We start from the raw sequence: 57671 nt of genomic DNA on the forward strand, positions 1-57671 counted from the left end.
TCACCAACTACGTCGCCAGATCACTGCTGGAATCAGGCGGATTCAGACCGAAACTACACTCTCAATTCTGAAGAGCCGCTAATTCCCCCTGGCCTTTCACCAGAAACCAGTCACCCAGCTCTTTCTCTTGGAGAAGTTTTCCTAGGATTTCACACGCCCAGTTGCAGGCTCCCATGGGGAATACCGGGCCCCCTATAGGGCCAACGTCTTGGGCTGCGGCACGGAACTCTTGGACAAAGGTGATCAGTCGGGGGGTCGAAGGACTCATTCTTTTGGTTCATTGGACGCTGTACTCTCCTTGGATTATTGTCCTCTCATTTCAGCAAAGGACATGGACAATCATCTCCGCCCCGTCGCCAGACGATCAAGCACCCTAACCATGAGACAGATCTAAACCGAGATGTACCTCAGTTGTGCTTTGTCTGGCGGCGGCCCTAACCCTGCCCTATGGACTGGGAGAAGTCATACCGTCGAGTTCGTCTGCAAGACCGTGAAGCTGATCGGCCATCGTCCGGAGTCTGAGTGCAAGGTTGCTGGTACTGAGCTCGGTTTTCTCCTCATAATCTGCACCATCGAATGCTTCATCGCCGACGAGATCCCGCAAGCGTCGGTGAACGCTGCGAGTGTTCGCAGACAGCTCATCCTTCAAAGGTGCCATCGCGGCCGCAGCTGCGACGAGCCATTCCTCGTTCCTCGAGGCCGCATCCTGACAGGCTCGCCAAACCAATGCAAGAACCGTCTGTCGGGTTAGCCGCTCAAGAGTAACCGCCGTGGCAGCCAATGGGGCCCGGGCGTCTTTTGCCGCGTCCAGGCCGGCTGCATACGACTGCAGCCGTGAGAATCTCCATGGTCGGTCATCACCCAGCATATCCAGGGCAATATAAACCTGATCGAGCTCGTACCCGGGCACCTGCCCTGGAAGCTTCCGCCGAGCACCCCAAACTTTCAAGATCGTCTCTATGATCTCCACTCGCTGTTCGACCGTGACACCGTCGGCGGCATCGGCGGCAGAGACTAGGGCAGCAAGGTGGTGAGCCATCCACTGGCCCGTCACGTCATGGTCTTCACAGGCCGCAGCGAGCTTTCGGCCGAGTTCAATGGCAGCCTTAAAACTCGGTCCATTGTCCATTCGGACTGATGAGATAGATTTTGGTTGACCACTCGACATAGCTGAATTCATCGTCTTCCTTCCGTTGATAGGACGATTTGTGAACGTCCCGTCTTAGATCTACCTGGACCACCAAGGTCATGTCGAGTTCGGTTAGTACCTCCCTGAGGAACTGCGAACTCACCATCAATTTTTGGCCACTCGTTCCGCTCCTCCGTTCCCGGCTGGTCCGCTCAGTGTCATCCCACACCTGGCTGCGGAACACGTCATCTGCCCCCTTTTTCCAAATGCGGAAGTCCTTATCCGGTGTGAGTCCAAATTTGTGTACCAGGTCGGGTCCCGGGCGAGGAGGCGGGAACACCACGTTTCGACCACGCTCGTCGCACTCGTCAATCGACGTTTCAAAGCTTGAGGAATCGATCCATGGGAAGAGTCGAAACGGTCCCGTCCGTTCGTAGTCGTCCTCACGGTCATCGTCAGTTGTCGGGAGTCGCCCCTGGCCTCCCAGCACATTCGTCTGAAGCGCGATGAGATACGAACGAGCCGTCGCATGAGGAACAAGGGCACTCGAAATGACGACTTCTTCAGATTTGCTTTCATACGAGGTCTCATACTCCGCGTCCACCAGGATCCAGTCTGTGCCGTGACCTACAACGGTCTCGAACGCTGCCGGCGTCAGCGACCAGCGCCAAAGGTCACTCGGGCTACCAGCGATGCGCAGCTCCGGGGCAGGGACCGGTGGGGCGTCCCTGCGGTCAGCCAGCCAGCGGCCATCGTGACGTTTCGGCATAAAATCGTTGCGCCACGAGGTGTACTCGTCGAGATTTGAATCCGGTTCCTTGTACGTCTTGAGGGTTAGCGCAAGGTTGGCTCCAAGGGTCAGGAGCGCATGAATTGCGGAGTAGAAAGCGAAGTCTTCCTCCTGAGGCCAGCTGCGGTGGTCAGGATACGATCCATCTTGTCCGAATACCCCAGCTTCACGCCGTGGATCCTTAGTTTCGTCGTACCCGGTTAGGTCTCGAGAGATGGCCGCCGCTTTGTTAGTCACGGCCTCCTCGGTCGTACCAAACACCTGTCCCAGGTCTCGGGCCCAGTAGGATCGGAAGTCGAAAAAGAACGCGTGGCCTCCATTGCCCAGCTCGGCGTCAGCAGCATTTGTGAACGGGTCATTCCTTGCACTTTGTCCCTTCCAATCCAGCTCTTCCCACTCAGCTTGCAGGCGGCGGGAAAGGTGGCCAGCCCATCCATGTGCCGGCTCGATGGAGCCGTTAGCGGATAGTGCCTGAAGTGTCTGCTGGGCCAGGACCTGATTGACAGCATGGGGTGGGCCATCGATGACGTTGAGAATCCACGGTACGAAGGGTTCCAAAAGGCTGGCATTCGGCTCTGAGGCGGCTCGATCGAGCGCGAATAGCAGCCACATTTTAGAGTGGAGCTCATATCTCGGGAATCGGCTGTCATGGAATGGGGCGGAGTTGTTCGTCCGGTCAGCAAACTTGGCGAGTTTGGTAAGGGTGTTGTGGTCGCCCATCTGAACGAGCAGAAGCACCGAGTGCGCGGCTTGCCAACGGCGTGCATTAGACATATCTCCAAGCGCCGCCCAGATCAGGCCAGCAAGACAGGTGGCAAGGTCCGCAGGAGGGTGCGGAATACTTGTATACGGACCGTCTGATGCTGTGGCTGGCGGTGCTAGGTCGTCGAAGAGTGCAGCAAGTGCGTCGAACACGTGCCCCGCTTCAGAGACCTCTAGAGTGCGAGCAATGTGGGATGCCAGGCTGAAGTACTCTGTGTGCTTCAGCGTGTGTGCTTTTTCGCCGAGTTTCACGAACCCCGCTTCAAGAATCGTGTCCGTCGATATTCCGGCGGCATGCGCGAACTTTGTTAGCTCGGTCCGGTCATACCAACGTGTCGCTATGTTCGATGCGAACCTATTGGCGAATACGTCAGCAAGGTAGGCAACCGACTCATTTAAACCGGCGCTTGGAGTTTGCTCGGATGCGAATGTTGCTGTGACGACGAAATCTTCTTCACGCGCATTGGTCGAGTCAGCGAAGGCCCGGATGGACTCTGCCAACTTGGCAGGAACCTTGCTGAGTGCTCGGCGAATAACCTTTCTGCGAACATCGGAGTACCACCTCGCTTTCGCGAATGCGCCATCCCATCCTTCCATGGTCGTGAAAACGAAGCGATTAACTATCTTCGATGGCTTCGGCTTCTTGGAACCCTGCCAATTACGAGACGTTCCTAGATCGAATTCCTCGCGTGGAACATCGCTGGTGCGCCGCAAGTAGGTCGTAGATTCGGAATAGACGTGATTCAGGCGTGCCGCGTCCTGCGGTGACAGTCTATCGACGACGGTTCTCCATCGAGTGGGCGCTCCAAAAGCCTCGACGGCAAGAGCCCCAATCGGCCCATCGGGTCTCGACGCACTGCTCATGATCGGGCCCAGGAGCCTGGTGAATGACAGGGAGCGTCTGTCGCGCTGTCTCGATGCTGCGGCGTAGTAGCTCGGGGGATGCATGGAGAAGAGCGGGTTGGCCAGCTGCGAAACGTCTGACCCCTCGTCGGTATCGAGAGTCTCCCCGATCTGAAGGAGCCGGTATGCTCGCTCAGGCTCCTCTCCTGTTCCGAGTCGATGAGCAGTGTTCGTTAACGCGTACCATCGAGCAGATAGGTCATCACCGACGAGCTTGGCCTCGCTGTCAGCGATGTTGAAGATGGCTCGCGCCTCAACTTCACTCGTTGCCAAAATTGCGCGTGCCAACTCGACCAACTCGTCCACGCGCATATCTGCATTGGAGCGGTCTTTCTGACTCACAGTGAGGGCGCGGTTCACTGCCGCAATGGCGAATCCAGCCAGAGCAGGGCTGCGGGCAGCACACCTGATAGTGGTCAGTTGCGAACGGGTCAGGCTTTCCCCCATTAGCTCGTGCCAACTCTCAAACTGAGCGATTATGGTTGGATCGGGGACCACCGACAAGATCCGGCTTGCGAAGTCTGCGACACCGTTGATGCGGACGAACGGTATTTCGTAGTGAGGTTTGCCAGTGAAGTCTTTCGTAGCGAGTGCCGCCAGTGTCTGGCTAAGCGACTCTGTCGGTCCGTCCATCACTGCACCGACTAAACAAGTAGCCCACGGCAGGAGCTGTGGAATATTCTGGTTGAAGGAGAGTGTGTCTCGATCGGAGGTCGCCTTGGTCTTTGACAGGCGCTCGAAGAATTCTTCGGCTACGACATCTTCGAGGCCCAAAGTCTTTTCGGAGAGGCGTGCCTTTAGTGCATGTCCGATGAGGCAACTCGTTGGCAGCAATCCAGACCAGTGCTCACCTGCGTGATTTCCTAGCGGCATAAGGTGAATGTCGAGGATTCGGAGTGCTTCGGTATGGGTGACCGCAGAGTTACGTGCAGCATGCATGAGTGCCCAGGTTACGCCTCGAAGGTCCTTGTCGTAGATGTGCGGTCCACGCTTGTGTGTGAATGGCTTCTTGCGAGCTTTCAGCATTTCACTGAGCGCGGTTGTCGCTGCGTGGGAGGGGACGATGCCATAGTCGAACATCGTCTCGCAAATACCGATTTGGATGTATTTGTGTGAGGCGGCAAGCACCATCAGCTCGGATAATTCGTCGGTACGGCCGGCGTCGGCAAGCCTCGATGCGAGACTCCCGCTGACTTCGCGGACGAAGTCGTTGGGCCGCCATCTGGCGAGAAAGTGAATCCCGGCGATGGGGCCTTCAATGTTGGTGATGGCGAACGCTAGATCGGCAATCACCACGGGCGTGATCTCCGCATGAAGATCACGCTGCGCATCTCTATCCATGCGAAGGATTGCGCTGATGGTGTTGTATGAAGCGGTGAAACGGGCACGACCGAGATCATGCCGTTCATGAAGGATCGACAACATCAGAGCCTCAACGTGGAGATTTGAGCCTGGCCAGCCAGCGGTCAATTCGCGGCCTGAACACAGAGAATCGACAACGTCCCAGGCAAGGAACCTAGCGGCAATATCTGGGTTTGCACGGAACATCTTCATTCGCCGTGCGTGTCCTGAGGAGAGCATGCCTGCTTTGACTGCCAACAGCGCTGCGTCACTGTTTCGTTTGGATCGAAGCGCCGCTCCGAGGGCGAACCTGGCTCGGGCCCTTGAAATCTCTTGTGCCTGGAGGTCTTGGATTCCAGTTGGAAGTCCCTCGTCGGAGAGCGCCAATTCGACCAGCTCATCGAGCATTCGGGCTTCGAACAGCAGCTGAGGCAGCACGGTGGCTACGTAGGCAGATTCGTTGGCGCAAGGAATAACCCGGGTCACAAAGTCGCGCATCTCAACTGGGCTTAGGCTGTGGTTATTCGTAAACCACGTTTCTGTCGGTTCGTCCCGGAATTGGAGTGAGTTGTTGTTGAAATGAAGTCCCCTTCCGAGAGCAACAGCGAAGCTTCGAATTGCGTCTTCGCTCAAGTCGGTGATCTTGGCGAGGTCTCCAAGTGGAATGGTCGGGTGCATTGTCGCGAGTGCTTGGCACAATCGCTTCAATTCGTCAGGGAGCAGGTGACCCTGCGAGGCAACCTTCTGAACCTGTTCTGCCAGCAAGGCATCAAGTGTCTCACCCGGTCGGTTGGTTGCGATCTGGATAGCTGCGATGGCGTCGCCCGCGCTCTTGGCACCTTCAATGGCCATAGCTTGGACTCGCGGATTCCCAGTACTCAGCACGTGGAGTTGAGCTCCCTGAGACTTAGTCGCCGCGGGAAACCTAGTCCGAAGATGTGCCAGTGTCTGCAATTGATCGAACCCGCTGAGTTCGATCTCGGTGACGCCTCCCGGTAGCTCCAGTAGTTCCTTTCGCTCGGGGCGGCACAGAGCAATGAGGCGAAAGTTCGAAGGCCACTCGATTTCGAACAGATCTGCCACGAACGCTCGCTCGCCGAACTTTGCAGCTGCCATAACGGCATTGTCTGCAGCGTCAATAACGATCGAGATGATTCCCCCGGGCTGGGCCACTGCGAGACGCTCACACGCCTTTCGGACCTTGTTCTCGAAGGATCGGACATAGTCGCCTTCGTCTGCGATCTGGGACGGAATTAGAGCGGTGGAAAGTCCTTTACTCGCGAGCTCGTTTGCAAGTTGGGTCAGAGCAACCTTGTGTTGGTGTCGCCGTTGACCGATCTGGCGGTAGTCTCCACCCGCAAAGCTATCAAATATCAACGTCAGCGAGGTATCTGCAAGTTCTTCCCTCAACATCCCTGTGAATATTGACTTTCCAACTCCACCGTGGGCGGTGAGAAGGAGCTTGGTCTCGGTGCCCGCCCGAAGTGCGGAAGCGACCTTGTCCACGTCTGATGTTCTAATTACGTGTTCGAGATCTTCGAATACGGGCATCGCAGGGAAAAGCTGATTCTCGGTTGTACGTAGCGTGACGAGAAGATCGTGGCGAGTGAGGGTATTGGACTTGGCCTCGTAAGTCGCCATAAGTGAGACCTGATTCAGGAGGTCCGCAAGTTCCGATCCAGTCCCACCACCAGGCAAATAGTCCTTTAGCTCATCGGCCAGAAACCGCTCAACGTCAGCGACTCCAACAGTTCCTTCGTCAACCGTAAATTGCTCGCAGAATTGTTGTTCAGATGCCGAATCCGCGCCGAACCCAAGCGCGGCGCGAAGGTATTGCCACTCGGGCTTATGCGACGGCATCCGCCCCAAACGTAAGTCGTCCAGAGTTTGGCGCACCTTACTGTTGAGGCGCCGGTTGGTGACGAAGCTGAACTGAACCTCTTCTGTCTTGCCTTCAGCAAGGGCGTCACGATAGATGACCGCGAACTTGGCGAGCGTCTTTGACAATTCAGAGGCTGTGATCCCTTCCTCGATGCGGACAGAGGAGTGCTTGAGCTGGTGGTAGTGGACACGACTTGGCAACGAATCTGAGCTTTCGCCAAAGTACTCTGCGACATCAATGACCTCATCGCTTGGTACGTCCAGGCCCTCAGCCGGTCCTTCAACACTGATCTTGATGAGGTCCGAAGTTGAGTCGAGAAGCCGTAATGCTCGTAAAGACGCCCAAAGATAGTGAAACCTGTCTCCACTACGCGTAGTTCGAACAATGCCAGCATCAGCCATATGTGAGACCTCACTCTTTGCAGTTGCCACAGACGAAAAGCTGCCTCCAGCGTAGTGGATCAAGAGCGTGAATCATGCTTGGCAATACGCCTGACTGTTAAGAGAAGCGCACGCGTATGTGCGCTACCATCTCGGCCACATCATGGAGCACGGATGCCCCACAATTAAGCACTTAGTCAATCTAATGAGTTTTTAATGAGTTCGGTGGGAACGGCGCGACACGAGGCAACTGCTCCAAACGCATAACCGCAGGTCAGCGGCCACCACCCCACCCCAAACAGCCACTTCCAACCGACGAGCGTTGTATTCGAAACCCAAGGCCATTTCAACGCGAAATGACGGGGTGAAAAACCACCCCGCCACTGCGAAAAACCCCGTAAATCCGGGCTTTTTGGCCCTCCAAAGCTCGAGGGCCCCCTATCGGATTCGAACTGATGACCCCCGCTTTATCACACTGTTTTGAAATTACCCTCGCTCCCCTGACCATGCATCGCTGGCCGACCGACACGCCAGACGGTTTTCTCGACTGATGATTAGGACTTTGTCCCGGCAGGTTCAACCGATGAATTACAGAGGATTTGGCACAGGTATTTCCCCTACTCGCGCGACAAGGGATGCAGAAAAACGAACTTCAACTAGCCTCACGCAACGGAAGCCGGATGGTTCTCTGCACCTTCATCGACCCGCCAGCCTTTCACACAGTCGGGATGACAGCGTAGACGTATCTCGAACCGAGCAGCCAACGTCTAACAATTGGCTCTGCCTGAAATTCGGAGCGGTCGAAAGATGCGACGCCCTCAAGAGTCATCTCATCACGCTCAGCAAGGCAGCGCGAGGCTGCCTAAAGGCCGAAGCCCACAGCTGGGTGCCGCACTCCGACTTCGCCGGTCATGCTGGCCGGTCCCTCACCTATGCTGGCTGGTGGAGAACGAGTGCCAGCTGGCCGCTGAGCTCGCCCACGCCGGAGTGCTCGAGGCAATTCGCCACGTCCATCGCCAGTTTCGCCCGCTGAACACCCGGTTCCAACAGACCTACACCGACTGGTATCCCCGAGCAGCGCAAGACGCCCGGCCTCCAATGACCACTCCGATTCCACGGATGTGACACACGGGGATCAACCACAGGTCAGCCGCCACGTATAGAAGAAATAGGGACGCGAACGAAAAACAAGGGCGCAGAGCTCGCGCGATTCGTGCCCATCTGTGCCTGCAGTGTTCGGGAGCTGCGCTTTCCGTCGGCCAGTGAGGGCCATTGGCAAGGTGGGCGCATAAACAGAAAGAGAGCCTCGTGGTGGTCGAGGACGTGTTGGAATCAGCCAATTCGTCCCTCAGATCAAGGGTGTGGGATACCATCAAGATGCGCCATCTCCCCACCGAGGGGCCTGAAACATCCACCCTCCGAGCCCCTCCCGAAGATAAGGACCTTCCCGTGATCACCGCATTCGTCATGATCAAAACTGATGCCACCCGGATCCCCGAATCCGCTCAAGAAATTTCCGAGCTCGCCGGCATCAGCGAGGTGTACTCGGTGACGGGTGAATGGGATCTGATCGCGATCGCACGCGTCCCCAAGCACGAAGACCTGGCAGACGTCATCGCCGACAAGCTCTCCAAGGTCAAGTCCGTCGTCTCCACGACAACGCAGATCTCCTTCCGCGCATACTCTCAGCACGACCTCGACGCAGCGTTTTCCCTCGGCATCGACCACTAGCCCCTCGTGGAGCTAGAAATTGCCGTCCAGGACGTCACAGGCGCACAACTCGCGGCCGCCAATGGCGCCGACCGGGTCGAGGTGTGCTGCGCGCTCCAACTTGGCGGCCTGACGCCCTCGCACGGTCTCCTCACGAGTCTCCGCGCGGCCGAGCCCGAGCTGCCTCTGCATGTTTTGATCCGCCCCCGCCCCGGAGACTATGTCTATGACGCGGCGACGGTGGATTTGATGGTGGCCGAGATTCAGGCAGTGCACGACGCCGGAGCCTCCGGAGTGGTCATCGGCGCCTTGACGGCCCAGGACCAGATTGATTGCGCCACCATTGCGACCCTGATCGCCGCGGCCCAGGGTCTGCACATCACTTTTCACCGGGCCATCGATCACCTGTCTCTGGACGACACCTTTGCGGCCGTTCCACGCCTAGCCGAACTCGGCGTACAGCGCATCTTGAGTTCGGGAGGCGCTGCACGGGCCGGAGATGGCAGGGCCCAATTGCGTGCCATGCATCAGGCAGCGCAGGGTCAACTGCGGATCATGGCCGGAGGCGGGGTCGAGATCAGTGACTTTGCCGGTTTTTACGAGGACGGCCTACGCGACGTGCATTTGTCGGGCAAGGCCACGATCAACATCGCACCGCCTCGTCCGTGGACGCCGGCGGCAGCACTCGAGGATCCCAGTTACTTTGTGACTGACCCACAGCTCGTGAGCCAAGCAGGCAGGGCCGTTCTGGCCCTGCCGTAATGCTTAGTCGCGGCTCGCGCTGAGCTTGACCCATGAGTTGAGTGCATGGGCGGCCGCGCCGCCGTCGATGGAGGCCTCGGCACGGGCCAGGGCAAACTTCATCCGCTCCAGCAAGGTGCCTGAGGCGTTCTCGTCGTAGGCCACGAGTCCCGCGGCAGCGTTCAACAACACTGCATCGCGCACGGGGGAACGTTCGCCGTCGAGAATGCGGCGCACCACATCGGCGTTGAAGTCGGCGTTCTTACCGCGCAGATCCTCAATCGTGGCCCGGGCAATACCCAGATCCAGAGGATCGAAGTGGCTCTCGGTGACTACATTGTCCCGGACCTCCCAGATCGTGGAGGTGCCCGTCGTCGTAAGTTCATCCAGACCGTCACTGCCACGGAAGACCAGCGCGCGAACGCCACGGGCGGCAAGGACTCCGGCGATCAAGGGCGCCATCGTCGCGTCGGCAACGCCAATCGCCGAGGCCACGACGTGGGCCGGGTTGGTCAACGGGCCCAGGAAGTTAAAGGCTGTGGGAACACCAATCTCCCGTCGGGCCACGGCCGCGTAACGCATGGAGGGGTGGAAGAGGTTCGCAAAGCAGAAGGTAATGCCCACCTCACTGGCCGCCTGCGCCACAAGCTCCACCGGCATATCGAGCCGGACGCCCAGGCTTTCCAAAACATCAGCCGAACCCGCCGCCGAGGATGACGCCCGGTTACCGTGCTTAACAACAGTGACCCCGGCACCGGCACACACGAGGGCGGCCATGGTCGAGATGTTCACGGTATTGAGTCGGTCGCCACCGGTGCCAACAATGTCCAAGGCGTCCTTGTCCACGAGCAGGGGGCGGGCGTTAGACAACATGGCCTCGACCAGGCCGGTGACCTCGGCAACCGTCTCACCCTTGGCACGCAAGGCCACCAAGAACCCAGCAATCTGCACATCGCTCGCGTTCCCGGCCATGATCGTGTTCATGGCCCACGCCGTATCGTCCTGGCTGAGGTTACGCCCAGCGATCAGGGCGGCAATCAAATTAGGCCACGTGGGAGTGTCGGAAACAGTGTTCGGAAGTGGATTCACTTTCCAAATGTTAGTCCAAACTCGCACCCTCCCAGCATTTGTGACCATTGACACAACACGCGCCCCTGTGCATAGCTGACTGTATCCAAGCTGTGAATATGCCGGAATTTCGCAAGTTTGTAGAAAAAGATCTTGGAATCGGAGTTTTGCATTGGGAACTCTGGCGTTTTATAGACATAATGTCTATGTGACAACTGCGACCCATGCCCCCAGTACCCCGGCGCATCCGACGCTGAACCGCCCGAACTTGGTTTCTGTAGGAACCGTTGTTTGGTTGGCCAGTGAGCTGATGTTCTTTGCCGGCCTTTTTGCCATGTACTTCACGCTGCGCTCCACCACCGGTGGAATGTGGGCGGAAGAAACGGCCAAGCTGAACTTCCCGTTCGCCTTGGTTAACACCCTCATCCTGGTTTCCAGCTCATTCAGCTGCCAGATGGGCGTGTTTGCCGCGGAGAACCTTCGGCCTCGCCGCACCGGAAGCCGCTTCAATTTCTCCCAGTGGGGAATGACGGAGTGGTTCCTGTTGACCTTCGTACTCGGTGCCATCTTCGTTGCCGGTCAGTCGACCGAATACGCTCTGCTGACCTCCGAGCACGTGACCCTCAATTCAAACCCGTACGGCTCTGCCTTCTACATGACCACAGGTTTCCACGGCCTGCACGTCCTTGGCGGACTCGTCGCATTCCTCCTCATCATCGGGCGCGCCTTTGCGGCTAAGAAGTTTGGACACTTCGAAGCCACTAGCGCGATCGTGACTTCTTACTACTGGCACTTCGTGGATGTCGTGTGGATTGGCCTCTTCTTGGTCATCTACGTCTTGAAGTAAGCCGTACAGAGAGCTTTCTTCTCCAAAGTAAGAATTAGCATTTGCGGCCCTCACCAGGGGCTGCCGGATATAGATCAAAGGAACCACCAAGTGAAGGCACTTTCGCAGAAGCGACGTCATCCGCTGGCCGCACTAGCGCTGCTAGTTTTGGGGCTCATGTTGACAGGTGGGCTATACGCCGTTGTCACAACCGTGAATGAAGCCAAGGCCGATACCACCACGTTTACGGCGCACCAGGTAGAAGAGGGCGAAAAGCTCTTTGTTGCCAACTGCGCCACCTGCCATGGCATTGGCGCTAACGGCACGGACGCAGGACCGTCCTTGGCCGGCGTTGGCGCTGCGGCAGTTGACTTCCAGGTCGGAACAGGCCGTATGCCCATGCAGATGCAGGGACCCCAGGCCCTCGGAAAGCCTGCTCAGTTCACGACTGAACAGACTCGCGAGCTGTCCGCTTACGTTGCCACTTTGGGCGACGGACCGGCCGTTCCTTCCGAGGAGTACCTCGACGGTAATGGCGACGCTGCCGTAGGCGGCGAGCTGTTCCGCGTGAACTGCGCCATGTGCCACAACGCCGCCGCAGCTGGTGGTGCTTTGACCCGTGGCAAGTTCGCCCCGGCATTGGCTGGCGTTTCCAACAGCCACATCTACGAGGCTATGGTGACCGGTCCGCAGAACATGCCGGTCTTCAACGACGCGAACATCACGCCCGAGGGCAAGCGCGACATCATCACCTTCCTGAACACCATCGAAGAGCAGGGTAACCCCGGCGGAGCCAAGCTTGGCTCCTTGGGTCCGGTCTCCGAAGGTCTGTTCATCTGGACTGCTGTTCTGGGTGTCATTGTTGGCTTCACCGTTTGGCTGACGTCGCGTACTTCCTAGTACCACCCGCCACAGAATTTTGGCTGCACTAGCAGCCGCGAGAAACATACATTACGACCCCGGTGCAACCGGGATAAGAGAAGGATGAGGGGATTATGGGCAACCATAGTGACGGCACGCCGACAAGCTCGGACGCCGTAGCTAAGGCTGGTCACGAAGAGGTGGATAAGTTCCAAGATCCGGGACTGCCTCCACATCGTTTGCGACTGGCTGATACGAACCCCAAGGCAGCAAAGCGCGCCGAGCGCCAGGTGGCATGGCTGTTCATTATTTCCATCGTGGGCACACTGTTGTTCTTCGTTGGCTACTTTGGTGTTCGTCTCGATGACACCATCGCTACCTTGCGTATCCAGAACACGTTCCTGGGCTTGGGCGTGGCATTTGCCATGCTCGGTATCGGAACGGGCATTGTGCACTGGGCCCGCGCCCTCATGCCTGACCACGAAGTGGCCGAAGAACGTCATGAGATCCGTAGCGAAGAAGATCGCCAGGCCGCTGTCAAGATCATCGATGACATCATCGACGAGACCGGCATCAAGCGTCGCCCGCTGATCCGCAACACGCTGATCGGTGCCGTAGCTCTGGCACCCTTGCCGGCTGTTGCCATCTTCCGCGACCTCGGCCCCTTGCCGGGTGACATGCTGCGTCACACACTCTGGAAGGAAGGCGAGCGTCTTGCTCGCGATCCCGACGGAACACCCATCAAGGCCTCAGATGTCACGATCGGCTCCGCCTTCCACGTCATTCCGGAATCCCTGAATGACCTGGAAGAAGGCAAGCTCAACGCCAAGGCCAAGGCCGTCGTGTTGTTGATGCGCCTCAAGCCCGAGGACCTGAACCCGTCCGAGGGCCGCGAAGACTGGAGCTACAACGGCATCGTTGCTTACTCCAAGATTTGCACCCACGTTGGTTGCCCCGTTGCTCTGTACGAGCAGCAGACACACCACCTGCTGTGCCCCTGCCACCAGTCGACCTTCGACCTGACGCAGGAATGCAAGGTCATCTTCGGCCCGGCAGTCCGTCCGTTGCCGCAGCTGCCGATCACGGTCGACGCTGATGGTTACCTCGTCGCTCAGAGCGACTTCCACGAACCTGTTGGACCGAGCTTCTGGGAGCGTGGCTAATCATGTCATCAGCAACTCAAACTCCGTTCGAACCCACGACCTCCACCGGTCGCATCACCAACTTTGTTGATGAGCGCGTTGGCGGCTCAGGGATCCTGCGCGAATTCGGCCGTAAGGTCTTCCCCGACCACTGGTCCTTCATGTTCGGCGAAGTGGCTTTGTACTCCTTCGTCATCTTGCTGCTCTCGGGTACCTTCCTGACGTTCTTCTTTGATCCGTCCATGGCAGAGACCCACTACCACGGCTCCTACGTACCCCTCAAGGGCGTAGAGATGTCAGTGGCATACAGCTCTTCCTTGAACATCTCCTTTGAAGTACGTGGCGGCTTGTTCATGCGCCAGGTTCACCACTGGTCGGCTCTGCTCTTCGTCGCCTCGGTGTCCGTGCACATGCTGCGCGTGTTCTTCACCGGCGCGTTCCGCAAGCCCCGTGAACTCAACTGGGTTGTCGGTGGCGTTCTGCTGATCCTCTCCCTGGCTGCTGGCTTCACCGGCTACTCCCTCCCCGATGATCTGCTCTCCGGTAACGGTCTGCGCATTATCGACGGCGTGGTCAAGTCCATCCCGATCGTTGGAACGTACATTTCCTTCTTCCTCTTCGGCGGAGAATTCCCGGGAACGGCTATCATCAGCCGCCTGTACATGCTCCACATCATGCTGGTACCGGCCATGATCTTGCTCATGGTGGCTATCCACCTGTTCATGGTCGTAGTTCACAAGCACACGCAGTACCCTGGCCCGGGACGCAACGACCGCAACGTCGTCGGCTACCCGCTCGGCCCGGTTTACGCTGCCAAGGCCGGTGGATTCTTCTTCATCGTCTTCGGCATCATCGCCATGATCTCAGCCTTCTTCCAGATCAACCCGATCTGGAACTACGGCCCGTACGATCCCTCCCCCGTTTCCGCCGGTACCCAGCCTGACTGGTACATCGGATTCGTCGATGGTGCGCTTCGTTTGATGCCGGGTTGGTTGTTCAACATTCCGATGGAATGGAACATCCCGCTGCCGTGGGGCACCAACACGCTGTCCTTCAACGTTCTTGGCCCGGCTCTGATTCCCGCCGGCCTGATCTTCGCTCTCATGTTCACCTACCCGTGGATTGAGCGTTGGGTAACTCGCGACAACCGCGAGCACCACGTGCTGGACCGCCCGCGCAACGCACCGACCCGTACCGCTATCGGTGTTGCAGGTGTTGTTCTGTACTGCGTCATGTGGGCCGCTGCAAGCTCCGACTTGATCGCAACACACTTCCACGTTTCCTTGAACGATGTCACGTACTGGCTGCGTGCACTATTCTTCATCGGCCCGGTACTCGGCTTCATCGTGACCAAGCGCGTAGCCCTAGCGCTGCAGCGTAAGGACCGCGAAATCGCCCTACACGGCCGTGAAACCGGACGCATCGTACGCCTGCCGCACGGTGAATTCCAGGAAATCCACGCACAGCTCGATGACTACAAGCGCTACAAGCTGGTTGGTTACGAGTCCCCCGTTGCTGAAGAAGGCATCCCGAACGAAAACGGGATTGTCACCAAGAAGGAAAACCTGCGAGCCAAGCTCAGCAGCTTCTTCTTCGAGGATCGTGTTGCTCCGGCAACACCTTCAGAACTGGAAGCCGGTCACCATCATGAAGCCATTGAGGCCAGCGATGATGACAACAAGGCAGTAACGCACTAAGCGTCACACCCGAAAAAGGCTGTGGCCCGATTCCCATCAGGGAGTCGGGCCACAGCCTTTTGTCGTTGAATTCTCTTGGCGTTCTATTGTTGAGTTCCATCTGACTTCGTCGCTCGTGCAAGAACTTCTGGAGCGATAACCGAGGAGGCAAACAACACCTCAACCCCCAACAGTTGTCCGGCAAGATCAAAGTCGAGGATGATTTCCCCTCGTCCCCCTGGAGTGTACATCGAGTGGATTTGCTGCGTTGCCTGACCCTGTGCCAGGGGTCCATTGACCTCGAGGTAGGCGGCATCTGCCACAGAGTCGTAGCGGAGTCGCATGGTTTTCCGTTCGTTGCGGCCGACTACGCCGGTGTTGGGTCCGCCTCAAAGTTGTCAGCCTGGCAACGATGCTGACGTTCCTTAGGACGCCGCAGCTGGTCGCTGGAGGCCCTCAATGCGTGAGAACTAGTACATGCGCCGGGTTCGGGCACCGGGGCGCTGTAGCGGCACACGCAGCTTGTAACGGTCGGCCCGGTAAAAGGAGACGGAATAGTCCACGGTTGAGCGAGACACAAAGGCGTGCCGTTCCGTGCGCAAGACGGGAGCTCCGACGTCGACCTTGAGAAGGCGAGCGATAGAGGGGGTGGCGGCGTTAGCCTCGATCGTGTCCTCACCCCATTCGATCACGAGGCCATAGCGCTCCCCCAAGACGTTGTACAGGGACGAGGGCGGTCCCGCGTCGAGAATGCCCGGCACACGCCAGGCGGGGATGAAGTTCTCATCAACGCTCATGGGCTCCTCGTCGGCGAGCAGCAAGCGGCGCAGGCGGATGACCAGCTGTCCTTCTTGAATCTGCAGCTCCCGGGCGAGCCGGGCCGTGGCGGGAATTTGTTCAAAGGCCAGTGTGCGCGCCGAGGGGCGCATACCGCGGCGCGCCATCTCCTCGGAGTAGGAGGTGAGCTTGAGCGTCACATCGACCTTGGGTTTGGCCACGAAAGTGCCAATGCCCACGATGCGCTCCAGGAGCCCCTCCTCGACGAGAGCCTCGACGGCGTGACGGAGGGTCATGCGGGCAACCCCAAAACGCTCGGCCATGTCCCGTTCGGAGGGTAGCTGCTGTTCGGCTTTCGTGCCATGGTGCACGTAACTTCTGATCAGCTCACGCAATTGAATATGGATGGACACGGGTGAATCCCTGTCCAGCTCCCCCGGGATGACTTTCGCTGAAGGCACTAGATAGCCCATGTAACTCCTCTGCTTACATGTACCACCCTAAAACACGACTACGATCTATACAGCACATCTCTCGTCTCTAGGAGTCAACCATGTACACCCGGAAAGCCACAGTGGCGGCCAGCGTCGGTCTTCACGCCCGTCCTGCAGCTGTTTTTGTTCGCGCCGTCAACCGCACGGGCCTTCCCATTACTTTGGCGAAATCAGGAGTGAGCGCCATTGATGCCCGTTCGCTGCTGGCTGTCATGAGCGGTGATTTTGCTTTCGGCTCCGAGGTCATCCTCAGCGTGAGCCACTGCGACGCCGAGGCGGCATCCATAGAGGCTGCAATTGATGCTCTGGCAGAGTTGCTGGGCACCGACCTCTCCGAGCAGGCCTAGGCCCCTCAGACGGCCTCAGCCCTGCCGCATGCATGACGGCAGGAAACGCAAAAAGGATGGTCCCTCACCCGAAGGTGAGGGACCATCCTTTTTGTCTAGCTAAATACTTCTAGTGTGCGTGATCTCCGCGGCTGTATTCGTAAACCCAGCCAACGAGGGCGATGACCGCAAGGCCTGCACCGATCAGGAAGATCCACCAGCCAACAGCGACACCGAGGAAACTCGTGGCAGCTGCCAGACCCAGAACCAAGGGCCACCAGCTCCACGGGCTGAAGTGCCCCTGTTCGCCGGAACCTTCGTGAACTTCAGCGTCAAGACGGTCCTCGGGACGAGGGCCAACCCGGTTACCCGTGAAGTGTACGTAGACACCAATCATCAGACACAGGCCGGCTACGAGGTAAATGGCCAGGAATCCAACGTGTTCGCTCCAGTTGACCATGAATCCGTAAACGGTGGCCACGGGAATGAAGAAGATACCGAGGAGCAGGAAGAGCCATGCTTCAATCTTCATTTACTTAGCTCCCTTCGAGGATGCAGCAGCTGCAGCGGGTACGTAGTGCGGGGCCAGCTCTGGATGGTGAAGATCCAGGGCCGGTCGCTCCGAACGGATACGCGGCAACGAGGTGAAGTTGTGACGCGGCGGCGGGCAAGAGGTTGCCCACTCCAAGGAAGCACCAAAGCCCCAAGGATCGTCAACTTCAACCTTCTTGGCACTGCGCCAGGTGATGTACACGTTCCAGAACCACGGGATCATCGATGCGCCAAGGACGAACGAGGAGATCGTGGAGAACTGGTTCATCCAGGTGAAGTTATCTTCAATCATGTAGTCAGCGTAACGACGCGGCATACCCAGAACACCCAACCAGTGCTGGATGAGGAAGGTGCCGTGGAAGCCCAGGAACAAGAGCCAGAAGTGGATCTTGCCAAGACGCTCGTTGAGCATCTTGCCGGTGAACTTGGGCCACCAGAAGTAGAAGCCGGCAAACATGGCGAACACAACGGTACCGAAGACCACGTAGTGGAAGTGAGCAACCACGAAGTAGGTATCGGAAACGTGGAAGTCCAACGGCGGTGAAGCCAAGATGATACCGGTCAAACCACCGAACAAGAAGGTGATCAGGAAGCCGAGGCTCCAGAGCATCGGCGTCTCAAACGTCAGCGAACCGCGCCACATGGTACCGATCCAGTTGAAGAACTTCACACCAGTCGGAACGGCGATCAGCATCGTCATGAAGGAGAAGAACGGAAGCATCACCTGACCGGTGACGTACATGTGGTGAGCCCACACGGTCACGGACAAAGCAGCAATGGCGATGGTTGCAAAGACGAGGCCCTTGTAACCAAAGATCGGCTTGCGGCTGAAGACCGGGAAGATCTCAGAGACGATACCGAAGAACGGCAGCGCAATGATGTAAACCTCTGGGTGACCGAAGAACCAGAACAGGTGCTGCCAGAGCATGGCGCCACCAAATTCGGCATCGAAGATATGAGCACCGAAACGGCGATCAGCACCCAGTGCGAACAATGCGGCAGCCAACGGCGGGAAGGCCATGAGGACCAAGATACCGGTCACCAAGGTGTTCCAGGTGAAGATCGGCATACGCCACATGGTCATGCCGGGGGCACGCATGCAGATGATGGTGGTGATGAAGTTCACCGAACCAAGGATGGTTCCGAAGCCCGACAGTGCCAGACCGAAGACCCACAAGTCACCGCCAACGCCGGGGCTAAAGGTGGTGTTCGACAACGGCGCGTAAGCGAACCAGCCGAATGCTGCAGCACCCTGAGGGGTGATGAAGCCGGCGACACCGATGAGGCTACCGAAGAGGAAGAACCAGAAAGCCAGTGCGTTCAAACGCGGGAACGCAACATCGGGTGCACCAATTTGCAACGGCATGATGATGTTGGCGAAGCCTGCGAACAGCGGCGTTGCAAACATGAGCAGCATGATCGTGCCGTGCATGGTGAACAACTGGTTGTACTGATCCTTGGTCTGCAGGATCTGCATACCGGGTTCAAACAATTCCGCCCTGATGACAAGCGCCATAACGCCGCCGAGGCAGAAGAAAATAAATGCGGCAATCAGGTACATGTAGCCGATTGTCTTGTGGTCTGTTGAGGTGATCCAGTTGACGACAATGCGTCCCTTGGAGACCGGAACAGTCCTAGGTGTGACCGAATTGCGTTCGGTCACCGAGTACTCGAGCGTAGACACTTTCCTCTCCCCCCTACTTCTTTGCGTTCAGGTTAGGATTACGGTCGTACTCTTGGCCGATGGTGCCGGTCTGACCCTTGGCCTTCAACTCTTCGAGTCGAGCATCAAACTCGGCCTGCGTCACAACCTTGACGTTGAACAGCATTTCGGAGTGGTACTCACCGCAGAGTTCTGCACACTTACCGTCGTACTGACCCAGTGCCGTCGGCGTGAGGGTCATGTAGTTGGTCTTGCCGGGCAGCATGTCCTTCTTATCGAGGAATGCCGGAACCCAGAAGGAGTGAATGACTTCACGGGAGTTCAGCTGAAGCTCAACCGAGCGGTTGACGGGCAGGTAGAGAGTGGGAAGCGTCGACTTATCGAACGGCTTGCCATCCAGCTCGGCCTGAACGCCTACGGAATACACGGATTCCTTGACGTCGTTACCCTGCAAGTAGTTGAAGTCAAAAGACCACTGCTTGGCGCGGACATCGATCGTGACATCCGGGTTATCGACGCGGGCGTTGATGGATTCCTGCTCAACGTTGGTGAAGTGGAAGAACACCAACACCATGAAGAGCGGAATCATTGTGTAGAAAATCTCCAACGGGAGGTTATAGCTTGTCTGACGTGGGTAACCGGTGGCACCCTTGCGACGACGGTAGGCAATGATGCACCAAATGATCAAGGCCCAGGTGATCAGGCCGATAATCAAGACCGTGATCCAGGAGTTGACCCAGAGGTCAATGATTCCTGCTGTGTGATTGGTGGTATCACGTTCGGCTGGCAACCAGCCGTTCTTACTCTCTGCCGTGCATCCTGACAAAGCTAACGCTCCGGCAATAGCCATCCCGGCGATGGGGATGACTTTTGCGCGTCGGCTGCCGGTTCGGTCCTGCGAACTCACAGACGGCCCTTCCTCTTGTTACTACGCTCAGCGGCGGCCTCAGGGGGCCGCTGGAGCTAAATGGGTTTTACTACTCGATGTAGAGCTTACCGCTATGGCGCGCAAAAAGCGCACCAAACCCTCCGTGCGTCGGATGTCCATTGAGAAACTTTTCCGCGCAGCTCTACATCGAGTAGAAGTCTTGGGTTAGTGGAACGAATCGCCGCAGGCGCAAGAGCCGCCGGCATTCGGGTTGTCGATCGTGAAACCCTGCTTTGAAATCGTGTCTTCAAAGTCAATGCTTGCACCATCGAGGTAAGGCACGCTCATCTTGTCGATGACGACCTCAACGCCGTCAAAGTCACGGACGGCGTCACCGTCAAGGACACGCTCATCAAAGTACAGCTGGTAGATCAGACCCGAGCAACCACCGGGCTGAACGGCAACGCGCAAGCGCAGATCCGTACGGCCTTCCTGCTCCAGGAGGCTGCGAACCTTGCCGGCAGCAACTTCAGTGATCTGCACACCGTGGGTGGGCAATTCTGCTTCAGCAACGGCCGAGGCTGGTGTTTCTTCATGGACATTTGCAGTCATGGCTTTTCCTAACGTGGGGGTACTACAACAATGCTACGTCGAGCCCGGCACGGGCGCTAACTAGTAACAACAGGCGGATGGGAGCTTGTGTTCCCGGGGCTATCCGAGCGCGCCATCATTGAGGGCGGCCAAGAGCATCGCTTGGGCGACAATGGCCTTCTGGAAATCTCCGAGATGGAGGGATTCGTTGGCGCTATGAGCCCTGGAATCGGGGTCTTCGACTCCTGTCACGAGGATCTGAGCGTTAGGGTAGGTGGCCTTCAGATTGGCGATGAACGGGATCGATCCGCCCATGCCGGTTTCGACGGCGTCAACTCCCCACGACTCCCCCAAAGCCCACATGGCGGCCTGCGCGGCGGGTGCGTGGGTGTCGGTGGCGAATGGTTGACCGGCTTCGCCAGCGGTGAAGGTGGCCCGAGCGCCGAAGGGGGCATGCGCCTGAACGTGTGCCTGAACGGCAGCCATGGCGGCCGCAGGATCCTGACCGGGAGCGATGCGGAGGCTGATCTTGGCGCGGGCCGAGGCCAGCAATGTGTTTGAACTCATATCCACGGAAGGGATATCCATGCCGATGACGGACAGGGCCGGCTGGGTCCACAGACGCGAAGTGATACTCCCTTCTCCGGCGAGCTCAACGCCGTCGAGCACTGCCGCATCAGAACGGAAGCTTGCCTCCGGGTAATCCACGACGGTCTCGCCACCATGGTGCAGGCCCGCGATAGCGACCGAGCCCTTGTCGTCATGGAAGGTGGCAATGAGACGTGCCAGAAGGGTGGGTGCGTCAAGGATGGGGCCGCCAAACATGCCGGAGTGCACGGCGTGATCGGTCACCCGCACCTCAACCGTCCCATCGACCAGTCCGCGCAGGCTGGTGGTCAGGGCGGGAACGCCGACCTGCCAATTTGCCGAGTCGGCCACGATGATGACATCACCGGCCAATAGTTCCCGATGTGTCTGCAAGAAGGTATCAAAGGTGGGTGAGCCAGCTTCTTCTTCACCCTCGATGAAGAAGGTGACGCCGAGGCCGAACTTGTCGCCGAGAATTTCTGTGATGGCGCGGAAGGAGGCGATGTGCGCCATGATGCCAGCCTTGTCATCCGCGGCGCCGCGACCATAGAGGCGGCCGTCGCGTTCAACGGCTGTGAAGGGTTCCGTGTCCCAGAGACCCTTGTCCCCGGGAGGCTGCACGTCGTGGTGGGCATAGAGCACAATCGTCGGCTGACCCGGGGCCGCGATCTTACGGGCCACCACGGCGGGGCCACCGAGGCCACCGTCTTCGTGAGGAACACGAAGGATCTGGACGTCATCGAGTCCGGTCGAGCGGACCAGCTCGGCGACGGCTTCGGCGCTGCGTTCGAGCTGGCTGGCGTCGAAGGCTTCCCAGGCAATGCCGGGGATCGCAACCAGGTTGACGAGCTCGGCAACCGTTGCATCGAAGTTGCTCGCAACGCACTCACGCAATTCTGCGGTGGGGAGCTGAGCGGTAATGGAAGAAAGTTCTGCGCCAAACGTTGTGGCGGATGAATCATGAGGAGTCATGTTTCCCAGACTACCGCCGAAAAAGTGACCGCGGTCAAGGCGGCGGCTCGGCACAGGGTATTCTATACGGGTGTTTGGACGTAAGAAAGATCAAGCCCCTGACCCGCAGGTAACGCCTGCCTCCCACGAGCAGATTGCCCGGTCTAAGGACCCGCAGTCGGCCAAGGGCGTTCCCACGCCGTCGCGCAAGGCCCAGGAAGAGGCTCGTAAGCGCCCCTTGGTCCCGAACGACCGCAAGGCCGCCAAGGCTACTGAGCGCGACGCTCGACGCGAAGAGCAGGCCCGTATGCGGCGCGCTCTGGACACCGGCGAGGAGCGCTTCCTGCCGCTGCGCGATAAGGGACCGCAGAAGCGGTATGCCCGCGACTTTGTCGACGCACGCTTTAGCCTCGGCGAATTCGTGATGTTCGCCGCGCTGGCCATCGTACTACTGACGCTCGTCATCCCCACACGAAATGCCGATGGCTCATCGAACGCCTCGCAGCTGATCGTGTTTGGCTTGTTCTGGGTCATGGTGGCATTCGTAGCCCTGGACACCTGGCTGCTCTCACGCAAGCTCAAGCGTAAGATCATCGACAAGTTCGGCGCCCCCGAGCCCGGCGTCATCTGGTACGGCAGCATGCGTTCCATGCAGTTCCGTCGCCTGCGTTTGCCCAAGCCCATGGTCAAGCGCGGAGAATGGCCCACCTAATCACCCACACCCTTTAAGACCAATGCACGCCTTGTGCCGGCCCTTCCTGACGGAGGTGGCCGGCACAGTGCTTTAACAGCCAACCACTTGTGAACCGTTTCAACATGTGGACGGTCAGCGGCTTTCCTGTGACGCGCCACTCACTGTGGCTACGCTGGTGGCATGGAATATCGCTATCTCGGCCAGTCTGGCCTCAAAATCACTGAAATCACCTACGGCAACTGGCTCACGCATGGTTCCCAGGTAGAGAACGACGTCGCCACCTCCTGTGTGCGTGCCGCCCTGGAGGTTGGCATCACCACCTTCGACACCGCTGATGCTTATGCCAACGGTGCCGCCGAGGAGGTCTTGGGTTCGGCGCTGGCCTCCGAACGCCGCGAGTCACTCGAAGTCTTTACCAAGGTTTACTGGCCCGTTGGCCCGAAGGGTGCTAACGACACCGGCCTCTCCCGTAAGCACATCATGGAGGGCATCAACGGCTCCCTGCGTCGCCTGAACATGGACTATGTGGATCTCTACCAGGCGCACCGCTACGACTACGAGACGCCCCTGGAAGAAACCATCCAGGCCTTTGCCGACGTGGTCCGTGCCGGCAAGGCCCTGTACATCGGTGTGTCCGAATGGAACGCCGAGCAGCTGCGGGCGGGTCAGGCTCTGGCACGCCAGGCAGGCTTCTCACTCGTGTCGAACCAGCCGCAGTACTCGGCCCTGTGGCGTGTCATCGAACCCGAGGTCATTCCCGCCTCCATCGAGCTGGGCATGTCCCAGGTCGTCTGGTCGCCCATGGCCCAGGGTGTGCTCAGCGGTAAGTACTTGCCGGGCGCTCCCCTGCCAGCGGGATCTCGAGCCACCGACGAGCACGGCGGCGCCAACACCATCAAAGCCTTCCTGGACGATGAGATCCTGGGCAATGTTCAAAAGCTCCGCCCCATCGCCGAGGAACTGGGTCTGAGCATGCCGCAGCTCGCCGTCGCCTGGGTCTTGCAAAATCCCAATGTGGCTACGGCCCTCGTCGGCGCCTCCCGCCCCGAGCAGGTGGCCGAGAACGTCAAGGCCTCCGGGGTGAAGATTTCGGCCGAACTCATGACTGCCATCGACACCGCCTTGGCGCCCTCGATTGTCAACGACCCAGCCAAGACAGTGAGCCCGGCCACGCGCGTTGCCTAGCTGAACACAAAAATCGGCCCCACAAACGCCGGTCCCGGAGCGAGGATGGATTTTCAGGGTCGGTTAGCGACCGAGGAAATCTTACTGCGAGTAAGGGACAGGCGATGGGGCCGATTTTTTGTGTTCGGGTTGTTATTTGCGCAGGGCGGCGAGTTCCTTGTTGATGCGGGAGGCCCAGAAGGGTCCCTCATACAGGAACGCGGTGTAGCCCTGCACGAGGGTGGCCCCGGCGTCGAGCCGTTCCTGAACCTCGGCGCCGGTCTCCACGCCACCCACGGAGATGAGTGTGAGCTTCTCGCCCACGATGCTCTTGAGCTGGCGCAGCACGGCGAGCGAACGCGCCTTGAGCGGTGCCCCAGAGAGCCCGCCGGCACCCTTTTCCTCCACCATGGCCGAGGGGCTGTTCAGGCCGTCACGGCTGATGGTCGTGTTGGTGCAGATGATGCCGTCTAGTTCGAGCTCGAGGGCCAGGGCGGCAACGTCGGCCACGTCCTCGTCGGCCAGATCCGGTGCGATCTTCACGAGGAGGGGAACATGGCGGCCAGCGGCACTGTCGGCTGCTTCTCGTACTCCGGTCAGCAAGGGACGCAAGGTGGCGACGTCCTGCAAGAGGCGCAGACCCGGCGTGTTCGGTGAGCTGACGTTGACCACGAGGTAATCGGCCGAGGGTGCGAGCGTGCGGGCGCTGATGAGGTAGTCCCCCAGCGCATCCTCGAGCTCGACCATCTTGGTCTTGCCAATATTGACGCCCACAATGGGGCGGACGCCCGTGTAGTTCTTGCCCAAGCCGGCCAGTGCCTGCTTGAGACGGGGCGCGACGGCGGCGGCGCCGTCGTTATTGAAGCCCATGCGGTTGATGACGGCGCGGTCCTCGATGAGACGGAATAGGCGCGGCTGGGGGTTGCCCGCTTGTGCCTGGCCGGTGATGGTGCCCACTTCAACGTGGCCAAAGCCAAGATCAGCCAGGGCGTTAATGCCCTTGCCTTCCTTGTCGAATCCCGCGGCGAGGCCGAAAGGTGTGGGGAACGTCAGGCCGAACGCCTCGGTCTGCAAGGACGCCGGCGGGGTGAACATCCGGCGCAAGACGGCACCGGCTCCCACGGCATGGCTGGCCTTGATCAAAGAAAAGCCGATCTTGTGGGCCTTTTCGGCGTCCATCCAAGAAAAACAGACACGGAAAAATGTGGGATATATACGCATACCTCTAGTTTTCCGGGTTGGCCCTACTTCTGCAAAACGCTGCCCAGAAAAATCCGACATACTCGCCCGTCAAAACCGCGTTACCATGACGACATGGAAAGCAAACACGGTGCAGTGTGGCAAAACGCGGACGTTATTGTGGTGGGGGCCGGGCTTTCCGGTCTGGTGAGCGCCGCGGAGGCCTATAACGCCGGGCGGCGGGTCTTGATCCTGGATCAGGAGCCCGAGGCGTCTCTGGGCGGCCAGGCGCATTGGTCTTTTGGCGGGCTGTTCCTCGTCGATTCGCCCGAGCAGCGTCACCTCGGCGTGAAGGACTCCGCCGAGTTGGCGTTGAGTGACTGGCTCGGTTCGGCCGCCTTTGATCGCCCCGAGGACCTCTGGGCGCGCCGCTGGGCCGAGGCGTACGTCAACTTTGCCGCGGGCGAAAAGCGCGCCTGGCTCCATGCCCTCGGCGTGCGATTCTTTCCCCTCGTGCAATGGGCCGAACGCGGCGGCTACGACGCCCAGGGCCACGGCAACTCCGTCCCGCGCTTCCACGTCGTGTGGGGCACGGGCCCCGGAATCTTGGCGCCCTTCCTGAGCAAGCTGGAGGAGGGCGTCGCTGCCGGGCAGGTGCAGTTTGCCTTCCGGCACCGGGCCATAGAATTAATGCTCGACGGCGGGACCGTGACCGGGGTGCGGGGCCAGCGTTTGGCCGCGTCCGCCGTCGAGCGTGGACAAGAGAGCAGCCGCGAAGTCACGGGCGAATTTAGTGTGGAGGCCGGGGCCGTCATTGTGACGACAGGCGGGATCGGCGGAAACCACCCCATGGTCCGGGACCAGTGGCCCAACGGCTCGGGCCCGGAGCACATGCTCACGGGTGTCCCGGCGTCGGTGGACGGGCACTTTCAGCAGGCTGTTGCCAGGGTCGGCGGGGCGCTCATCAACACGGATCGGATGTGGCACTATCCGGAAGGTATTCACAACCCGGATCCCGTGTGGCCCAATCACGGCATCCGCATTCTCTCCGGCCCTTCTCCCCTCTGGCTCGATGCCACCGGACACCGGCTGCCGGTCCCGCTGTTTCCGGGATTTGATTCCCTCGGCACGCTGCGGCATCTGGAGACGACCGGGCACGGTCATTCCTGGTTTGTCTTGAACAAGAGCATTATCGCCAAGGAATTTGCGCTCTCGGGCTCGGAACAAAATCCCGATCTCACCGGCAAGGACGTCAAGCTATTGGCCAAGCGGGCACTTCCGGGGGTGGCTGGCCCCGTGCAAAAGATCCTTGATGCCGGAATCGACTTTGTGCAGGCCGACACGGCTCAGGAACTAGCCGGCAAGATGAACGCCCTGGTGCACTCGGAGCTGATCGATCCGGAGGCCTTGCACGAGACGCTGATGGCCCGCGATCGTCAGGTGACGAGCGGGCTGGGCAAGGACACCCAGATCAACGCGATCCGAGAGGCGCGGCGCTTCACGACGGATAAGTTAATGCGGGTGGTGCCGCCGCACGCCATGTTGGCCGCCGAGCATGGGCCGTTGATCGCCGTGCGACTGACGACGTTGACTCGAAAGAGCTTAGGTGGGCTCACCACGGACTTGAACGCGCGGGTGCTCGATGCCGCCGGCTCCCCGATCCCTGGGCTATATGCTGCCGGTGAGGCCGCCGGATTTGGTGGGGGCGGCATGCATGGTTACCGCTCCCTTGAGGGAACGTTCCTGGGTGGCTGCTTGTTCTCCGGCCGTACGGCCGGTCGGCATGCGGCCGAAACCACGCAGGCATGAAGGCACGCGACGCGTCGGCAACCCCACCGGAACCCGCGCTAGTGTGGGGTGCTGACATCCTCGGGCCCGACTATGAATCCGCCCGCCTCCAGCTTCCACCGGAGGCAAGCGCCGCCGGAACCGGGGCATATTATGCGACCCTCATCAGGCACCGCCCCGCGCTTGCTAGCACGGCTGTGCCATTACTGAAGGCGCCGGTGCTGTACCTCCATGGTTGGAGTGATTACTTTTACAACACGGGTTTGGCCGAGTTTTTCTCGGGCCGTGGCCACCCTTTTTACGCCATCGATCTACACAATCATGGTCGCAGTCTTGGCTCGCCGGAGCTCGGTGGCTATGTAGGTGATCTGGCAGACTACGACGCCGAATTGCTGGCCGCCCATGATGTCATCGCCCAAGATCTTGGCGGGCCGGATGCCAGCTGGGCCGAGCACCCCTTGATTCTGATGGCCCACTCGACCGGAGGGCTGACAGCGACGTTATGGGCCCACCGCTTCCCCGGACGTGTCAGTCAGCTGATTCTCAACAGTCCCTGGCTTGAGCTTCAAGGTGGGGCCGCCATCCGACGTGCCGCGACGCCGCTGGTTCAGCTCGCCGAACTGCGCCCCTTAATGCGGATGCGGGTGCCCGAGCGGTCCTTTTACTGGCGTGGCATCAGCTCGGATGCCTACGGCGAATGGCACGTCGATAAGGCCTTGCGACCGCCCCAGGCTTTTCCCGTCAGGGCTGGCTGGATGAAGGCCATCCTGGCGGCACAACAAGAGGTCGCGGCGGGGCTCAAACTCCCCATGCCCGTCCTGGTCTTACTCTCCTCCCGCAGCATGCTGGGGCCGGTGTGGAGCGATGACATGCTGCGGGCCGACGTCGTCCTGGATGTGCGTGCGCTCGCCCTGCGCACCCTGTCTCTGGGCGATAGTGTGAGCCTAGAACGGATCGACGGCGCCCTGCACGAGGTATTTCTGTCCAGCACCCCCGTGCGCGAGGAGGCTTACGCGCGCCTAGAGCGGTGGCTGCGCGGCTACGTAGACTAAGTACCCTCCGGCACTCTCATTTGCTGGTGGCCGCCGCATCCACGGCGCCACCGTAGCGGCGGTCGCGGCGGGCGTACTCGTCCACGGCAGCCCAGAGGGTCCGACGGTCAACGTCGGGCCAGAGCGTGTCCATAAAGACAAACTCCGCATACGCCGATTGCCACAACAAGAAGTTCGAGATCCGCTGCTCACCGCTGGAGCGCAGGAACAGGTCCACGTCGGGCATGTCCGGGTTGTAGAGGTACTTTTGGACGGTTTTTTCGTTGACGGATTTCGGGTTGAGGCGCCCGGCAGCAACATCGGCAGCCAGGGCGGCCACGCCGTCGGCAATTTCAGCCCGGCCACCGTAGTTAACACACATGGTCAAGGTGATGACGTCGTTGTCTTTGGTGTATTCCTGCGCCGCCTCAAGTTCTTTGATGACCGAACCCCACAGGCGAGGACGCCGACCGGCCCAACGGATCCGCACACCCCAGGCATCGAGCTGATCACGCTGACGTCGTAGTACATCCTTGTTAAATCCCATGAGGAAGCGAATCTCCTCGGGTGAACGCTTCCAATTCTCGGTTGAGAAGGCATAAACACTGATGTGCTTAATGCCCATCTCGATGGCCCCGGCCATGACATCCAGGAGCGCCGGCTCCCCCGCCTTATGCCCCTCGATCCGTGGCAGGCCACGTTGATTTGCCCATCGGCCGTTGCCGTCCATGACAATCGCGACGTGTTCGGGAATGAGTTCGGCGGGAATCTGCGGAGCAGTGTCTCCTGATTCGTGGCCCCACGGCGCCACGATCGGCGGCTTGGACTTGCTCCGGGTGCTGCTCTTACTACTGCGCTGCACTGCCATTTTTCTACACACGCTCCACAAGTTTCAGGGAACGCACCGTGCGTTCCAAATGCCATTGCACATACCCGGCCACGAGTCCGGCAGCCTCACGACGATGATTATTCAAGGAGGCGTCCGCGCTGGTCCAGTCACCGCTCAAAAGATGTCCCAGCAGGGACATGGTTTCCGGCGCGGGCGCAGCAGAGCCCGGGGGCCTGCAGTCGTGACAGACGGCGCCACCCACGGTCGCGTTGAACGCCCCATGGGGGCCAGGCTCACCACAGCGGGCACAGTCGGAGAAACTTGGCGCCCATCCAGCGATCGAGACCGCTCGCAACAGGTATGAATCCAAAATTAATTCCGCGGGGTGCGCGCCCCGGCTCAGGGCCGCCAGCGCCCCCACGAGAAGAAGATAGTGCGCCGTTGAGGTTTCCCCGTCAACGTCCGTGAGCCGCTCGGCCGTCTCCGTCATGGCCGCGGCCACAACATAACGATCATAATTGGCGGCGATGGCGTCCCCATAGCTCGCCCGGGCAACGGCCTGCGTCACGATGTCCAAGGATCGGCCCTTGACGAGTTGCAGATCGGCCACCATGAAGGGTTCTAAGCGGGCACCAAATTTGCTGCTGGTGCGCCTGACGCCTCGTGCTACGGCACGAAGCTGGCCGTGATGGTGCGTGAGCAAGGTGATAATCCGGTCCGCCTCACCCAATTTATGGGTACGCAGCACCACAGCGTCATCGCGGTAGGTGCGGGCGGCGAAGGATTGATTGGACACCTCCCTATTCTCCCACAGTGCCCTCTTAAAAACCTTCGCCGAGGTAGCCGGTTCGCGTCGAGAATAGGGTAGACCCGTAGTCTCGGCGTTGACCGACTACCTCGGCGTGAGGAGTCAGAGGCAAGGAGCGCTTAGGCTGCTTTGCTGTCCCGGATGGCGCGGTTGACGGCCGAGATGACAGCCTTCAGGGAAGACGTTGCGGTGTTGGCGTCGATCCCGACACCCCAGAGCACGCGTTCGCCGACGGCACATTCAACGTAGGCGGCTGCGCGGGCGTCGCCACCCTCGGAGAGGGCATGCTCGGTGTAGTCCAAGACCCGAACATCCATGCCGTCCTCAGACAGGATGGACAGCAATGCGGCGATGGGTCCATTGCCGGTTCCCGTGCGGCTGCTCGGTACGCCGTCGATCAGCAACTTGGCGTCCAGGGTCACGGTGCCGGTCTCATCGATCGAGGTCGTGAACGGGCCGATACGGTAGTGGCCCCACTGCTCATCGCTGTTCTCGCCGGGCAGGTATTCATCCTGGAAGACGGTCCACAGTTCAGCCGCGCTGACCTCGCCACCAACAGTGTCGGTGCGCCGCTGAATGACGCCGGAGAACTCGATCTGCGCGCGGCGCGGCAGGTCCAGGCTGTGCTCGCTCTTGAGCAGGTAGGCCACACCGCCCTTACCGGACTGCGAGTTGACGCGAATGACGGCCTCGTAGCTCCGGCCCAAGTCCTTCGGGTCGATGGGCAGGTACGGAACGGCCCAGGTGTGCTGGTCAACCGTGACGCCAGCAGCCGTGGCGTCGGCGGCCATGGCGTCGAAGCCCTTCTTGATGGCGTCCTGGTGAGATCCGGAGAAAGCGGTGAAGACCAGGTCGCCACCGTAGGGGGCACGCTCGGGAACAGGCAGCTGGTTGCAGTATTCAACCGTGCGGCGGATCTCGTCGATGTCGGAGAAGTCCAGCATGGGGTCAACACCCTGTGTGAACATGTTCAGGCCTAGGGTTACTAGGTCAACGTTGCCTGTGCGCTCACCGTTGCCGAAGAGGCAACCTTCAATGCGGTCGGCTCCGGCCAGGTAGCCCAGCTCTGCCGCGGCAACACCGGTGCCACGGTCGTTGTGCGGGTGCAGGGAGAGAATGATGCCTTCACGCGGGTGCAGGTTTCGGCTCATCCATTCAATGGAGTCCGCGTAGACATTGGCGCTGGCCATCTCGACCGTGGCCGGCAGGTTCATGATGACCTGGTTGTCGGCTGAGGCCTCAAAGATGTCGGCGATGGCATTGCAGACGCGTAAGGCGTATTCCGGCTCGGTGCCGGTAAAGGACTCGGGAGAGTACTCGTAGGTGATGTGCGTGTCGACAAGCGTCTCTTCGTACTTCTTGCACAGCCGGGCACCCTGCAGGGCGATGTCCAAGATGCCGTCTTCGTCCTGGTTGAACACGACGCGACGCTGCAGTACGGAGGTGGAGTTGTACAGGTGCACGATGGCCTGCTTGGCACCCACCAGGGACTCATAGGTCCGCTCGATCAGGTGCTCGCGAGCCTGCGTCAAAACCTGAATTGTGACGTCCTCGGGGATGTGGCCACCCTCGATCAGCTGACGCACAAAGTCAAAGTCAGTTTGTGAGGCGGAAGGGAAACCGACTTCAATTTCCTTGAAGCCCATCTTGACCAGCAGCTGGAACATCTTCAGCTTGCGACCCGGACTCATGGGGTCAATCAGCGCCTGGTTACCATCGCGCAGATCCACGGCGCACCAGCGCGGGGCCTTCGTAATGACCTTGTCGGGCCAGGTACGGTCGGGCAGGTTGACCGAAATCTGATCCTGGAACGGGATGTACCGGTGTACGGGCATTCCAGAGGGTTTTTGCGCATTTCGCATTGGAGGTGACCTTCAATCTTGTTCAACGAGTGGGCCGGCCGGGCAACACAAACACCGCAGCGAGGGTGGCCATCTTCCACGTTGATCAATTCAACGGGTTTGAGGCCTCGCCGCGGCAGCTAAGAAGAAGCATTCCAGTGCGCACATTTTTAGACTAGCACGGCACGTAGGATGATAGTGAACCAACTCACCTAATGAAGGGGAAGCGATCCACTTGCAACATTCCGGCATCAATCTCAACAACATTGACCAGAGCGTGCGGCCCCAAGATGACCTGTTCAACCATGTCAATGGCACGTGGCTGGCGTCCGAGGTCATCCCCGAGGACCGTGCCCTTACGGGTTCCTTCATCACCTTGCGCGATAACTCCGAAGCGGCTGTCAAGGCCATCATTGAGCACGCCGGAACCGAGCACGCCAACCCAGACGCGGCCAACCCCGAGCTGTCGGCGAAAATCGGTGCCCTGTATGCGGACTTCATGGATGAAGAGGCCATCGAGGCTGCCGGCGCCACGCCCTTGAAGGAGAAGTTGGCCGCCATTGACGCGGCCGATTCGATCGAAGCCCTGGTCCGACTCATGGGTGATCTGGACCGGACGGGCGGGAGCACCTTGTTTGGTGCCTACGTTAATAACGACGCCGGAAATCCAGACCGCGCCCTCCTGCACCTTTTCCAGGCCGGACTCGGTCTCCCCGACGAGTCGTACTACCGTGAAGAGAAGTTCGAGTCGGTGCGCACGGCCTATGTTGCGCATGTGCAGAGCATGCTGGAGTTGGCCGGTGTTGCCGATGCAGCCGAAAAGGCTCCGCGGATCATGGCGCTGGAAAGCGACATTGCCGCAACGCACCTGGACAAGGTGTCCCTGCGTGACCCGCAAAAGACGTACAACCTCCTGAGCCGTGGAGAGGTTCTGGCACTCTTGCCCGAGCTGGGAATCTGGCTTGACGCCCTGGGCGTGAGCGCCAGTCAGAGCGCCGAGATGGTGGTCGCCACTCCGGAGTTCTTCTCCGGCCAGCAGGCCCTGCTGACCCAGGAGCGATGTGGCGATTGGCAGGCCTGGTTGGCGCTGCGCACCATCTCCAGCCTGGCACCGTACCTGTCCAAGGACTTCGTCGAGACGAACTTTGCCTTTTACGGCACGACCCTCAGCGGTACTCCCGTGATTCGGGAGCGCTGGAAGCGCGGCGTCGGCCTGGTGGAAGGCGTCTTGGGCGAGGCTGTGGGCCAGCTCTATGTGGCTCAGCACTTCCCGGAGTCGCACAAGAGTCACATGGAAAAGCTCGTCGCCAACCTCATTGAGGCTTACCGCCTGAGCATTGTGGATCTGAGCTGGATGAGCGAAGAAACTAAGGTACAGGCGCTGGAGAAACTGGCGGCCTTCACACCCAAGATCGGTTACCCCGCAGCGTGGCGCGACTACTCGACCCTAGAGATTCTCGCCGGGGATCTCTTGGGCAATATTGAGCGCAGCAACGCCTTTGAATTGGCGCGCCAGATGGCAAAAATCGGTGCCCCGATTGACCGTGACGAATGGTTTATGACCCCGCAAACCGTCAACGCCTACTACAACCCCACCATGAACGAGGTGGTCTTCCCGGCCGCCATCCTGCAGCCACCGTTCTTTGATGCCACCGCCGACGACGCGGCAAACTACGGCGGCATTGGTGCCGTCATTGGCCACGAAATTGGTCATGGTTTCGATGATCAAGGCTCGCAATTTGATGGCACGGGCGCCCTGCGCAATTGGTGGAGCGATGCGGACCGTGAGGCGTTCGTGAAGCTTACAGCCAAGTTGGTGGATCAGTACAACGCCCTGTCGCCCACCGCAGCCCCGGGGGAATTCGTCAATGGTGAATTGACCTTGGGTGAGAATATTGGCGATCTGGGTGGCCTGGCCATCGGCTTCAAGGCTTACCAGCTCAGTCTTGACGGTGCGCAGTCACCGCTCATCGATGGCCTCACGGGCGCCCAGCGCTTCTTCTTCTCCTGGGCCGAATGCTGGCGGGCCAAGATTCGCCCCGAGGAAGCGATCCGTCGCCTCACGATCGATCCGCACTCCCCCTCGGAACTGCGCTGTAACGCCGTGGCGAGCAATCTTGACGCCTTCCATACGGCGTTTGAGACAGCCGCCGGAGATGAGATGTGGCGCGATCCGGCCGATCGCGTGAGCATCTGGTAACTCTCAGCAGAGATAAGGGCGGGCTTGCCCGGGAGACATCCCGGGCAAGCCCGCCCTTATCATGTGGCCCGACTCATGAGCTCTAGATCTACTGCACGAACGGTGTCGGATAGTACTTGAGCGGATTGACGCTCAGGCAGCCACCGCTGTCATTGGCGGTGCTTGCCACGATGTCCGGCGGAACCACGACCGAGCCAAAGGACGTCCCCGAGGTCCAGTCGGTTCCCACCACAAGACTCACACCGGAGATCGTCGGATCCAAGATAACCGCGGAGGCCGGAAGACCAAAGAGCGTAGCGATATCGGCGGCAACATCTGCCATATCGGCGCCGTAGCGAATCTGGCTTTCGTTCACGGCGGGAACATCGCCGGCCTGCCAGGAACCGGTGAAGCCTGCCGAAACAAGGGCCTGCAGGAGTTCCACAGAGCGGCCCACGATGGCCGAGGCATTGCTGATGCTGATCTGCTGCAGCGACTTGTCATATGCGGGAGCCTCGGTCGTGGGAACGACGGTCTGTGGATCGGAGGCCGTGGTGCTGGCCTCGGCGCTGGCGCTGGGCGCCGTGGTTGCCGCTGGGCTTCCCGTCAAGGAGGTGCCATTGCGCAGGGCGGCAAAGTACTGGCCGGCTTCGGGTTCCTTGAGCTGCACGCGTGCGTTATCGGCCACATAGGCCTCATTCGGCACCGTCACGAAGGCAACATTCGACAGATCGATTTTCGCGAGACGAGTCGCAATGCTGATCATCGACGGGATGCTGGCCAGACCTTCATCGATCGTGAGGTTTTTCGTGACCACATCGGCGAGGGTGTAGAGCTTGGGCAGATTCGTCAGGGTGCCTTCACTCTTAACCTTGCGGACCATGGAGCCGAGGAAGTACTGCTGGGCCTGAATGCGGGCCAGGTCGCTGGCGTCACCAAAGGCGTGACGAGTCCGGACGAAGGCGAGGGCTTGTTCGCCCTGGACGAGGCTTTTGCCGGCCGGGAGTTTGAGCCAGGATCCGTCGTCGTCGTACAGGGCATGGTCAACGCAGACCTCCACCCCGCCGAGCGCATTGGAGAGCTCCTTGACGGCGGTGAAGTCGGCCAGCATGAAGTGGTCAATGGTCAGGCCGGTGAGGTCATTAATGGCTGCGACGGTACAGCCGGGCCCCACCTGCAGCGCCGCGTTGAGTTGTCCGGCCGGGGTTCCCGAAACAGGGGCGCCACCATCGGCGGGCGTGCAATCGGGAATCGGCACGATGAGGTCTCGGGGGAAACTTGTCACAGATACATGGCTGTTGTCGGCCGAGATGTCCATGAGCAGCATGACGTCGGAATTTCCCTCGCCCGTGGAATCATCAACGGTGCCATATTGACTGTTGGCGCCATCGCGGGTGTCGGTGCCCAGGATCAGGATCTGTAAGGATCCAGTGTCCTCAACCTGAGACTTACCGGAGGAACTATTTCCCACCCCGACGTTGAGGCGAGCCGTGGTGACGTTGTGTTGGAGCTTCAAGACGAGGAAACCTGCTCCGGCGAGTCCAACAACCAACATGGCGGCAACACTGAGCGCGGTGATTCGGAGCCACAGCGGTGCTTTAGCTCGAGGCCGAAAGTGCCGTCCTACTGGCTCTTCCTCACCATGAACGCTGGCCCGTGGGACAACAGCTTCGTCAGCTGCCCCCGAATCGGCACGGCGTCGCCCCATGTTCCAACCTTTCCCAGCGAATAATAACTTTCAAGAGTTTAGTCGTGAAGGCTGGGAACACGCCCTAAGCCACACGGCAAAGAATAACTCCCTTGAAGTTACTTTCAAGGGAGTTATTCGCGGTGTTGAGCCTAGAAGCCGAGTTTGACGAGCTGCTTGGGGTCGCGCTGCCAATCCTTAGCGACCTTGACGTGCAGATCTAGGTAGATCTTGGTGCCCAGAAGCGCCTCGATCCCCTTACGCGCGTTAGTGCCGACCTCACGCAGCCGGGCACCACCCTTACCAATGATGATGGCCTTTTGCGAGGGGCGCTCCACGTAGAGGTTGACGCGGACATCCAGTAAAGGATTGTCCTCCGTGCGGCCCTCACGAGGCAGAATCTCTTCCACAACCACGGCCAAGGAGTGCGGCAGTTCGTCGCGAACACCTTCCAGGGCTGCTTCACGAATGAGTTCGGCGACCATGACGGCCTCCGGCTCATCCGTCAGTTCGCCGTCCGGGTACAGGGCGGGCGAGAGCGGCAGGAAGTCGGCAAAGACCTTGCCCAGTGTTTCCACCTGGAAGTCTTCAACGGCAGAGACAGGAACGACGGCGGCAAATCCACGTTCGCCAATGACCTCTCGTCCCAGCTTTTCAACAGCAATCAACTGGTCCGTGACGGCCTGACGGTCGACGGTGTCGGTCTTGGTGACGATGGCGACGACAGGCTTGTTGCCCACCTGGCCCAGCTGCGTGGCGATGTAACGGTCACCGGGGCCAATCTTTTCGTTGGCGGGCAGGCAGAAACCAATGACATCAACCTCGGAGAGGGTGTCCGCCACGAGATCGTTCAGGCGCTTTCCCAGCAAGGTGCGGGGACGGTGCAGGCCCGGTGTGTCTACCAAAACCAGCTGGTAGTTCTCCTTGTGGACGATGCCACGGATCGTGTGACGGGTGGTCTGCGGCTTGGCCGAAGTGATGGCGACCTTTTCACCCACCAGGGCGTTGGTCAGTGTGGATTTTCCGGCGTTGGGGCGACCGGCAAGAACAGCAAAGCCGGCGCGGAACCCCTCACCCTTGGCCGTAATGAGGCCTGACTTGGCTTTTGACTTACTCATGATCGCTCCTGTGTTGCTGTTCGGTGGGGGTGGTTCCTTCAGTACTGCCGTTCCCGGATGTACTGCCATTCTCGACTGCTTCAATGGCGCTGGCAATGACGTGGCTAACTCGACCGCGGGATGTTTCCATCCGATCGGCGACCAGCAGGATGCCGTTGACTTCTACGCTATTGCCGACAGAGGGGATTTTGCCGAGGTATTTGGCCAGCAGTCCGCCGGCCGTATCCACCTCGTCGTCCTCAAGTTCCTTGTCAAAAAGCTCGCCCAATTCATCGATGGCCATACGGGCGCGGATCCGGAAACGACCGTCCCCGAGTTCTTGAACATCGGGAGAGACCGAATCGTACTCGTCGGCGATTTCGCCCACGATCTCTTCGATGAGATCTTCCAAGGTCACGAGCCCGGCGGTTCCGCCGTACTCGTCAACCACGATGGCCACATGGGTGGATTCGACTTGCAGTTCTTTGAGGAGGTCATCGACAGCTTTTGACTCCGGCACATATCGGACGCTGCGGGCGAGACGGCCAAGCGGCGGAGTCGCTTCACCCTCGGGTAGGTGGTGCAGGGTCGCAACGATGTCCTTGAGGTAGAGGATGCCCAGGATATGGTCGGCGCTTTCGCCCATGACCGGGATGCGGGAGAAGCCCGAGGAGAGAAAGATCTCCAGAGCCTGTTCCAGGGTGTCCTCATGGTCGACGCCGACAATGTCGGTACGCGGCACCATGACGGCACGCACCATGGTTTCGCTCAGGTCAAAGACGCTGTGGATGAGTTCGGCCTCGTTGTCCTCGATCATTTCTGATTCGCTGGCACGGTCCACAAATTCCCGGAATTCTTCTTCCGTGACAAAGCCGTCGTCGCCGGTGGGCACATTTTTCGTGAAGGATGCTCCCAGACGGTCCAGCCAGGTAGGGATGGGCCCCAAGACGCGACGCAGAAGATGCACAATCCAGGCCGAGCGTCCCACGAGGGCCCCGGAGTACAGCCGGCCAATGCGGCGCGGTGAGACGCCAACCATGAGGAATCCAAGCAGCGCCATGATGACGGTGGCGATAAGACCGGCGATCCACACGTTACCGAGTAGACCTGTTAGGAAGATTGCCACGGACACCGCGGCAGCCATCTCGGACCAGACGCGCCAAAAACGCACCGCGTTGATGTGTGCCAGGGGTTCGGCAAGGACCTTTTCCAGGGAAGGACCCCTGCCATGGGTCGCAACTGTTTCAGAGTCATGACGCGGAAAGAAGTTTAATGCTGATTCAACGGCGGCCAGAAAAGCCGCGATGGCCGTGAAGAGAATCCCCATGACCGGTAAGGCGACAAGCGTCACTTCATTGTCTCCCGGGGGGCTTCCCTACCGAGGAAGCTGGAGAGGAGCTCTCGCTGAATTCCGAACATCTCTTCCTTTTCCTCGGGTTCGCGGTGATCGTAACCCATGAGGTGGAGCATGCCGTGGGTGGAGAGCAGAAGCAGCTCTTCCTCCATGGAGTGGCCCGCTGCTTCGCCTTGTTCTTGGGCGACGACGGGGCACAGCACAATATCGCCCAGCAATCCCTCGGGGGTGGGCATGGCGGCGGTACCGGGACGCAATTCATCCATCGGGAAGGAGAGCACATCGGTAGGGCCGGGCTCGTCCATCCACTCGATGTGGAGTCGCTCCATGGTCTCGACATCAGCCAAGATGACAGATACCTCGGTCTGAGGGTGGAGATGCATGGAGCTCAGAATGTGCTTGATGAGCCTGACAAGCTCTTCCTGACGCACCTCCACGCCTGATTCATTGTTGATTTCGATGCTCATCGCGAGGTGCTTTCCTTGGGTTTTGTGGGGTTGGGATGCGCATCATCCCAGTTGTTGTAAGCGCTGACTATGGCCCCTACGAGACGGTGTCGGACAACATCCGTGGCGTCTAGGAGGGCAAAGTGAATATCGTCGACCTGTCCGAGGATTTCCCGCACGACACGAAGGCCGGACTTGGTTCCGGTCGGCAGGTCAATTTGGGTGACATCGCCAGTGACGACAATCTTGGAACCAAAGCCCAAACGTGTCAGGAACATTTTCATTTGTTCCGGCGTGGTGTTTTGAGCTTCGTCCAAAATGATGAAGGCGTCGTTGAGGGTACGGCCACGCATATACGCCAGGGGTGCCACCTCGATGGTGCCGGCGGCCATGAGTCGCGGAATGGTCTCCGGATCCATCATGTCATGCAGGGCGTCATAGAGCGGGCGCAGATAAGGATCGATCTTGTCGTTGAGCGTGCCGGGCAGGAATCCCAGCCGCTCCCCTGCTTCGACGGCCGGACGCGTCAGGATGATCCTGCTGACCTCTTTACGCTGTAGGGCCTGGACGGCCTTGGCCATGGCGAGGTAGGTCTTGCCTGTTCCTGCGGGGCCGATGCCGAACACCACGGTGTTCCTGTCGATGGAATCGACATAGTCCTTTTGATTGGCCGTTTTAGGCCGAATCGTGCGGCCCCGGCTGGAGAGAATGTCATAGCTGAGGATGTCAACCACCGAGGTGTCGGGGCGGGTACGCAACATGGCCACCAACTGCTCCCATACGCTGGCACTCATGGGACTGTTCCGAGCCACCATGCCGCGGGCTTCTTCAATCAGGTGCATGATGCGCGGCACGACGGCAATGGGCCCGGTGATGGTCAACACATTGCCGCGGGCGAGGAAACTCACACCCGGATAGAGGCTTTCAATGATCCTCAAGCCTTCGTCTTCTGCCCCGAGCGCTGCCACCATTTGCTCAGAGGAGAGGAAGTGCACAACCTCTGTGCGAATTCCATCGACTGAATATGGAAAATTCTGCCCGGGTCCCTGAGCGGACGATGGATCATGGCGGTTCCCTGTTGTTTCTGCCATAGCTGCGGCCGTACCGGCCTGAAATCTCTCCTCATTTGTACCGGTGATGAGCACCGGAGTGTTGAACGTAAGTCTTTAGGGCAATTCTAGTGCACACCTCCCGACAGCCAGCAATGATCAGTTATGCCGTGAGCGCATCTTTGTCTCACATTGGCGGCGAAGTGTTTCGATACGGTTTCAGTTCCATGTCAGAGTGCTATTTCCGGGGCATCGGCACCGGCATCTATGCCAAGCTAGGTGGGTTCAAGGTCTTGTGGGGATGCTGAGGACTCCAAGCACAGCACGGCGTGGGGCACCACCTGCCGCCGTTCACCGATGAAGATTAGCGAGTATCACAACCATGTTTGCCGCCCCCACCGCACCCCGGCGCCACGGCGCCGCAGCAGATGCGTCGTTGCGGCAAAAACGTGTCCTGACACGGATGCGGGTGGTTGATAAGTTCGCCATCCTTACCTTGTCCTTATCGTTGGCGCTTATCGGCTGCACCTCTCAGGGACTCAACCAGTCCACCACCTCGATGCCGACGAGCAACACCGTCATGACCTCAGGTCTGGTCACGAGCGCGCCACTGGAAACGGCAACGTCTTCTCAGACATTGCCGGTGTACTGGCTGGGCAGCAGCAACGATGACGTTTTCCTGTACCGGGAGTTTGTTCCGGCTCGATCCTCCGATGACCCCATCGTGGCGGCCCTGCGCGTCATCATGGGCGGCAAACCGCTTGACCCGGATTACTTCTCGATCTGGAACAACCCCTCACGCCTGGGTGCCTCCATTTCGGCCAAAAACGTGATTACCATCGACATGTCCGCTGATGCGTTTAGTAACAAGGTCGACAAGGGCATCGCCGAACGTTCCATCTCGCAATTGGTGTACACCGCAACGGCGGCAGCGGCCATGGCCGGTCTGGTCGATACCAGCACCTCCATTCAGGTGTCCATCCTCGTCGACGGGCATACTGGTTATAACGCCTTTGGGCAGCTCACGCTCGAGAAGCCACTCACCCGAGCCGCCCAGTTCGTCGCCCCCGTGTGGATCATTGACCCGGCTAACGGCAGCCACTTCAACACCCTCCCCCTCAAGGTGGCCGGGCAGGCCATCTCCCCCACGGGCACCTTGGTCTGGTCCTTGTCTCACGTTGTTGGCGACAAAGTGGGCGAGCATTACCTCAGTGGTACCGTGACGATTGAGCAGGGCCCCAACGAACTCGGCGAGTTTAGCTTCACCCTCGTCCCGCCTCCCGGCAGCTACGAACTCTCCGTCTACGTTGAAGACCCCGCAGCCCCGGGCAAGAAGCTCGGACTGGACACGAAAATCGTCTCGATCTCAGAACCCAGCGCCAAATAGCCCTCCCTCCCCAGCTTTAAACAGTGATGCCCGCGGTAACCAAACGGTCACCGCGGGCATCACTGTTTAAAGCTGAGTTACTGCCAGCGTCCCAGTTCCTGACTCAAGACAACGACGGCGGCCGGCCCGGCAGTTGATGAGCGCAGCACGTGGTGCCCCAACAGTGCGGTGCGGGCACCGGCGGCACGGAAAGCGTCCACCTCGGCCGAACTCATGCCGCCCTCGGGGCCAACAATCATCACCACGCCTCGCTGCCTAAGTGCCTCGTCGGGTTCCGCGGCCAACCACTCTCGAGCCACGGTGGCCAAGGAGTCCACGGCGTCTTCATGAAGAATCAAGGCGAGCCCGGCCCCGGCGATGAGTTCGCACACCCCCGCGGTTCCTACGAGGGAGCCCACCTGCGGAACGGCGGATCGCCGGGCCTGCTTCGCCCCTGCGGCAACCACCTGGCGCCACTTCTCCGGCCCCTTGATGGCCTTGTCCATCTTCCACCGCACAATGGAACGCTCAGCCTGCCACGGTACGACGGCGTCGATACCCAGTTCGGTGGCCGTCTCGATAGCGAGCTCGTCGCGATCGCCCTTGGCCAAGGCCTGAACCAGGGTGAAGGGAATCGCGGGAGTGCCTTCGGGGAGCACAGCGTCGACCCGGACCGTCAGGCTGGCCTTGTCGGCGCCGGTGACGGTGCAGATCAAACGCAAGCCCGCGCCGTCGCACATGTCAACAGGCTCACCGGCCGTGAGCCGCTTAACTGTTGCCGCGTGGCGCCCTTCTGGACCGTCCAGGAGGAACAGGTCCCCGGGGACGAGGGCCATGAGTTGTTCAGGAGCGGCGTAGAAGACGGGGTTACTCATGGCGCTTAGAGGTTGCCGAGCTTGTCGCGCAGCTTGGCGAACATGCCGCCACTGCTGACGAGCTTGCCCTCGGTGAAGCTTTCGCCACGCAGGACTGCGAGCTGCTTGAGGAGCTCTTCCTGGGCGGCGTCGGGCTTCGTGGGGGTCTCGACGTGGATGTGAACCTTCAAGTCGCCGCGGCCAAAGCCACGCAGATGCGTCACGCCGAGGCTGCGCAGGTTGATGATCTCCCCTGCCTGCGTGCCGGGCTTGATGCTGATGGGCTGCTCGCCGTCGAAGGTTTCAAAGGTCAGCTCGGTGCCCAGTGCCGCGGCCGTCATGGGGACGCTGAGGGTGGCGTGGAGATCGTCGCCCTCGCGGAGGAAGGCGGGATCGTTGTTGACCTTCATTTCCACGTACAGGTCACCGGCGGGGCCGCCTGCCGGGCCTACCTCGCCCTGGCCGCTGAGCTGGATGCGGGTTCCCGTGCTGACGCCGGCGGGGACCTTGATGGTGAAGGCGCGGCGGTTGCGCACGCGGCCATCACCCATGCATTCGTTGCAGGGGTCGATGATCATGGTACCGAAGCCCTGGCACGAGTTACAGGTGGCAACCGTCATGACATTGCCCAGGATCGAGCGCATGGGGCGCTGGACCTGGCCGCTGCCGTGGCAAATGTCGCAGGTGGTCGGCGAGGTGCCGGGACGGCAGCAACTGCCATCACACGTGGGGCAGATGACGGCCGTGTCGATTTCCAGCTTCTTGTTGACGCCGAAGACGGCCTCACGCAATTCCACCCGCACCGTGATGAGGGCGTCCTGACCGCGACGCGTGCGCGATGCCGGACCGCGGCCACCGCCTCCGCCGCCACCTCCGAAGAAGGACTCGAAGATGTCCTGGAAGGCAAAGCCATCGCCGCCGCCACCGTAGTTTCCGCCACCGTTATCGTTGCCGTTTTCATTGCCCGTGGTGTCGTAGACGCGGCGCTTCTGCGGGTCCGAGAGGACCTCGTAGGCGTGCGTGACCGACTTGAAACGGTCCTGGGCATCCGGGGCGTCATTGACGTCCGGGTGCAGCTTCCGGGCCAGCTTGCGGTAAGCCTTCTTGATTTCCTCGGCTGTCGCGTCGCGGGAGACGCCCAATGCGTCGTAGTGATTGCTCAAAATGTTGCTCTCTTTACGTGGAAACGGTGGCCGTTAACCGGCCAAAATTCTAGAAAGGTACTGTGCCACGGCGCGGACGCTGGACATGGTGTTGGGGTAGTCCATCCGGGTGGGTCCGACGACGCCGAGTTTGGCGTTCTCCCCCGGCCCGTAGCCTGCCGCAACGACGGAGGCTTCCGCTAAGGAATCGTGGGGGTTTTCCCGGCCAATCACGACCGCCATGCCGAGGGAGTCCTGAGCCATGGCTTCCAGGAGACGCAACAGCACCACCTGTTCTTCCAAGGCGTCAAGCACCGGCCCAATGCTCAGCGGGAAATCATTGTTAGACCGGGCCAGGTTAGCCGTCCCTGCCATTACAATGCGATCTTCCCTGGCATTCCGGGCCAACACGGCCAGACCCTGGGCCAGCCGGGCGGCGGGTCCCTGCTCGGCGTGGGGCACCGTCAAGGGAATCCTGGCCACGGCGTCCGGGAGCATGGCGACCGTCAGCCCACTCAAGGCCGCTAGGAAGACCTTACGCAATCCAGCGAGCGTGGGATCATCCAGCGGAGCGCCCACGTCAATGACGTTCTGCTCCACCTTGCCCGAGGCCAAGATTAAAACGATCAAGACCTGCCGCGCCGCGAGCGACACAAATTCAATGTGTCGCACCGTGGCAGCGGCCGAGCGGGGGTACTGCACCACGGCCACTTGATTCGTCAGGTGCGCCAAGGCCCGGACGGTTCGTTCAAGCACATCGTCGAGATCCGTTGAGCCCTCAAGCAGCGTTGAAATGGCTCGACGCTCAGCGGCGGATAGCGGCTTGACGGAGGAGATTTGATCGACAAAGATCCGGTATCCCTTGTCGGTGGGGATTCGCCCGGAGCTTGTGTGCGGGGCGGTGATGAGCCCCTCTTCCTCCAAGGCGGCCATATCGTTGCGGATCGTGGCGCTCGAAACGCCTAGATGGTGCCGTTCAACGAGGGCCTTGGAGCCGACGGGCTCACGTGTATGGACGTAATCTTCAACAATGGCCCGAAGAACTTCCAGCTTCCGTGGTTCACTCATGCCCGGCACCTCCTCTCAATCGCATTTAGCACTCTACCGGCTCAAGTGCTAAGTCTAATACGTTTTCGAACGGCCGACCCGTGGCCACTCGAGACCCTAATGCCCGTTGCCGGGCTCCTTGACCGGTTAGCATGGGTTTTCACCCGGTCGTGTTCGCCCTGAGCGTTGCCCGGTGTCAAAATTTTCCAGTTCAACATGGTGTGAGGTTTGGCGTGCAGTACGAGCAGTGGGGACCCCAGGATCTGAGCGCACCGGCGCAGCGTGTCCTGCGCAAGATTGAGGCGCGTGGCGGCCTCGTGATCGAGGACGTCCAGACGGGGTGGGTGGGCGCCGTGGTGCGTCTGGAGAAGTCCGGCGGCATGCACATTGTGGAGCTGGCCGATCGCCGTAATAAGGTGCGAGCCTTCCCGCTGGGCTTTGGGTTCCTTCTCGAGGGAGAGCCCATCGAGCTCATAGCCCCCATCAAGAGTGCCCCGCAGCAGAGCCTGCGCACGGCCTCGGGCTCGGTCAAGGTTGCCGACACGCGCGCCAAGGTGGCTAAGGCCAGCCGCATCTGGGTTGAGGGTAAGCACGACGCCGAGCTGGTTGAGAAGGTGTGGGGTGACGATCTCCGGGTGGAGGGCATCGTGGTGGAGCCGCTGCGCGGAATCGATGATCTCGCCGCTGCCGTGGCCGACTTCGCGCCGAGCCCCACGCGGAAATTGGGAATTTTGGTGGATCATCTGGTCCCCGGATCCAAGGAAACCCGGATTGTGGCCAATCTCATGGCGAGCCCTGCAGTTCGTCACAATGTCTTAGTTGTTGGTCACCCGTATGTCGATGTGTGGCAGGCCATTAAACCAAGCACGCTGGGCATTCCGGCATGGCCTGTTGTCCCGCGTTCCATGGAGTGGAAGCTCGGAATCCTCAAGGCTTTTGGCTGGCCGCACAGCACTGCGGAAGACGTTGGCTTGGGCTGGCAACGACTACTTTCACGGGTTAATTCCTACTCGGATCTGGAACCTTCCCTGCTTGGTCGGGTGGAGGAGGTCATTGACTTCCTCACCGCCCCCGTATCCTAGTGTCAGAGACTGGTTGTGAACCGGTCCGCAGTATTCGCTTGTTGAAAGGCCAATCATTGTGAGTCATCCAGTCAATCGCCTCAGTGGTGCACCCCAACAGCCCCTCACACCGTCTGAGGACAAGCAGTGGGCGTTCATGTCCCATTGCGGCGGAATTCTTGGCTGCGTGCCGTCCCTGTTGATTTACAAGCTCATGGGTCCGCGCGGGCGCTTCACGGCTCAGGAGTCCCTCGAGGCGTTGAACTTCACGTTGCCGCCGACCATCGCCGCCGTCGTCTTGAACATCCTGGCGCTGGTCTTTTCCTTCTTCAACCCCAGCCTTGGCTCGGTCTTCGCGATCCTGGCCCTGGTCATCTGGGTGCTCTTGACGGTTTTCTCCGTCGTTGCCGCGATTCGCGTCAACCGCGGTCAGCCGTACCGTTACCGCTGGAATCTGCGCTACTTCAAGTAAACCTTTAAAGCCAAAGTCCGACGGCGTTCCACCCACCTAGGTGGGTGGAACGCCGTCGGACTTTTGTGTGAAAACTCAGTCCAGCAGGGCCCGGGTGACCGCATCACCGAGGAGCCGACCCTTGAGGGTCAACACCAATGTTCCGGCGAAAGCCTTGAGCGGATCCACGAGCTCCTGAGCGATCAGTCCGGCAACAGCCTTGCGGGCCGCGGGGCTGAGCGTGTCGATCGCCAGGCCCTCCGCGAGCCGGGACACGAGCATGATCCGCTCCATCTCCCGGGTATCCGTGTCCAGGGTTTCACGTCCGGCGGCGGGTGATTCGCCGTTGTCCAGGCGGTTCGCATACGCAGTGGGGTGCTTGACGTTCCACCAGCGCACGCCGCCCATATGGGAGTGTGAGCCGGGCCCGATCCCCCACCAGTCGTCGCCGCGCCAGTACGCCAGGTTGTGCTGGCAGGCGTCCTCGGGTGTGCGGGACCAGTTGCTGACCTCGTACCAGGACAGCCCGGCCTCACGGAAGAGTCCGTCGGCGAGCTCGTATTTGACGGCATGGTCGTCATCGTCAATGTTGGGCACCTGGCCGCGGCGAATCTGCGCCGCCAACTTGGTGCCGTCCTCGACGATGAGCGAGTAGGCCGAAATATGGTCCGGCTCGTAGCTCAGCGCGGTGCGCACCGAGGTTTCCCAGTCCGCGACGGACTCCCCCGGCGTGCCATAGATCAAGTCAACGCTCACCTTGAGCCCCACCTCGCGCGCCCAGGCAACTGCCTGGGGCACCTTTTCGGGGTTGTGAGTGCGGTCCAAGACCTTCAAAACGTGCGGTACGGCCGACTGCATGCCGAACGAGACGCGAGTGAATCCGCCGTCGAACAATTCCTGCAGGGATTCCTTCGTGACCGAATCCGGGTTCGCTTCAGTGGTGACCTCGGCACCTTCCGCAAGCCCCCACTGCTCGATGGCAGCACCCAGAATGCTCGTCAGGTCACTGGAGGGCAAGAGCGTGGGCGTGCCGCCACCAAAGAATACGGTGCTGAGCTTGCGCGCTGGCATGCCCGAGGCGTCCATGGCGCGCGCGGCAAAAAGCACCTCGCGCACAGCCGTGGCAGCATAGGCGTCTTGGGAGGCGCCACCACCTAGCTCGGTGGCGGTGTAGGTGTTGAAGTCGCAGTAGCCGCAGCGCACAGCACAAAACGGGATGTGCGCGTACAGGCTGAACTTGCGCGACTCCGCGCCAACGGCAGCCTGCGCGGGCAGGATACCGTCGGCGGGGGCCGGATCCCCGAGGGGCAAAGCACTCGGGGTCACTTCTTTGACTTGTCCTTCGGAGCTTCCGCGGTGGTCAGCGCGGCGATGAAGGCTTCCTGCGGGACTTCTACACGTCCCACCATCTTCATGCGCTTCTTACCTTCCTTCTGCTTCTCCAGCAGCTTGCGCTTACGGGAGATGTCGCCGCCGTAGCACTTCGCCAAAACGTCCTTGCGGATGGCGCGGATACTTTCACGGGCGATGATGCGGGCGCCGATGGCAGCCTGGATGGGCACCTCGAACTGCTGGCGCGGGATGAGCTCGCGCAGCTTGCCGGTCATCATGACACCGTAGGCGTAGGCCTTGTCACGGTGGGTGATGGCGGAGAAGGCGTCAACCTGCTCGCCCTGCAGGAGGATGTCGACCTTGACCAGATCGGAGACCTGATCGCCGTCGGCCTTCCAGTCCAGCGAACCGTAGCCACGGGTCTTGGACTTCAAGATGTCGAAGAAGTCAAAGACAATTTCGGCCAACGGCAGGCGGTAACGGATCTCCACACGGTCCTCGGAGAGGTAGTCCATGCCGCCGAGGATGCCTCGACGAGTCTGGCACAGCTCCATGATGGCGCCAACAAATTCGGTCGGGGCAAGGATCGTGGCGGCCACCATGGGCTCGCGTACCTCGGCGATTTTCCCCGAGGGGTATTCGCTGGGGTTGGTGACGTGGACGGTCTTTTTATCTTCCAGGGTGACCTGGTATTCCACGTTGGGAGCGGTGGAAATCAAATCGAGGTTGTGCTCGCGTTCGAGGCGTTCACGCGTGATTTCCAGGTGCAACAGACCCAGGAAGCCCACACGGAAACCAAAGCCCAGAGCAGCGGAGGTTTCCGGCTCGTAGACCAGAGCGGCGTCGTTGAGCATGAGCTTTTCCAGCGCATCACGGAGCACAGGGTAATCCGTACCATCCATGGGGTACAGGCCGGAGAAGACCATGGGCTTGGCATCATGGTAGCCGGGGAGCGCATCGGTGGCCGGCTTGCTGAAGGTCGTGACGGTATCGCCAACCTTGGACAGGCGCACATCCTTCACACCCGTAATCAAGTAACCCACCTCTCCGACGCCCAGGCCCTTTGAAGGCTTCGGCTCCGGGGAGCTCACACCGATTTCCAACAGCTCGTGCGTAGCACGGGTGGACATCATCTGAATCTTTTCGCGCGGGCTCAGGCTGCCGTCGATGACACGGACGTAGGTGACCACGCCGCGGTAGGTGTCGTAGACGGAGTCGAAGATCATGGCACGGGCCGGGGCGTTGGGGTCACCAACAGGCGGCGGAAGTTCGCGGACGATCTGATCGAGCAGCTCTTCTACACCGGCGCCGGTCTTACCCGAAACCATCAGCACATCCTCGGGCTTGCCGCCGATCAGGTTGGCCAGCTCCGCGGCATACTTTTCCGGCTGCGCGGCCGGGAGATCGATCTTGTTCAAGACCGGAATGATGGTGAGGTTGTTTTCCATGGCCAGGTACAGGTTGGCCAAGGTCTGAGCCTCGATACCCTGTGCCGCATCAACCAAAAGAATCGCGCCTTCGCAGGCGGCCAGGGAGCGGGAGACCTCGTAGGTGAAGTCAACGTGGCCCGGGGTGTCAATCATGTTCAGGCAGTAAGAGGTGCCATCAAGTTCCCACGGGATACGAACGGCCTGGGATTTGATGGTGATGCCGCGTTCGCGTTCAATGTCCATGCGGTCAAGATATTGCGCCTTCATATCACGCTGCTGAACCACTCCAGTGAGCTGGAGCATCCGGTCGGCCAGGGTTGATTTACCGTGGTCGATGTGCGCGATGATGCAGAAGTTCCTGATGATCGCCGGATCAGTCGCGGCGGGCACCGGGGCAGTGCGGGCCATGGGTGACACTAGGGTTCCTTACTGTTGCATGGACGCAGGGATTACGGCTGGTGCGCCGAACCGTGCAGGGGTTGTGTCCGCACATTGCGCGCACGGACACTCATTGCCTCCAAGTCTCCCATGAATACTTGCCGGGCACAGAACTGAGCGAGCGCTTGCCCCGCCGACTTCGTTACTCTATGAACTATGTCTTCCACTTCCGACCGTATTTTCAAGCTCCTTCGCTCGCTCGTCGGGGCACTCTTGGCTCCCGGGAAAAGCTCGCAGCCGCGCGGAACCGCCCCCAAGCGCACCTCGTCCGGTGCCCGCCCCACGTCGCGTCCGACGTCGGGCACGCGAACCAGCGGGACCGTCACGACGGGACTGAGCTCACCCTATCCGGGAGATTTTTCTGGCACCTCCACAGTGGTGTACGCTCCCAAGCCCGACGGCGCGGCCGACCCTGGTGAAATCGTCTGGACGTGGGTCCCCTATGAAGAGGACTACAGCCAGGGCAAGGATCGCCCCGTGCTGGTGGTGGGCCGCTCCGGAAAACGCCTACTCGCGCTCATGCTGACCAGCAAGGACCACAGCAACGACCACCGCGGTGATAACGACTACATCGATATCGGCACGGGACCCTGGGATAAGCAGGGGCGCCCGAGTGAGGTCAAACTTGACCGCGTCCTGCAGGTTTCGCCGGCCGATATGCGCCGCGAAGGCGCCGTCTTGGACGCCAAGCGTTTTGCCTTTGTCGCGAGCGGCCTGCGCAGCCGACACGACTGGAAGTAGCCGCGGCGATCCCCGGGTGAGGATCTGCTAGAATTGCAAATAGTGTGTGTCCGTGCAGGTCGGCGGATGCAGCAGCTTGACCTGACGTTCACCATAATTCGAGCATCCCCACGCCGCTGTCAACGGTCAAGCTACGCCCTCTACGACCGAATTTACGTATCAAAAGAGAGTTATACATCGTGGCTAATATCAAGTCTCAGAAGAAGCGCATCCTGACCAACGAGAAGGCGCGTCAGCGCAACATCGCTGTTCGTTCAGGCGTCAAGACCGCTGTCCGCGCGGTAAACGTGGCAGTAATTGCAGGCGACAAGGATGCAGCTGCGGTTGCACTGGTGAATGCAAGCCGTAAGTTGGATAAGGCTGTCAGCAAGGGCGTCTTGCACGCCAACAACGCTGCCAACCGCAAGTCCGCTCTTGCTCTGAAGGTTAACGCCCTCTAAGCAAAGCAGATCTGCTTCGCAACTCAACGTTGGGTCCCGCCTTTTGGCGGGGCCCAACGTGTTTAACAAGCGTTTCTAGCGCCGGGCTGCCCCGGCGCCAGTGCTATGGCTCAGCGTCTGGCGGCCGTGGCAATCACAATGACGGCACGCTCCACGGCATACACGGGATCCTTAGCCTCGCCCTTGACCTGGGCGTCGGTCTCGGCCAGGATCTTGATGGCCGTGACGAGTGCCGGACCGCTCCAGTGCCCGGCGTCGCGGCGTGCCGCGTCCACCTGCCAGGGCGACATGCCCAGATCTCTCGCGAGCTGCGCCGAGCTACCGCGAGCCGAGAAGACCTTGGCCACCTGACGGACCTTCATGGCGAGAGCCGCGACGAGAGGTACCGGGTCGACGCCGGTGGCCAGGGCATGCCTGAGTGTTGACAGGGCCACGGGGGCATTACCGGCCAGCGCCGCGTCGGCCACACGGAACGCCGTGGCTTCAACGCGGCCGCCATAATACTTATCGACGTCGTCTGAGCTGACCATGCCGCTGGTGTCGGCGATGAGCTGGGAACATGCTGCGGCCAGCTCGGACAGGCTGGAGCCCACGGCGGCCACGAGGGCGCGCACGGCCTGCGCATCGATCCGACGCCTGGCGAGCGAGAACTCGCCGCTGACAAATTGTGCCTTCTCGGCGTCCTTCTTGAGCGGCTGACATTCAACCCGCGGCACGCCCAAGGCTTTCAACGCGTCGAGAAGCTTCTTCCCGCGCACGCCTCCCCCATGCAGCAGCACCAAGGTGACATCGGGGGCGGGATCCTTGATGTAGGCCAACGCGTCTTGCAGGAAGTCATCGCTCATGCTTGCCAGCGTGCCCACCTCAATGAGCTTGGGTTCGCTAAAGAGCGACGGGCTGGCCACCATGCCCAGCTGTCCAGCCGTGTAATGGGCCGCATCGAGTGAGGTGACTTCTAGCTCGGGGTTCTGTGCCCGCAATTTCCGGCGCACATCATCCACGGCACGGCTGGCGATAAAGTCTTCGGGGCCAAAAACTAAGATCACGGGCGCTAAGGGAACATCCCGCCAGTCAACGCCGCCGGCTGCTCGCTGAGAAGTCTTCGCTGCACTCACTGATGCGTTCCTGTCCACGTATTGTCACGGCTGGCCGTATTCACAGCATCTACTGTGCCACCCCCGCGCGGCTATTCCCAACCGGGAGATTTTCGCCACCTTAAAGTTGCCGCACAGCCGCTGTCCACCACACGGTGAGCCCGGCTGCGATGACAGCAACCACGAGGAAGCCATAGCGGTGGCGCCAGCGATCTGGTAGGTATTGCATGAGCCGGTGAGCCAGCAGGCGGCTCTGTTCCCGCTCCACGACGGCGAGTAACAGGAGCAGGACGAGGACATTGAGCAGGGCCATGAACACCATGCCTTGCACTCCCTCTGGCCACGGCAGGCTCGCAGCCGGCAGGCCACTCATGAAACGGGCAACAAGCGCGACCCACCAGGCTCCCACACCGCTGACGGCCGCACATAGGGCTGCCGCCGGTGGCACGAGCGCGGCCAGTACCAGTCCCAGGGTGCCCACCATGGTCACCAGGGCTATGAGCGGGGCGGCCAACATATTTGCCGGGATGGTGTAAACCGTCAGCCGGGCCTGCAGCAGTACTATGACGGGAGAGCAGAAGAGTTGGGCGGCGAGGGGAATCGCCATGGCTTGGGCGAGCCAGAGCGGCAGGAGGGCATGCAGCCAGACCACGCAGCGTTGGCCTACGAGGTGCAGGCCCAGGGTGGCCAAGACAGAAAGGATGAAGGCAAAGTCTCGGGCAAGCCAGGGATCGGCCATCAGCAATACCAGAATGGCCAGCGATAATAACGCCCCGGTTCTTTTGGGCCGCCCACCCAGGATCGCCATAGCCCCGATGCTTCCCATGACGGCGGCTCGTAAGACGCTGGGATCGGGGCCCACGAGCAGCACGAAACCCCCAAGCCCCAGCAGCGCCAGCGGGACGGCGAGAAGCCGCGAGACTTTGGCTGTCCGTAAGACCAGCATGAGCGATGCCAAAATGAGGGTGCAATTGGCCCCGCTGACGGCCGTGAGGTGCGTGAGCCCCACGGTCTTCATGGCCTCGTCAAGGGATGCAGCTGTGCCGCTTCGATCGCCCATGACCATGCCCGGCAGCAGGCCCGCGGTATCAGGAGATGTCTCGCCCCAGACCTGTCGTGCGGCACCAATCCAGGAGGTTCGCATCGCGGTGATGAGCTGCCGAGACTCCTCCCGCTCTGGGGTGACGGCCAGCGGAATCGTGCTGGGATGCAGAACCGCCGCCTCACGGCTTCCCGCACGTGGGGCCGCGAGGACCCCGGCCGTTGTGACCCGATCCCCCTGATGTACACCGCTCCACGAAGGTTTCGCCAACACCACAATGGTGAGCCGCCCCGTGGCGGAACGAGCATTCGCCGTGGCATGGAGGACGACGGCCTCAAAGATCAGCTGCGGCGGCCCCTGTCCGGCAGCGAGTAAGCGCGGGACGCTGGAAACCTCCAAGGTGAGCGCGAGATCCTGATGCTGCCGGGAAAGCTCGGTGATGGGCGAGCTGGCCATGAGGTGTAGCTGCAGGGCAATCGCAATCAGCACGGCCACGATGCAGGCGGTAGCCAAGGCGAGTGTCGTCCCTGCTGCACGGTGTGGCGTTCGGCGTCGTCGTAGCATTCGCCCCACGACCGCACACATCAGGGCCATCCCGAGAACGCTGGCGGCGATCATCACCTGGCGCAGGGGCCAGAGGATGGCAAGCGCGGCTGTGAGCCAGACACCGGCAACGGCTGGCACCAGCCGCAAATCTGGGCGGTGCCGCACTGCCTCGTCTAGTTGTTAGACGGACTGCAGGCGGCGCAACAGCACCAGCTTGTGCTCCTGCAGCCATTCCCGGGCCCGGGCAGCCTTGCTCACGGGAGGAGGTGGCCTCATATCCCCCACGGCCGCTCGCGTATACCGCGCCCATCGCGGAGTTTTGGTACTCACGACACCGTCACCGATTCTCGTAACCCGGCCAAGAGTTTGGGGCCTATGCCTGTCACGGCGCTCAGGCCATCGACGGAGGAAAAGGCTCCGTGGTCGGTCCGCCAGGCAACGATGCGTTGCGCCAGAACGGGCCCCACACCTGGGAGTGTTTCCAACTCGGCTGCTGTGGCGGTGTTGAGGTTGATCAAGCCCGGTGCGATAGCGGCACCGCCAGACCCTGCACCGCCTCCTTCGCCGCTGCTGGGATCGGCACGGGCGCCAGGGGCTGGCAGGGCGGCGGCCTCGTCCTGCGTGGGGAGATAGATTTGACTCCCATCGCTCACGGTCGCGGCAAGGTTGACGGCGGACAGTCCCGCAGAGGGCAAGGCTCCCCCGGCCGCCGCAATGGCTTGGAACACCCGGCTCCCCTGGGTAACGGTGTACACGCCCGGGTTCTTCACGGCTCCGACAACATGAACAACCACGCTCGCCACGGAGGGACGTGGCAGCGCTGCGGCCGATGCTGGCAGCGGCGTCGCTGAAGATCCGCCCACCGGCGGCACGAGTACCGTGTCGGAGGTTTCGCTCGAGAGCTGCGCCGAGGCACCCTCGACGCCGGCCGCCTCAAGCCATAGCACCCCAACCGCCGCGGCCATCATGGCCAGCACCACGACGAGCGCTCGCAGGGAGACCGCCCATCGGGGCCCTTGAAGGCGGGCAGGGTCGCGACTTTTCTTGGCTAGTTGCTGCGGCGTCCAGTCACCGCTTTGACGGGTCATGGGGCAACATTAAGCCCCTGACAGCAGCAGTGGAGCCGCACGGGGCATATTGTGAACAAGCGGGGCACCCGCCGGAGCTGTGGAGGAAACGTGCGGCCGTGCGGCGTCCTGCACGCCAGAGTTCAGCCTGAGGCCGGAGGACCCTCCGGGAGCGAGTCGGCCACAACGGCAACCAGGACGCCTAATCCGGCATGAGCGGCAAGCACGGCGGGCAATCGGGTCAGGGTCACGCTGCGCAGGCCTTGGCACTTCAGGCTCAGAGCTTCACCGAGCGCTCGGGCCTGGGCTTCATTGCCAAAGTGATGGACGCTGACGTGGGTGCCCTCGGCTCCCCGAGCCACAATTTCAGAGGTGGCCAGCGCCTCAAGCCGGGCGATGGCCTTGGACGCTGAGCGGATCTTTTCCAGTGGCACCACGGCGCCGTCCTTGATGCCGAGGATGGGTTTGATATCCAGCACGGTGCCGAGCCAGGACGAGGCCAGGCTGATGCGGCCGCCACGGCGCAACTGCTCCAGGCTGGGAACGTAAAAGTAAATCGTGGTGGCGCGCACCGCCTGGTCAGCTGCCTGCGTGACCTCGTCGAGGCCCTGGCCCAGCAGGGTGGCGGCCACGGCGGCCTGAACGCCTACGCCCTGCCCCATGCCCACGGTCTCGGTGTCAAAGACCTCGACGGGGATGGGTGAGCGTTCTGCCGCTAGTCTCGCGGCGTCGAGGGTGCCGGAGAGTTTTCCTGAGATGTGCAGGGACAGCACCGAGGTAAAGCCGGCGTCGGCTGCGCTTTTATAGGCTCGATCGAACTGCCCCGGTGAGGGGCGGGAGGTTTTGACTGACTTACCCGAGGCTAAGGCGAGCGAAATATGAGCCTCGAGTTCGGCGTCGTCGTCCGAATACACGTCCTGGTCGATGATGACCGGCATGGGCACGACCGTCAGCAGCCCATGGGCGGAAAGCTCGGACACCCATGCGGGAGGCAGCGCCGCGGCAGAATCCGTCACGATGGCCACCGTGGGGATCGGGCCCACAACAGGGCTCCCGCCCTTGGCACCTGTGGGGTGCGGGCGCAGGCGTTGCACCTGTTGACGCAACCAGTCTCGTGCTGCGGCGCGTTCTGTCATGAGCAATCCTCGCGAACTTTCCCTCGTGTGCCGCCACCTGCTCGCGGCCAATAAAAAAGTGCCTTCCCCGCCGAGAGCAAGGAAGGCACTTTTCGTGTCTTAGATCGTGATCGGTTCCTAGGCGGGAACGATATTGACCAGTTTAGGCGCACGAACGATCACGGTACGGATACCGCGGCCATCAAGTGCCTTTTGAACGACGGCCGAGGCCAGCGCCAGTTCACGCAGTTCTTCCTCGGAGATGTCCGGGGAGACCTCGAGGCGATCCTTGACCTTGCCCTGGATCTGGACAACAGCCGTGATGCTCTGCTCAACCAGGAGTGACTCGTCCACGGCCGGGAAGCCGGCGTTGGCGACCGAGGCCGGGTGGCCCAGGGTGTCCCACATGTCTTCGGCCGTGTATGGGGCAAAGAGGCTCAGCACGATGGCGACGGCCTCGGCGGCTTCGCGGACGGCAGGGTCCGTGGCGCCGGCACCGGAGTCGATGACCTTACGGGTGGCGTTGACCAGTTCCATGAGCTTGGCGACGACCACGTTGAACTTGTGGCCTTCCAACAAGGCCTTGACCTCGTGGACGGTGCGGTGTGTGAGGGAACGCAGCGCGGCGTCTCCTGTGGACGGATCCGTGCCAACAACGCTGTCCACATCGCGGCCCAAACGCCAGGCGCGAGCCAGGAACTTCGCCGAGCCCGACGGCGAAACATCCGCCCAGTCGACGTCGTCCTCGGGAGGGCCGGCAAAGACCATGGTCAGACGCACGGCGTCAACGCCGAACTTGTCCAGCTGCTGGCCCAGGTCAACACCGTTACCCAAGGACTTGCTCATGGCCTTGCCACCGTTGAGCACCTGGCCCTGGTTCAGCAGGGCGCTGAACGGTTCGGTGGCCTCCAAAAGGCCCAGGTCGTGGATGACCTTGGTGAAGAAGCGGGCGTAGAGCAGGTGTAAAATGGCGTGCTCAACGCCGCCCACGTACTGGCCAACGGGCATCCAGTCGTTGACCTTGGCCGGGTCAAAGGGACCCTCGGTGTACTCCGGCGAGGTGAAGCGCAGGAAGTACCACGAGGAGTCCACGAAGGTGTCCATGGTGTCGGTGTCACGCTTGGCGGGCTTGCCACAGCTGGGGCAGTCAACGTTCACCCAGTCCGCGGCAGCAGCCAACGGTGAGGTGCCCTTGGGGGCCAGATCCTCGCCGCGCAGGTTGTCCGGCAGGCGCACAGGCAGCTGATCGTCAGGAACCGGGACCTCGCCGCAGTCAGCGCAGTGAATGATCGGGATGGGGGTCCCCCAGAAGCGCTGACGGGACAGCAGCCAGTCGCGCAGGCGGAAGTTGACGAACTTCTTGCCCGTGCCGAGCTTTTCCAGGACGGCAATAGCGGCCGGGATACCTTCGGCCTTGGATAGGCCATCGAGCTCGCCCGAGTTGATGAGCGTACCCTCGCCGGTGGAGGCGATCCCGGTTTCGGCCGGATCCTCCATGCCGGTGTTCAGGACGGCGCGGACGGGCAGGCCGAAGGCCTTGGCGAAGTCCAGGTCGCGCTGATCGTGGGCCGGAACGGCCATGATGGCGCCCGTTCCGTAATCAGCCAAAACGTAGTCGGCGGCCCAGACGGGCAGCTTCTCACCCGTCAGCGGGTTGATGGCGTAGCGGCCCGTGAACACACCGGTCTTGGTGCGATCGGTGGCCTGGCGTTCAATGTCGCTCAGCGCCTTGACCTGTTCGCGGTACTCGCTCAAGGCTTCGGCGTGCTCGGAGGTGACCAGGTCAAGGGCCAGCGGTGCGTCGGCGGCAACCACGAAGAACGTCGCACCGTACAGGGTGTCGGGGCGCGTGGTGAAGACGGTCAGCTCCTGCTGCGCCTTTTCCTCGCCGGCCGCCTCGATCACGAAGGTGACATGGGCGCCCTCGGAGCGGCCGATCCAGTTCTTCTGCATGGCCAGTACACGGTCAGGCCAGTGGCCCTTGAGCGCGTCCATGTCGTCCAGGAGCCGGTCTGCGTAGTCGGTGATCTTGAAGTACCACTGGTTCAGGGACTTCTTGGTCACGATGGTGCCGCACCGTTCGCAGGCGCCGTTGACGACCTGCTCGTTGGCGAGCACGGTCTGATCCGTGGGGCACCAGTTCACGGGTGAGTTCTTGCGGTAGGCCAGGCCCTTCTCGTGGAAGCGCTTGAAGAGCCACTGCGTCCACCGGTAGTACTCGGGGTCGGAGGTCTGCAGGCGGCGCGACCAGTCCACGGACACGGCGTAGCGCTTGAACGACTCCGCCTGCGTGTCAATGTTGGAGTACGTCCACTCGCTGGGGTGGGCGTTGCGCTTGATGGCGGCGTTTTCGGCGGGCAGGCCAAAGGAGTCCCAGCCGATCGGGTGCAGCACGTCGTAGCCGAGCTGGCGCCAGTAGCGCGAGACGACATCTCCCATAGCAAAGGCCTCGGCGTGCCCCATGTGGAGGTCGCCGGAGGGGTACGGGAACATGTCAAGGACGTAACGGCGTTCCTTGGATCCGTCGTCAAGGGGCGTGAAGACCTTTAGTTCATCCCAGATGGCCGGCCATTTGGCTTCCATCGTGGCGAAATTGTAGACGCCCTCTTCGCTGTTCTCTTCAGTCTGAGACTGCACGCTCACGTACCCTGCCTTTTCATTCATCATTGGCTTCTTGCACCTTACGTACCCTTGACACACAAAAGCCCCTCGACGTAGCAAGGGGCGCACCGCAACTTTGTTGCGGCTATGTAAGGAGAAGGTTTGTATGCACACTCTTACTTTACCGCACTTAAGGTTCGACGGCGGGAGCTCACCTTTCATCTGAAAGGTCAGCTCCCGCCGTCGAACATCTCAAGCAGGCTCACTCAGCGCTGTTTAGAGCACGTCCTCGTCAACCCAGTCCATGGACTTGGTGACGGCCTTCTTCCACAGGCGCATCTGACGATCGCGCTCGGCGGGTTCCATGGACGGTTCCCAACGCTTGTCCTCGGACCAGTTGTTGGACAACTCGCCCAGGTCCTTCCAGAAGCCCACGGCCAGACCGGCTGCATAGGCAGCACCCAGGGCTGTCGTTTCTGTCACCTTGGGACGGATGACGGGAACGCCGAGGATATCGGCCTGGAACTGCATGAGGGCCTCGTTGGCGACCATGCCGCCGTCGACCTTGAGCTCCGTCAGATCCACACCGGAATCGGCGTTGACGGCGTCAAGGACCTCGCGCGTCTGGAAAGCCGTGGCTTCCAAGGCGGCGCGGGCAATGTGGCCCTTGTTGACGAAACGGGTCAGCCCGACGATGGCGCCGCGAGCATCCGAGCGCCAGTACGGGGCAAACAGGC

Annotated in this window: 48 protein-coding genes (1 of these 48 running past the window's edge); 17 read left to right on the forward strand and 31 right to left on the reverse strand. The window is 60.7% G+C overall.

Annotated elements, in window-relative coordinates; translation table 11 throughout:
• Window positions 1–445 precede the first annotated feature (445 nt).
• Both CVS30_RS12660 and CVS30_RS12665 read right to left on the reverse strand, forming a co-directional pair.
• Complete coding sequence (locus CVS30_RS12660; protein WP_110485700.1) at window positions 446–1129, reverse strand: hypothetical protein; 684 nt, start codon at window positions 1127–1129, stop codon at window positions 446–448.
• Complete coding sequence (locus tag CVS30_RS12665; RefSeq protein ID WP_110485701.1) at window positions 1107–7208, reverse strand: hypothetical protein; 6102 nt, start codon at window positions 7206–7208, stop codon at window positions 1107–1109. Before CVS30_RS12665 ends, CVS30_RS12660 begins: the two co-directional genes overlap by 23 nt.
• A gap of 1428 nt (window positions 7209–8636) precedes the next feature.
• Between CVS30_RS12665 and CVS30_RS12670 the strand changes: the two genes are divergently transcribed.
• Both CVS30_RS12670 and CVS30_RS12675 read left to right on the forward strand, forming a co-directional pair.
• Window positions 8637–8918, forward strand: a complete 282-nt coding sequence (locus CVS30_RS12670) for an Lrp/AsnC family transcriptional regulator (protein WP_110485761.1) — start codon at window positions 8637–8639, stop codon at window positions 8916–8918.
• Window positions 8919–8924: 6 nt separating this feature from the next.
• Window positions 8925–9659, forward strand: coding sequence for a copper homeostasis protein CutC (locus tag CVS30_RS12675; protein WP_110485702.1), 735 nt, complete (start codon window positions 8925–8927; stop codon window positions 9657–9659).
• Between the two features lie 3 nt (window positions 9660–9662).
• Here the strand turns inward: CVS30_RS12675 and trpD are convergent, their stop codons facing one another.
• A complete protein-coding gene (trpD, locus tag CVS30_RS12680; RefSeq protein WP_245934591.1) occupies window positions 9663–10727 on the reverse strand; it encodes an anthranilate phosphoribosyltransferase in 1065 nt (354 codons plus the stop codon).
• Window positions 10728–10914: 187 nt separating this feature from the next.
• On the opposite strand from trpD, the gene ctaE reads away from it, so the two are divergent.
• From ctaE to qcrB, 4 genes are all read left to right on the forward strand, one after another.
• Complete coding sequence (gene ctaE / locus CVS30_RS12685; protein WP_110485704.1) at window positions 10915–11553, forward strand: aa3-type cytochrome oxidase subunit III; 639 nt, start codon at window positions 10915–10917, stop codon at window positions 11551–11553.
• A gap of 90 nt (window positions 11554–11643) precedes the next feature.
• Window positions 11644–12432 (forward strand): cytochrome bc1 complex diheme cytochrome c subunit, encoded by a 789-nt coding sequence (gene qcrC / locus CVS30_RS12690; protein WP_110485705.1) that lies wholly within the window; start codon window positions 11644–11646, stop codon window positions 12430–12432.
• 95 nt (window positions 12433–12527) lie between these two features.
• Window positions 12528–13556 (forward strand): cytochrome bc1 complex Rieske iron-sulfur subunit, encoded by a 1029-nt coding sequence (gene qcrA, locus CVS30_RS12695; RefSeq protein WP_110485706.1) that lies wholly within the window; start codon window positions 12528–12530, stop codon window positions 13554–13556.
• A 2-nt stretch (window positions 13557–13558) separates the two neighbouring features.
• A complete protein-coding gene (gene qcrB, locus CVS30_RS12700; protein ID WP_110485707.1) occupies window positions 13559–15232 on the forward strand; it encodes a cytochrome bc1 complex cytochrome b subunit in 1674 nt (557 codons plus the stop codon).
• An 83-nt stretch (window positions 15233–15315) separates the two neighbouring features.
• Here qcrB and CVS30_RS12705 read toward each other — a convergent pair whose 3' ends face one another.
• Window positions 15316–15555, reverse strand: coding sequence for a DUF2283 domain-containing protein (locus CVS30_RS12705; protein WP_110485708.1), 240 nt, complete (start codon window positions 15553–15555; stop codon window positions 15316–15318).
• 126 nt (window positions 15556–15681) lie between these two features.
• Window positions 15682–16461, reverse strand: a complete 780-nt coding sequence (locus tag CVS30_RS12710) for a GntR family transcriptional regulator (protein WP_110485709.1) — start codon at window positions 16459–16461, stop codon at window positions 15682–15684.
• A gap of 80 nt (window positions 16462–16541) precedes the next feature.
• Here CVS30_RS12710 and CVS30_RS12715 point away from each other — a divergent pair, with 80 nt between their 5' ends.
• A complete protein-coding gene (locus CVS30_RS12715) occupies window positions 16542–16829 on the forward strand; it encodes an HPr family phosphocarrier protein (protein ID WP_110485710.1) in 288 nt (95 codons plus the stop codon).
• A gap of 109 nt (window positions 16830–16938) precedes the next feature.
• On the opposite strand, the gene CVS30_RS12720 is transcribed toward CVS30_RS12715, so the two are convergent.
• From CVS30_RS12720 to CVS30_RS12740, 5 genes are all read right to left on the reverse strand, one after another.
• Window positions 16939–17340, reverse strand: coding sequence for a cytochrome c oxidase subunit 4 (locus CVS30_RS12720; RefSeq protein WP_110485711.1), 402 nt, complete (start codon window positions 17338–17340; stop codon window positions 16939–16941).
• Window positions 17341–19044: an aa3-type cytochrome oxidase subunit I gene (gene ctaD, locus CVS30_RS12725; protein ID WP_181419793.1), complete on the reverse strand. Its 1704-nt coding sequence runs from the start codon at window positions 19042–19044 to the stop codon at window positions 17341–17343. It abuts the gene before it with no gap.
• Between the two features lie 13 nt (window positions 19045–19057).
• Window positions 19058–19930, reverse strand: a complete 873-nt coding sequence (gene ctaC, locus CVS30_RS12730; protein ID WP_110485713.1) for an aa3-type cytochrome oxidase subunit II — start codon at window positions 19928–19930, stop codon at window positions 19058–19060.
• Window positions 19931–20116: 186 nt separating this feature from the next.
• Complete coding sequence (locus CVS30_RS12735) at window positions 20117–20503, reverse strand: HesB/IscA family protein (RefSeq protein ID WP_110485714.1); 387 nt, start codon at window positions 20501–20503, stop codon at window positions 20117–20119.
• A 99-nt stretch (window positions 20504–20602) separates the two neighbouring features.
• Complete coding sequence (locus CVS30_RS12740) at window positions 20603–22042, reverse strand: dipeptidase (protein WP_110485762.1); 1440 nt, start codon at window positions 22040–22042, stop codon at window positions 20603–20605.
• A 70-nt stretch (window positions 22043–22112) separates the two neighbouring features.
• Here CVS30_RS12740 and CVS30_RS12745 point away from each other — a divergent pair, with 70 nt between their 5' ends.
• Together CVS30_RS12745 and CVS30_RS12750 are read left to right on the forward strand one after the other, a co-directional pair.
• Window positions 22113–22733, forward strand: coding sequence for a DUF3043 domain-containing protein (locus CVS30_RS12745; protein WP_110485715.1), 621 nt, complete (start codon window positions 22113–22115; stop codon window positions 22731–22733).
• Between the two features lie 162 nt (window positions 22734–22895).
• The gene (locus tag CVS30_RS12750; protein ID WP_110485716.1) at window positions 22896–23900 is read left to right on the forward strand and encodes an aldo/keto reductase family protein; all 1005 of its coding nucleotides are present in this window, start codon (window positions 22896–22898) and stop codon (window positions 23898–23900) included.
• Between the two features lie 132 nt (window positions 23901–24032).
• Here the strand turns inward: CVS30_RS12750 and CVS30_RS12755 are convergent, their stop codons facing one another.
• Window positions 24033–25100 carry a quinone-dependent dihydroorotate dehydrogenase gene (locus CVS30_RS12755; RefSeq protein ID WP_110485717.1) on the reverse strand — a complete coding sequence of 356 codons (1068 nt, stop codon included), beginning with the start codon at window positions 25098–25100 and terminating at the stop codon, window positions 24033–24035.
• 93 nt (window positions 25101–25193) lie between these two features.
• Here CVS30_RS12755 and CVS30_RS12760 point away from each other — a divergent pair, with 93 nt between their 5' ends.
• Window positions 25194–26867 (forward strand): FAD-binding dehydrogenase, encoded by a 1674-nt coding sequence (locus tag CVS30_RS12760; RefSeq protein ID WP_110485718.1) that lies wholly within the window; start codon window positions 25194–25196, stop codon window positions 26865–26867.
• Window positions 26864–27898 (forward strand): alpha/beta hydrolase, encoded by a 1035-nt coding sequence (locus CVS30_RS12765; protein ID WP_110485719.1) that lies wholly within the window; start codon window positions 26864–26866, stop codon window positions 27896–27898. The genes CVS30_RS12760 and CVS30_RS12765 overlap by 4 nt, the downstream gene beginning before the upstream one ends.
• 16 nt (window positions 27899–27914) lie before the next feature.
• Here the strand turns inward: CVS30_RS12765 and CVS30_RS12770 are convergent, their stop codons facing one another.
• The 3 genes from CVS30_RS12770 to leuA form a co-directional block, all read right to left on the reverse strand.
• A complete protein-coding gene (locus CVS30_RS12770; RefSeq protein WP_110485720.1) occupies window positions 27915–28745 on the reverse strand; it encodes an isoprenyl transferase in 831 nt (276 codons plus the stop codon).
• 4 nt (window positions 28746–28749) lie between these two features.
• Window positions 28750–29502, reverse strand: coding sequence for a DNA repair protein RecO (gene recO, locus CVS30_RS12775; RefSeq protein ID WP_110485721.1), 753 nt, complete (start codon window positions 29500–29502; stop codon window positions 28750–28752).
• 131 nt (window positions 29503–29633) lie between these two features.
• Window positions 29634–31376, reverse strand: a complete 1743-nt coding sequence (gene leuA, locus CVS30_RS12780; RefSeq protein WP_110485722.1) for a 2-isopropylmalate synthase — start codon at window positions 31374–31376, stop codon at window positions 29634–29636.
• A 214-nt stretch (window positions 31377–31590) separates the two neighbouring features.
• Between leuA and CVS30_RS12785 the strand changes: the two genes are divergently transcribed.
• On the forward strand, window positions 31591–33555 hold the full coding sequence (locus tag CVS30_RS12785; protein WP_110485723.1) for a M13 family metallopeptidase: 1965 nt from the start codon (window positions 31591–31593) through the stop codon (window positions 33553–33555).
• Between the two features lie 88 nt (window positions 33556–33643).
• On the opposite strand, the gene CVS30_RS12790 is transcribed toward CVS30_RS12785, so the two are convergent.
• The 5 genes from CVS30_RS12790 to CVS30_RS12810 form a co-directional block, all read right to left on the reverse strand.
• Window positions 33644–35242 carry an LCP family protein gene (locus CVS30_RS12790; RefSeq protein ID WP_110485724.1) on the reverse strand — a complete coding sequence of 533 codons (1599 nt, stop codon included), beginning with the start codon at window positions 35240–35242 and terminating at the stop codon, window positions 33644–33646.
• 131 nt (window positions 35243–35373) lie between these two features.
• Complete coding sequence (era, locus tag CVS30_RS12795; RefSeq protein ID WP_370801038.1) at window positions 35374–36342, reverse strand: GTPase Era; 969 nt, start codon at window positions 36340–36342, stop codon at window positions 35374–35376.
• A complete protein-coding gene (locus CVS30_RS12800) occupies window positions 36332–37669 on the reverse strand; it encodes a hemolysin family protein (protein WP_110485726.1) in 1338 nt (445 codons plus the stop codon). The genes era and CVS30_RS12800 overlap by 11 nt, the downstream gene beginning before the upstream one ends.
• Window positions 37666–38139 (reverse strand): rRNA maturation RNase YbeY, encoded by a 474-nt coding sequence (gene ybeY, locus CVS30_RS12805; protein WP_110485727.1) that lies wholly within the window; start codon window positions 38137–38139, stop codon window positions 37666–37668. The genes CVS30_RS12800 and ybeY overlap by 4 nt, the downstream gene beginning before the upstream one ends.
• The gene (locus CVS30_RS12810) at window positions 38136–39209 is read right to left on the reverse strand and encodes a PhoH family protein (RefSeq protein ID WP_110485728.1); all 1074 of its coding nucleotides are present in this window, start codon (window positions 39207–39209) and stop codon (window positions 38136–38138) included. The genes ybeY and CVS30_RS12810 overlap by 4 nt, the downstream gene beginning before the upstream one ends.
• 340 nt (window positions 39210–39549) lie before the next feature.
• Between CVS30_RS12810 and CVS30_RS12815 the strand changes: the two genes are divergently transcribed.
• Window positions 39550–40554, forward strand: coding sequence for a GerMN domain-containing protein (locus tag CVS30_RS12815; RefSeq protein ID WP_110485729.1), 1005 nt, complete (start codon window positions 39550–39552; stop codon window positions 40552–40554).
• Window positions 40555–40631: 77 nt separating this feature from the next.
• Here CVS30_RS12815 and CVS30_RS12820 read toward each other — a convergent pair whose 3' ends face one another.
• Genes CVS30_RS12820 through hrcA form a run of 3 tightly spaced genes read right to left on the reverse strand, consistent with a single transcriptional unit; the run spans window position 40632 to window position 43597 of the window.
• A complete protein-coding gene (locus CVS30_RS12820) occupies window positions 40632–41408 on the reverse strand; it encodes a 16S rRNA (uracil(1498)-N(3))-methyltransferase (RefSeq protein ID WP_110485730.1) in 777 nt (258 codons plus the stop codon).
• A gap of 5 nt (window positions 41409–41413) precedes the next feature.
• Window positions 41414–42550, reverse strand: coding sequence for a molecular chaperone DnaJ (gene dnaJ, locus CVS30_RS12825; protein ID WP_110485731.1), 1137 nt, complete (start codon window positions 42548–42550; stop codon window positions 41414–41416).
• A 33-nt stretch (window positions 42551–42583) separates the two neighbouring features.
• Window positions 42584–43597: a heat-inducible transcriptional repressor HrcA gene (gene hrcA / locus CVS30_RS12830; protein ID WP_110485732.1), complete on the reverse strand. Its 1014-nt coding sequence runs from the start codon at window positions 43595–43597 to the stop codon at window positions 42584–42586.
• Window positions 43598–43809: 212 nt separating this feature from the next.
• Here hrcA and CVS30_RS12835 point away from each other — a divergent pair, with 212 nt between their 5' ends.
• Window positions 43810–44658, forward strand: coding sequence for a DUF3097 domain-containing protein (locus CVS30_RS12835; protein ID WP_110485763.1), 849 nt, complete (start codon window positions 43810–43812; stop codon window positions 44656–44658).
• A gap of 58 nt (window positions 44659–44716) precedes the next feature.
• Window positions 44717–45109 (forward strand): DUF4870 domain-containing protein, encoded by a 393-nt coding sequence (locus tag CVS30_RS12840; RefSeq protein WP_245934592.1) that lies wholly within the window; start codon window positions 44717–44719, stop codon window positions 45107–45109.
• 75 nt (window positions 45110–45184) lie between these two features.
• On the opposite strand, the gene hemW is transcribed toward CVS30_RS12840, so the two are convergent.
• The gene (gene hemW, locus CVS30_RS12845) at window positions 45185–46414 is read right to left on the reverse strand and encodes a radical SAM family heme chaperone HemW (RefSeq protein ID WP_110485734.1); all 1230 of its coding nucleotides are present in this window, start codon (window positions 46412–46414) and stop codon (window positions 45185–45187) included.
• Window positions 46411–48267, reverse strand: a complete 1857-nt coding sequence (lepA, locus tag CVS30_RS12850; RefSeq protein WP_181419794.1) for a translation elongation factor 4 — start codon at window positions 48265–48267, stop codon at window positions 46411–46413. Before lepA ends, hemW begins: the two co-directional genes overlap by 4 nt.
• 177 nt (window positions 48268–48444) lie before the next feature.
• On the opposite strand from lepA, the gene CVS30_RS12855 reads away from it, so the two are divergent.
• Together CVS30_RS12855 and rpsT are read left to right on the forward strand one after the other, a co-directional pair.
• Entirely contained in the window at window positions 48445–49029 is a 585-nt protein-coding gene (locus tag CVS30_RS12855; RefSeq protein ID WP_110485736.1) for a type II toxin-antitoxin system PemK/MazF family toxin, read from the forward strand.
• 179 nt (window positions 49030–49208) lie between these two features.
• The gene (gene rpsT, locus CVS30_RS12860; RefSeq protein ID WP_110485737.1) at window positions 49209–49469 is read left to right on the forward strand and encodes a 30S ribosomal protein S20; all 261 of its coding nucleotides are present in this window, start codon (window positions 49209–49211) and stop codon (window positions 49467–49469) included.
• A gap of 110 nt (window positions 49470–49579) precedes the next feature.
• Here rpsT and holA read toward each other — a convergent pair whose 3' ends face one another.
• The 7 genes from holA to glpK all read right to left on the reverse strand — a co-directional run.
• A complete protein-coding gene (holA, locus tag CVS30_RS12865; RefSeq protein WP_110485738.1) occupies window positions 49580–50584 on the reverse strand; it encodes a DNA polymerase III subunit delta in 1005 nt (334 codons plus the stop codon).
• A 100-nt stretch (window positions 50585–50684) separates the two neighbouring features.
• Window positions 50685–52289: a ComEC/Rec2 family competence protein gene (locus CVS30_RS12870; RefSeq protein ID WP_181419795.1), complete on the reverse strand. Its 1605-nt coding sequence runs from the start codon at window positions 52287–52289 to the stop codon at window positions 50685–50687.
• Between the two features lie 42 nt (window positions 52290–52331).
• The gene (locus CVS30_RS18010; RefSeq protein WP_181419796.1) at window positions 52332–52481 is read right to left on the reverse strand and encodes a hypothetical protein; all 150 of its coding nucleotides are present in this window, start codon (window positions 52479–52481) and stop codon (window positions 52332–52334) included.
• The gene (locus CVS30_RS12875; protein ID WP_110485740.1) at window positions 52478–53239 is read right to left on the reverse strand and encodes a ComEA family DNA-binding protein; all 762 of its coding nucleotides are present in this window, start codon (window positions 53237–53239) and stop codon (window positions 52478–52480) included. Before CVS30_RS12875 ends, CVS30_RS18010 begins: the two co-directional genes overlap by 4 nt.
• Before the next feature lie 122 nt (window positions 53240–53361).
• Window positions 53362–54354 (reverse strand): DegV family protein, encoded by a 993-nt coding sequence (locus CVS30_RS12880; RefSeq protein WP_110485741.1) that lies wholly within the window; start codon window positions 54352–54354, stop codon window positions 53362–53364.
• A gap of 117 nt (window positions 54355–54471) precedes the next feature.
• Window positions 54472–56976, reverse strand: a complete 2505-nt coding sequence (gene leuS / locus CVS30_RS12885) for a leucine--tRNA ligase (RefSeq protein WP_370801028.1) — start codon at window positions 56974–56976, stop codon at window positions 54472–54474.
• Between the two features lie 234 nt (window positions 56977–57210).
• Window positions 57211–57671: the 3' portion of a glycerol kinase GlpK gene (glpK, locus tag CVS30_RS12890; RefSeq protein WP_110485743.1), read on the reverse strand. Its footprint extends 1054 nt past the window's final position; only the last 461 of its 1515 coding nucleotides appear in the window; its start codon lies beyond the right edge, outside the window — the gene reads right to left on this strand; the stop codon is at window positions 57211–57213.

It is taken from the genome of Arthrobacter psychrolactophilus (assembly GCF_003219795.1).
Lineage (GTDB): Bacteria > Actinomycetota > Actinomycetes > Actinomycetales > Micrococcaceae > Specibacter > Specibacter psychrolactophilus.

Coding starts and splice junctions, on each gene's coding strand:
- CVS30_RS12880 (WP_110485741.1), bottom strand. CDS start 54,354: ATGACAGAACGCGCCGCAGCACGAGACTGGTTGCGTCAACAGGTGCAA.
- CVS30_RS12875 (WP_110485740.1), bottom strand. CDS start 53,239: ATGACCCGTCAAAGCGGTGACTGGACGCCGCAGCAACTAGCCAAGAAA.
- CVS30_RS12705 (WP_110485708.1), bottom strand. CDS start 15,555: ATGCGACTCCGCTACGACTCTGTGGCAGATGCCGCCTACCTCGAGGTC.
- CVS30_RS12765 (WP_110485719.1), top strand. CDS start 26,864: ATGAAGGCACGCGACGCGTCGGCAACCCCACCGGAACCCGCGCTAGTG.
- CVS30_RS12815 (WP_110485729.1), top strand. CDS start 39,550: ATGTTTGCCGCCCCCACCGCACCCCGGCGCCACGGCGCCGCAGCAGAT.
- CVS30_RS12710 (WP_110485709.1), bottom strand. CDS start 16,461: ATGGGCTATCTAGTGCCTTCAGCGAAAGTCATCCCGGGGGAGCTGGAC.
- CVS30_RS12740 (WP_110485762.1), bottom strand. CDS start 22,042: ATGACTCCTCATGATTCATCCGCCACAACGTTTGGCGCAGAACTTTCT.
- CVS30_RS12665 (WP_110485701.1), bottom strand. CDS start 7,208: ATGGCTGATGCTGGCATTGTTCGAACTACGCGTAGTGGAGACAGGTTT.
- CVS30_RS12820 (WP_110485730.1), bottom strand. CDS start 41,408: ATGAGTAACCCCGTCTTCTACGCCGCTCCTGAACAACTCATGGCCCTC.
- CVS30_RS12855 (WP_110485736.1), top strand. CDS start 48,445: ATGTCTTCCACTTCCGACCGTATTTTCAAGCTCCTTCGCTCGCTCGTC.
- CVS30_RS12750 (WP_110485716.1), top strand. CDS start 22,896: ATGGAATATCGCTATCTCGGCCAGTCTGGCCTCAAAATCACTGAAATC.
- CVS30_RS12810 (WP_110485728.1), bottom strand. CDS start 39,209: ATGGCAGAAACAACAGGGAACCGCCATGATCCATCGTCCGCTCAGGGA.
- CVS30_RS12790 (WP_110485724.1), bottom strand. CDS start 35,242: ATGGGGCGACGCCGTGCCGATTCGGGGGCAGCTGACGAAGCTGTTGTC.
- qcrA (WP_110485706.1), top strand. CDS start 12,528: ATGGGCAACCATAGTGACGGCACGCCGACAAGCTCGGACGCCGTAGCT.
- CVS30_RS12770 (WP_110485720.1), bottom strand. CDS start 28,745: ATGGCAGTGCAGCGCAGTAGTAAGAGCAGCACCCGGAGCAAGTCCAAG.
- leuA (WP_110485722.1), bottom strand. CDS start 31,376: ATGCGAAATGCGCAAAAACCCTCTGGAATGCCCGTACACCGGTACATC.
- ybeY (WP_110485727.1), bottom strand. CDS start 38,139: ATGAGCATCGAAATCAACAATGAATCAGGCGTGGAGGTGCGTCAGGAA.
- CVS30_RS12755 (WP_110485717.1), bottom strand. CDS start 25,100: ATGCGTATATATCCCACATTTTTCCGTGTCTGTTTTTCTTGGATGGAC.
- CVS30_RS12735 (WP_110485714.1), bottom strand. CDS start 20,503: ATGACTGCAAATGTCCATGAAGAAACACCAGCCTCGGCCGTTGCTGAA.
- CVS30_RS12660 (WP_110485700.1), bottom strand. CDS start 1,129: ATGGACAATGGACCGAGTTTTAAGGCTGCCATTGAACTCGGCCGAAAG.
- CVS30_RS12720 (WP_110485711.1), bottom strand. CDS start 17,340: ATGAAGATTGAAGCATGGCTCTTCCTGCTCCTCGGTATCTTCTTCATT.
- CVS30_RS12760 (WP_110485718.1), top strand. CDS start 25,194: ATGGAAAGCAAACACGGTGCAGTGTGGCAAAACGCGGACGTTATTGTG.
- CVS30_RS12715 (WP_110485710.1), top strand. CDS start 16,542: ATGTACACCCGGAAAGCCACAGTGGCGGCCAGCGTCGGTCTTCACGCC.
- hrcA (WP_110485732.1), bottom strand. CDS start 43,597: ATGAGTGAACCACGGAAGCTGGAAGTTCTTCGGGCCATTGTTGAAGAT.
- qcrB (WP_110485707.1), top strand. CDS start 13,559: ATGTCATCAGCAACTCAAACTCCGTTCGAACCCACGACCTCCACCGGT.